The 57671-nt window shown below is 53.7% G+C and carries 44 protein-coding genes and 1 riboswitch (2 of these 45 only partly in view); of the genes, 11 read left to right on the plus strand and 33 right to left on the minus strand.

What is annotated here, in order from left to right; all coding sequences use genetic code 11:
* Positions 1 to 245, plus strand: partial view of a YtxH domain-containing protein gene (locus tag NST26_RS28140; protein WP_209876822.1) — the end only. It extends 280 nt beyond the left edge of the window; 245 of the gene's 525 nt are visible here — the last part of the coding sequence; its start codon lies off the left edge, out of view; the stop codon is at positions 243 to 245.
* A 129-nt stretch (positions 246 to 374) separates the two neighbouring features.
* Positions 375 to 704: a DUF5665 domain-containing protein gene (locus NST26_RS28145; protein WP_036694977.1), complete on the plus strand. Its 330-nt coding sequence runs from the start codon at positions 375 to 377 to the stop codon at positions 702 to 704.
* 220 nt (positions 705 to 924) lie between these two features.
* Here NST26_RS28145 and NST26_RS28150 read toward each other — a convergent pair whose 3' ends face one another.
* The 10 genes from NST26_RS28150 to NST26_RS28195 all read right to left on the minus strand — a co-directional run bounded on the left by NST26_RS28150 (position 925) and on the right by NST26_RS28195 (position 11827).
* The gene (locus tag NST26_RS28150) at positions 925 to 1695 is read right to left on the minus strand and encodes a sigma-70 family RNA polymerase sigma factor (protein ID WP_036730293.1); all 771 of its coding nucleotides are present in this window, start codon (positions 1693 to 1695) and stop codon (positions 925 to 927) included.
* Entirely contained in the window at positions 1692 to 2144 is a 453-nt protein-coding gene (gene rsbW / locus NST26_RS28155; RefSeq protein WP_036730295.1) for an anti-sigma B factor RsbW, read from the minus strand. Before rsbW ends, NST26_RS28150 begins: the two co-directional genes overlap by 4 nt.
* An 18-nt stretch (positions 2145 to 2162) precedes the next feature.
* Complete coding sequence (locus NST26_RS28160; protein WP_036730297.1) at positions 2163 to 2501, minus strand: STAS domain-containing protein; 339 nt, start codon at positions 2499 to 2501, stop codon at positions 2163 to 2165.
* Positions 2502 to 2597: 96 nt separating this feature from the next.
* Complete coding sequence (locus NST26_RS28165; RefSeq protein ID WP_340980366.1) at positions 2598 to 4268, minus strand: response regulator; 1671 nt, start codon at positions 4266 to 4268, stop codon at positions 2598 to 2600.
* Positions 4269 to 4285: 17 nt separating this feature from the next.
* Positions 4286 to 5155 (minus strand): CheR family methyltransferase, encoded by an 870-nt coding sequence (locus tag NST26_RS28170; protein WP_036730299.1) that lies wholly within the window; start codon positions 5153 to 5155, stop codon positions 4286 to 4288.
* Positions 5156 to 5236: 81 nt separating this feature from the next.
* The gene (locus NST26_RS28175; protein WP_340980367.1) at positions 5237 to 8905 is read right to left on the minus strand and encodes a response regulator; all 3669 of its coding nucleotides are present in this window, start codon (positions 8903 to 8905) and stop codon (positions 5237 to 5239) included.
* Positions 8902 to 10065 carry a SpoIIE family protein phosphatase gene (locus NST26_RS28180; protein WP_209876814.1) on the minus strand — a complete coding sequence of 388 codons (1164 nt, stop codon included), beginning with the start codon at positions 10063 to 10065 and terminating at the stop codon, positions 8902 to 8904. The genes NST26_RS28175 and NST26_RS28180 overlap by 4 nt, the downstream gene beginning before the upstream one ends.
* 212 nt (positions 10066 to 10277) lie before the next feature.
* The gene (locus NST26_RS28185) at positions 10278 to 10625 is read right to left on the minus strand and encodes a general stress protein (protein WP_036730305.1); all 348 of its coding nucleotides are present in this window, start codon (positions 10623 to 10625) and stop codon (positions 10278 to 10280) included.
* 91 nt (positions 10626 to 10716) lie between these two features.
* Positions 10717 to 11253 carry a hypothetical protein gene (locus NST26_RS28190; RefSeq protein WP_340957951.1) on the minus strand — a complete coding sequence of 179 codons (537 nt, stop codon included), beginning with the start codon at positions 11251 to 11253 and terminating at the stop codon, positions 10717 to 10719.
* Between the two features lie 67 nt (positions 11254 to 11320).
* Positions 11321 to 11827: a DUF948 domain-containing protein gene (locus tag NST26_RS28195; protein WP_036730309.1), complete on the minus strand. Its 507-nt coding sequence runs from the start codon at positions 11825 to 11827 to the stop codon at positions 11321 to 11323.
* 187 nt (positions 11828 to 12014) lie between these two features.
* On the opposite strand from NST26_RS28195, the gene NST26_RS28200 reads away from it, so the two are divergent.
* Positions 12015 to 12182: a DUF1328 domain-containing protein gene (locus NST26_RS28200; protein ID WP_036730311.1), complete on the plus strand. Its 168-nt coding sequence runs from the start codon at positions 12015 to 12017 to the stop codon at positions 12180 to 12182.
* A 323-nt stretch (positions 12183 to 12505) separates the two neighbouring features.
* Complete coding sequence (locus tag NST26_RS28205; protein ID WP_036730313.1) at positions 12506 to 12910, plus strand: hypothetical protein; 405 nt, start codon at positions 12506 to 12508, stop codon at positions 12908 to 12910.
* Positions 12911 to 13179: 269 nt separating this feature from the next.
* On the opposite strand, the gene NST26_RS28210 is transcribed toward NST26_RS28205, so the two are convergent.
* Together NST26_RS28210 and NST26_RS28215 are read right to left on the minus strand one after the other, a co-directional pair.
* On the minus strand, positions 13180 to 14277 hold the full coding sequence (locus NST26_RS28210; RefSeq protein ID WP_340957948.1) for a C40 family peptidase: 1098 nt from the start codon (positions 14275 to 14277) through the stop codon (positions 13180 to 13182).
* 212 nt (positions 14278 to 14489) lie between these two features.
* Complete coding sequence (locus NST26_RS28215; protein WP_076080437.1) at positions 14490 to 15359, minus strand: cation diffusion facilitator family transporter; 870 nt, start codon at positions 15357 to 15359, stop codon at positions 14490 to 14492.
* A 131-nt stretch (positions 15360 to 15490) separates the two neighbouring features.
* Here NST26_RS28215 and NST26_RS28220 point away from each other — a divergent pair, with 131 nt between their 5' ends.
* Positions 15491 to 15676 carry a hypothetical protein gene (locus NST26_RS28220; protein WP_036694961.1) on the plus strand — a complete coding sequence of 62 codons (186 nt, stop codon included), beginning with the start codon at positions 15491 to 15493 and terminating at the stop codon, positions 15674 to 15676.
* Between the two features lie 111 nt (positions 15677 to 15787).
* Here the strand turns inward: NST26_RS28220 and NST26_RS28225 are convergent, their stop codons facing one another.
* Together NST26_RS28225 and NST26_RS28230 are read right to left on the minus strand one after the other, a co-directional pair.
* Entirely contained in the window at positions 15788 to 17413 is a 1626-nt protein-coding gene (locus tag NST26_RS28225) for an ABC-F family ATP-binding cassette domain-containing protein (RefSeq protein ID WP_036730319.1), read from the minus strand.
* 117 nt (positions 17414 to 17530) lie between these two features.
* Positions 17531 to 18529 carry an MBL fold metallo-hydrolase gene (locus NST26_RS28230; protein ID WP_340957946.1) on the minus strand — a complete coding sequence of 333 codons (999 nt, stop codon included), beginning with the start codon at positions 18527 to 18529 and terminating at the stop codon, positions 17531 to 17533.
* Between the two features lie 250 nt (positions 18530 to 18779).
* Here NST26_RS28230 and NST26_RS28235 point away from each other — a divergent pair, with 250 nt between their 5' ends.
* Positions 18780 to 19913 (plus strand): conserved virulence factor C family protein, encoded by a 1134-nt coding sequence (locus NST26_RS28235; protein WP_340957945.1) that lies wholly within the window; start codon positions 18780 to 18782, stop codon positions 19911 to 19913.
* Positions 19914 to 20010: 97 nt separating this feature from the next.
* A riboswitch (Lysine riboswitch) is annotated at positions 20011 to 20228 on the plus strand.
* Positions 20229 to 20380: 152 nt separating this feature from the next.
* Positions 20381 to 21868 (plus strand): amino acid permease, encoded by a 1488-nt coding sequence (locus NST26_RS28240; RefSeq protein ID WP_340957943.1) that lies wholly within the window; start codon positions 20381 to 20383, stop codon positions 21866 to 21868.
* A gap of 451 nt (positions 21869 to 22319) precedes the next feature.
* Here NST26_RS28240 and NST26_RS28245 read toward each other — a convergent pair whose 3' ends face one another.
* Entirely contained in the window at positions 22320 to 22958 is a 639-nt protein-coding gene (locus NST26_RS28245; protein WP_445323383.1) for a nitroreductase family protein, read from the minus strand.
* 131 nt (positions 22959 to 23089) lie between these two features.
* Here NST26_RS28245 and NST26_RS28250 point away from each other — a divergent pair, with 131 nt between their 5' ends.
* Both NST26_RS28250 and NST26_RS28255 read left to right on the plus strand, forming a co-directional pair.
* On the plus strand, positions 23090 to 23455 hold the full coding sequence (locus tag NST26_RS28250) for a MerR family transcriptional regulator (RefSeq protein ID WP_339311612.1): 366 nt from the start codon (positions 23090 to 23092) through the stop codon (positions 23453 to 23455).
* An 86-nt stretch (positions 23456 to 23541) separates the two neighbouring features.
* Complete coding sequence (locus NST26_RS28255) at positions 23542 to 23859, plus strand: DUF3889 domain-containing protein (RefSeq protein ID WP_340957941.1); 318 nt, start codon at positions 23542 to 23544, stop codon at positions 23857 to 23859.
* Between the two features lie 38 nt (positions 23860 to 23897).
* Here NST26_RS28255 and NST26_RS28260 read toward each other — a convergent pair whose 3' ends face one another.
* The 11 genes from NST26_RS28260 to xylA form a co-directional block, all read right to left on the minus strand.
* Positions 23898 to 25037: a transglutaminase domain-containing protein gene (locus NST26_RS28260; protein WP_340957940.1), complete on the minus strand. Its 1140-nt coding sequence runs from the start codon at positions 25035 to 25037 to the stop codon at positions 23898 to 23900.
* Positions 25038 to 25781: 744 nt separating this feature from the next.
* A complete protein-coding gene (locus NST26_RS28265; RefSeq protein ID WP_340957939.1) occupies positions 25782 to 26195 on the minus strand; it encodes a hypothetical protein in 414 nt (137 codons plus the stop codon).
* Positions 26196 to 26217: 22 nt separating this feature from the next.
* Complete coding sequence (locus NST26_RS28270; protein WP_340957938.1) at positions 26218 to 28305, minus strand: EndoU domain-containing protein; 2088 nt, start codon at positions 28303 to 28305, stop codon at positions 26218 to 26220.
* Positions 28306 to 28451: 146 nt separating this feature from the next.
* Entirely contained in the window at positions 28452 to 30833 is a 2382-nt protein-coding gene (locus tag NST26_RS28275) for a glycoside hydrolase family 95 protein (protein WP_340957937.1), read from the minus strand.
* Positions 30834 to 30941: 108 nt separating this feature from the next.
* The gene (locus NST26_RS28280; protein WP_340957936.1) at positions 30942 to 32684 is read right to left on the minus strand and encodes an ABC transporter substrate-binding protein; all 1743 of its coding nucleotides are present in this window, start codon (positions 32682 to 32684) and stop codon (positions 30942 to 30944) included.
* A 192-nt stretch (positions 32685 to 32876) separates the two neighbouring features.
* Positions 32877 to 33776 carry a carbohydrate ABC transporter permease gene (locus NST26_RS28285; protein ID WP_340957935.1) on the minus strand — a complete coding sequence of 300 codons (900 nt, stop codon included), beginning with the start codon at positions 33774 to 33776 and terminating at the stop codon, positions 32877 to 32879.
* A gap of 14 nt (positions 33777 to 33790) precedes the next feature.
* Entirely contained in the window at positions 33791 to 34777 is a 987-nt protein-coding gene (locus tag NST26_RS28290) for an ABC transporter permease (protein ID WP_081751337.1), read from the minus strand.
* A 114-nt stretch (positions 34778 to 34891) separates the two neighbouring features.
* A complete protein-coding gene (locus tag NST26_RS28295) occupies positions 34892 to 36682 on the minus strand; it encodes a sensor histidine kinase (protein ID WP_339314982.1) in 1791 nt (596 codons plus the stop codon).
* A gap of 199 nt (positions 36683 to 36881) precedes the next feature.
* Entirely contained in the window at positions 36882 to 38435 is a 1554-nt protein-coding gene (locus NST26_RS28300; RefSeq protein WP_340980375.1) for a response regulator transcription factor, read from the minus strand.
* A gap of 220 nt (positions 38436 to 38655) precedes the next feature.
* Positions 38656 to 40152, minus strand: a complete 1497-nt coding sequence (gene xylB / locus NST26_RS28305) for a xylulokinase (protein WP_340957933.1) — start codon at positions 40150 to 40152, stop codon at positions 38656 to 38658.
* An 811-nt stretch (positions 40153 to 40963) separates the two neighbouring features.
* On the minus strand, positions 40964 to 42283 hold the full coding sequence (gene xylA / locus NST26_RS28310; protein ID WP_036730361.1) for a xylose isomerase: 1320 nt from the start codon (positions 42281 to 42283) through the stop codon (positions 40964 to 40966).
* Between the two features lie 367 nt (positions 42284 to 42650).
* Here xylA and NST26_RS28315 point away from each other — a divergent pair, with 367 nt between their 5' ends.
* Both NST26_RS28315 and NST26_RS28320 read left to right on the plus strand, forming a co-directional pair.
* Positions 42651 to 43811 carry an ROK family transcriptional regulator gene (locus NST26_RS28315; protein ID WP_340957932.1) on the plus strand — a complete coding sequence of 387 codons (1161 nt, stop codon included), beginning with the start codon at positions 42651 to 42653 and terminating at the stop codon, positions 43809 to 43811.
* Between the two features lie 142 nt (positions 43812 to 43953).
* Positions 43954 to 44148: a hypothetical protein gene (locus NST26_RS28320; RefSeq protein WP_036694925.1), complete on the plus strand. Its 195-nt coding sequence runs from the start codon at positions 43954 to 43956 to the stop codon at positions 44146 to 44148.
* A gap of 179 nt (positions 44149 to 44327) precedes the next feature.
* Here the strand turns inward: NST26_RS28320 and NST26_RS28325 are convergent, their stop codons facing one another.
* The 7 genes from NST26_RS28325 to NST26_RS28355 form a co-directional block, all read right to left on the minus strand.
* A complete protein-coding gene (locus NST26_RS28325) occupies positions 44328 to 44564 on the minus strand; it encodes a glutaredoxin family protein (protein WP_036694922.1) in 237 nt (78 codons plus the stop codon).
* A gap of 83 nt (positions 44565 to 44647) precedes the next feature.
* The gene (trxB, locus tag NST26_RS28330) at positions 44648 to 45589 is read right to left on the minus strand and encodes a thioredoxin-disulfide reductase (protein WP_340957931.1); all 942 of its coding nucleotides are present in this window, start codon (positions 45587 to 45589) and stop codon (positions 44648 to 44650) included.
* A 205-nt stretch (positions 45590 to 45794) separates the two neighbouring features.
* Positions 45795 to 47762, minus strand: coding sequence for a heavy metal translocating P-type ATPase (locus tag NST26_RS28335; protein WP_339311620.1), 1968 nt, complete (start codon positions 47760 to 47762; stop codon positions 45795 to 45797).
* Positions 47763 to 48179: 417 nt separating this feature from the next.
* Positions 48180 to 50675, minus strand: coding sequence for a GH36-type glycosyl hydrolase domain-containing protein (locus NST26_RS28340; RefSeq protein ID WP_339311621.1), 2496 nt, complete (start codon positions 50673 to 50675; stop codon positions 48180 to 48182).
* On the minus strand, positions 50672 to 55081 hold the full coding sequence (locus tag NST26_RS28345) for a glycoside hydrolase family 2 protein (RefSeq protein ID WP_339311622.1): 4410 nt from the start codon (positions 55079 to 55081) through the stop codon (positions 50672 to 50674). Before NST26_RS28345 ends, NST26_RS28340 begins: the two co-directional genes overlap by 4 nt.
* A 2-nt stretch (positions 55082 to 55083) precedes the next feature.
* Positions 55084 to 55749: a hypothetical protein gene (locus NST26_RS28350; protein WP_339311623.1), complete on the minus strand. Its 666-nt coding sequence runs from the start codon at positions 55747 to 55749 to the stop codon at positions 55084 to 55086.
* 1005 nt (positions 55750 to 56754) lie between these two features.
* Positions 56755 to 57671: the 3' end of a helix-turn-helix domain-containing protein gene (locus tag NST26_RS28355; protein WP_339251355.1), read on the minus strand. The gene runs 1366 nt beyond the window's last position; the window shows 917 of its 2283 coding nt (coding positions 1367-2283); the start codon falls outside the window, past its right edge; it ends in the stop codon at positions 56755 to 56757.

The raw sequence follows: 57671 nt of genomic DNA on the forward strand, positions 1-57671 counted from the left end.
TCACCACCGTCAGTGACAGCAAGCAACAAATTGCAGCTACTCTGGCGGAAACCGGCAAAAAGATTGGCGAAACGGTAAGCGATGCCTCCAAGGACATCACGGGCAGCGTTAAGGACGCCTCCCAGGACATAGCGGTTGAAGCCAAGGATACCTCCCAAGAGGTTGCCGACAAGGCGAAGGACGCTTCCAAGGAAATCGCAGGCGCAGCGAAGGATGCCAAGGACGAAGTTAAATCCTCTTATTAATCCCGGATGTTCAGGCTGATTATACATTGAAGGGAGCGGCCAGATCTTCCGTAGCTGGCCGCTCCCTATTTATGCATGTCTTATATTTCAATAAAGCCTGATTTAGGCTACAGAAAGCAGGTACGCCTTATGGGAGAAGCGGACAACAGAACCAAAGCTTATGACGTAGATGAGCATCCCTTCGAGCTGCGGCATGAGGTCAAACGCTTGAATGCGAGGCTCGACAAGATCGCCGACTCACTGGAGAAATCCGAGTTCAAGGATATCCTGGAAAACTATACAGACCCCAAGAAGCGGATTATCACCAATCTGATGGCTGGGATCTCCAGAGGCCTGGGCCTCTCACTCGGTACCTTTGTCATTCTTGGTATCCTTGGCTATATCCTCAGTTTGTTTCTCAATGTACCGGTTATCGGGGAATATCTTGGAGAAATCAAAAAGTATATAGATGCTAACTAAATACATTTCCCGCGCATCCCTCCTGCAGCCTACTCTACCGCGAATAGACTGCAGGAGGGATGTTGCTCTTTAACCCCACAAAGTGGGGCTCTAGCGTAGGTGATGACTCAGGGACTTTGCGGGGACCCCAAAACATATAAATTCTTATCTACCCAAAAAAGGGCAGGCTCTATCCCTTACGGGATGGAACCTGCCCTGATAAATATAATGACCTTGATCCTTAATAGGATGAATTAGCCATGATCTGCTTCAGCTTCTCAGTGGCCCGCTTCTGGATGCGGGATACGCTCATCTGCGAGACACCCAGCTTCTGGGCAATGGCCCGCTGGGATTGGCCATCCTGGAAGGCCAGCAGCAGCACCTGCTGCTCCTGCTCCTTCAGTTGTCCGAGCGCCTGCTGGAGATCCATACGCTTCTCCACTGTCTCGTAGTCATTCGCATCGGAGCTGATCAATTCACCGAGTGTGGCCCCACTCTCTTCCTGGGAGAGCGGTGAATCCAGGGAGACATAATGATAACATTCTCTGCCGGCCAGTACTTCCACAGTTTCCTCTACGGTGAGATCCAGATAGTGGGCAATCTCTTCAACCGCCGGAGAACGTTCGAGCCGAATGGTCAATTCATCAATGGCCTGCTGAACAAGCGCGCCCTTTTCCTTAATCCGCCGTGGAACCTGTATGTACCAGGATTTATCACGCAGGTAGTTTTTCATATGTCCAATCATGCTCTTCATCGCATACGGCTCGAAGGGAATCCCCAAGCTGATGTCGTATTGCGCCAGCAGCCGGATCAGCGCCATTTGCCCTACCTGATACAGATCCTCATAGAGATCCGGACGGTTACGGGCAATTTTGCCGGCTGCCATCTTTACCATAGGTTCATATTTGCGGATGAGCACTGTTGCGATTTCATTGTCTTTCGTCTGCTGGTATTCCCAGATCAGGCTTACTGCTTCATTCATGGACTCTGGGGGAGTCACTTTGTCATTCATACTTTCTCCTCGCTGAAATTGAGCCGTTTAGTCAGGGTAACGACTGTCCCTTTCCCTGATTCGCTAACAACGCTAACGTCATCCATCAGCGCCTGCATTAGATAGAAGCCCAGTCCGCCCACTTGAACATCATTCAGCTCCTTGTCATGAAGCGTCAGACGTTCCCCGGACGCATCCAAACCGTCAAAGCTCTCCCCCTCATCTTTGACAGTAATGGATAAGACACTTGATCCTACCTCAAAGATTACATCAACCATACCGTCCGCTTGCCCATAGGCATAGAGCACGGAGTTATTACATGCTTCCGAGACGGCTACCTTCATATCTTCAATGTCTTCATAAGTAAAACCCATTTTGGAGGCAATGCCGTATAAATTAAGTCTGACAATATCGACATATTCTGCACTGGCGGGTAACTGAAGAACTACTCTTTGTATGTCATCACTCATTCTTAGTTCGATCCTTTCCTAGTGGGAATTCTCTTGGGAGGCAAAAAACTTGGAAATGCCGGTCATGTCAAACAGCTTCTGTATTTGCGGGGGAACTTCAGCAACGGTGAACTTGACGTCCATTCCATGTCTTGCTTTGAGGATCGACAACAGGATTCCGATACCGGTGCTGTCAATATACTTCAGATCCTTCAGATTAATCACGAGATCAAGCCCCGTGTCTCCCACTAGCGGTTCCATCACCAGACGAAAGTCAGGTGCCACAGACAGATCGAGTTCACCTGTCAGATAAACAGTACATACCGAGCCAACGGTTTCGGTCTTTGCGTGAAACTTTTCGCTTTTATGTGTATTCATAGACAACTCTCCTGGTTAAATGTTTTCTTTACCAATAACCCTAATAGCCTAGGGTTGAAACAACAAATAGACAATACGGCACTGGTAAATCATGGGTCATGCGTTGAAAAGCGAAGTGTTCCGCGCGGTTGCGGGATTATCTCTGCCTGAATATCTGGAGATCATTTGTTTGATGCTGCTTAGCTTGAGCGGCTTGCTGATGTAGCCGTCCATGCCGGCAGCGGTGCAGCGGTCCTGAATCCCCTCCATCACATTCGCAGTCATCGCAATGATCACCGTCTTGTCAGGCGAACCGCTGCTCTCCTCACGAATCAGGGAAGTGGCTTCAAGACCATCCATCACAGGCATCTGCAGGTCCATGAAGATAAAATCGTACTCGGATTGCCGGGCCAGTTCTACAGCCTGGTTCCCGTCCTCAGCAACATCGGCACGATATCCGAGCTTATCCAGCATGCTAACCATAAGGCGCTGATTAATCGGATGGTCATCTACGACCAGCACTTTGCTCCGGCTTGCTTCATCTAGCTCGTCCGCTGTACCGTCCTCTTCCCGGCAGCCGCCTTCCAGCTCTTCCTCCGGCAGGGCAACCTGGATAGTGAATACAAAGGTAGCCCCCTTCTCTTCCATCGACTCTACACGGATATCTCCGCCCATCATGCCCACGAGGGACTTGCAGATGGCGAGGCCGAGGCCTGTGCCTCCGTATTTACGCGTCATGGAGGAATCAAGCTGGGAGAAGGGCTGGAACAGCCGGTCACATTTCTCCGGTGAAATTCCAATGCCTGTATCCTTAACGGTAAATTCTATTACCAGTTTATTATCCGCTGCAGGCAGAAGGGAAGCAACTAAATAAACGCCGCCCTGGTTGGTAAATTTCACCGCATTGGATACGAGGTTGATCAGCACCTGGCGCAGCCGGGCCATATCTCCATAAATCAGCCGCGGCAGCTTCTGGTCGATGAAATAGGCCAGCTCCAGATTTTTTTTGCCGGCTTCCGCCGAGAACAGACTAAATACCTCCTGAACGGTGGTATGCAGCTCGAATAATTGCTCTTCCATTTCCATTTTGCCCGATTCCATCTTGGTGAAATCAAGGATATCGTTAATCACGGTTATTAGTGTGTCCGCACTTTTACGGATAATCTCTGTGTATTCCTTCTGCTCAGGAGCAAGCTGGGTCTCCATCAAAAGATCAATCATGCCCACTACGCCATTCATCGGCGTGCGGATCTCATGACTCATCATCGCCAGAAATTCGGTCTTGGCCTTAGCCGCGATCTCCGCCTCTTCCTTGGCTTTGATCAGTTCACCGTTCATGCGCTCAAGCTCCAGCGTCTTTTGCTGCAGCTGCATCGCCTGAATCTGCTGCTTCTTGCTGGTCAGATGCATATTCACAAAGCCTTCAATCTTCGACTTCAGAATCTGCGGGATAAACGGTTTGACCATATAATCAATAGCGCCGGCAGAGTACCCTGCGAAGAGATGCTCCGACTCCCTGCTGTTGGCAGAAATGAAGATGATCGGAATATCCTTGGTTTTCTCCCTGGCTTTGATTAACTTGGCGGTTTCGATCCCGTCCATACCCGGCATCTGAACGTCCAGAACAATCACGGCGAATTCATATTTCAACAAGCACCGCAGTGCTTCTTCTCCAGAATTGGCTTTGACAAGCTTGTAATGCTGACTCTCAAGGACGGCTTCGAGTGCCAGCAAATTCTCGGGACGGTCGTCAACCAGCAGTATATGAATCGGTTCCTGAACCCCCATAGGTCCCTCCTTACCCGCTATTTATTTTTGCGGTATATTTTCTCTACCCGGTCCAGAGGCTCATAGCTGTCACTGTAGCGTGTGAAATGAATGGATTCCTTGGAACCGAGGACCAGCACTCCGAACCGGCTGAGGCTCTCATGGAACAAGCCATGCACATGATCGCGGAGCTCGTCGTTGAAGTAGATCATTACATTCCGGCACAGGATTACATTGAATTCGTTGAAGGAAGTGTCCGTTGCCAGATTATGCTCTGCAAAAATGATGTTCTTGCGTAAATACGGCTGCAGAATCACTGAGTTATATTTCGCTGTATAGTATTCCGAGAAGACGCCCGTGCCTCCGGCCTCAAGGTAGTTCTTGGTGTATTGCTTCATCTTGCCGATCTCGTACACGCCTTCTTTGGCCTGCTGCAAGGAACGGGCGTTCATGTCCGTGGCATAAATTCTAGCCTTGTCATATAATCCTTCCTCATGCAGCATAATTGCCATCGAGTAGACCTCTTCGCCTGTCGAGCAGCCGGCATGCCAGATCCGGATATAAGGATAGGTCCGCAGGAGCGGAATGACCTTCTGACGGAAGGTCAGGAAGAGTCCGGGATCACGGAACATCTCTGTCACAGGGATCGAGAGACTATACACGAACCGCTCGAAGCAGGCACGGTCATGCAACACCTTTTCCTGCAGGGCAGAAATAGTAGGTAAGCTCTCCGCATGGACATGATGCCAGATGCGCCGCTTCAAGGAAGGCAGGGCGTAATTCCTGAAATCATATCCATACAAACGGTGTACTCCGTTCAGAAGCAGCTCAATCTCAATCTGTTCAAGCTCCTGCTTGCTCTCCGGCGGATTCCCCTGACCCTCATATCCGTGCTCCATCGCTGCCATTGTCATCAATACTCCCTTGCCTGCGCCTTATTTCCGTACTTGGTTTGAACCTGCTGTATAGCTATTACCCCGAAATCACCCTTACGAATACAACCAGACGCGCATTAACGAAAGAAGCTGATCCGTGCTGATCGGTTTCTTCATATAATCGGAGGCTCCGGCTTCAATACACTTGGCCCGGTCCTCCTTCATAGCCTTGGCTGTGAGGGCGATAATCGGCAATTTCTGGTACTGCGGCATCTGCCGGATGCGGCGCATAGCTTCATATCCGTCCATCTCCGGCATCATCATATCCATCAGCACCAGATCATAATCACTCTGTTCGACAAGCATGTCGATGGCCTCGCGGCCGTTCTCGGCAAATTTCACTTCCATGTGATAGCCTTCGAGCACGCTGGAGAGAGCAAAGACGTTGCGGATGTCATCATCGACGAGCAGTATTTTTTTGCCTTCAAACAGTTCCTCTTTATTGTGCAGCTTTTGCAGGATTTTACGCTTATCTTCCGGCAGATTTGCTTCTACCCGGTGCATGAACAGCGTTGTCTCATCCAAAAGCCGTTCCGGCGAGCGGACATCCTTGATGATAATGGATTCCGCATATTTGCGCAGCTTGGTCTCTTCCTTGCTGTCCAGATCCTTGCCGGTATAAATAATAATCGGCAGATCGTTCAGCTCCTCATCGTCGCGGATCTGATCCAGCAGCTCGAAGCCGGTCATATCATCCAGCATCAGATCAAGCACCATACAGTCATATCTCTGCTTGTGCAGCTCATTCAGCGCCTCTTGGCCTGAAGACACCGCCGTAATCACTACATCGTCATGTCCGATAAGCTCCTCGATGGAACGGCGCTGGATATCGTCATCCTCGACAATCAAGAGATGCTTCATCGTGCTGGCGGTGTAATTCTCAATCTGCGAGAAGGCCCGGTCCAGCGCTTCACGGGAGGACGGCTTTCTGAGGTAGGCCATCGCTCCCATCATGAGCCCCTGCTTCATCTCATCATTCACAGAGATTACATGCACCGGAATATGGCGTGTCTGGGAGTCGCTCTTGAGCTCTCTCAGAATCGACCAGCCGTCCAAGACAGGCAACTGGATGTCGAGGATGATCGCGTCCGGAAGCAGGGTCTTGGCCATCTGCAGGCCGATATCACCCTGCAGGGCTACCAGCCCCTTGAAGCCGCGTCCGCGGGCCATGCCCAGCAATATCTTGGCAAAGCTCTCATCATCCTCAATAATCAGCAGCACCTTGTCGCCGCTGGCAAGTGATTCCCGGTCATCTTCCACAACTACAGGCTTAGCAGGTGTAGGCGTGATGTCCCCTGCCTTATCCCATGAAAGTTCCTCCCGGAACTCCTCAAGCTGCAAGGGCTCCCCGGCAGGAGCGGCTTCAACCGCTCCCGGCAGCAGGCTAAAATTCCCCTGAACCGGCAAATACAGTGTAAATACGCTGCCTTGCCCTTCACGGGACTCCAGTCCGATGGCCCCGCCCATCAGGCGGGCTAATTCGCGGCTGATCGACAGGCCAAGCCCCGTGCCGCCATATTTGCGGCTCGTCGTACCGTCAACCTGCTGGAACGCCTCAAAGACGATATCCATCTTATCTGACGGGATGCCGATCCCGCTGTCTTTGACGGATATGGCAATATAATCATATTCATGCGGCAGATAGGCAGGCAGCCGCTTGACGTCCGCACGGCTGACAGAGAACTCTACATACCCTTCGCTCGTGAATTTGAAGGCATTGGACAGCAGGTTACGCAGGATCTGCTTCAGTCTGTGACTGTCGCTATATACACTGTCCGGAAGCGGCTCGTCAAAGGACAGGCGCAGCGACAGCCCCTTCTGCGCAGCCAGCGGAGCAAAGTTCTGCTTCACGAAGGTCTTCAGCTCGACGAGCGGAATTTCTTCATGATTCAACTCCATTTTGCCGGCATCGACCTTGGACAGATCGAGAATCTCATCAATCATTTTAAGCAAATCTGCACCTGACATATAGATGGTATGGGCGAATTCGACCTGCTTCTCGCTCAGATTGCCTTCCTTGTTCTCCGTAAGAAGCTGGGAGAGAATGAGCAGGCTGTTCAGCGGAGTACGCAGCTCATGGGACATATTGGCCAGAAACTCGGATTTGTATTTACTGGTTACTGCAAGCTGCATAGCCTGCTTCTCCAGCTGCATACGGGCATGTTCAATCTCATCCTTCTTCTCTTCAACCTCTTGCACCTGATCCTGCAGGGCACGTGTCTTGGAGACCAGCTCTGTATTGTAATGCTCCAGCTCCTCCTGCTGGCGCTGCAGCAGCTCCTCTGAACGCTTCAGGGCATCCGTCTGCTCCTCCAGATTCTCGTTAGAGCGGCGCAGCTCCTCCTGCTGGGTCTGCAGCTCCTCCGACTGGCATTGCAGCTCTTCCGTGAGCGCCTGCGATTCGCGCAGCAATTCCTCAACCACAAGCCTGCGGCTGATGTTGTTCAGAATAATCCCCAGATTATTGGATAGCTGATGCAGCAGTTCATTCTGCAGCACCGAGAATGGTGTGAAGGAAGCGAATTCCACAACACCCAGAACCTCATCCTCGAATAAAAGAGGGTGGATCGATATATAACTTGGATGCGACTCCCCGAATCCCGAAGACACCGAGATATAGTTGTCAGGCGCCTCCGTCAGCTTGATCGGCAGCTTATCCAACGCGCTCTGTCCGACCAGTCCCTGACCGATCTCGAAGCTCTCCCTGGGCGTAACCCCCTCCTCACCGGCATAAAAAGCGCTGCTGACCAGCAGATTCGGATTATCCTGACTCTTCAGATAGACGGCACCATACTGCGCTCCGAGCACAGGCGTGAACTCACTGATGAAGGTCTGGGCTACCTGATCCAGTGAGCTGACGCCGCGCAGCAGCTCCGTAATTCGGGCAATATTGGCATTCAGCCAGGCCTGATCGCTCTGTGCCTGGGCATAGGATCTCTCGAGCTGCTGCTTCTGCTCAAGATCCTCGGCCATCCGCTGGAATACCCGGGCCACATCGCCGATCTCATCCTTCGACTTCACCTTGATCCGGCGGATCGCCCGCATTTTACCGTTGCCGAAGCTGGTAATCATCATGGAGACGACACTTAGGCCGCGCGTGATGCTCGGTATCACCCACAGAATGACACCCAGCCCGAGCAGCAGCCCTAAGACCATGATCAGGGTTACCATCTGAATCGATCTGCTCGAAGCCTCTTGGGCGTTAGCAGTCTCCTCCGTCATCCGGAAGGCATTGTAATCAGACAACGTATTCAGGCTGTTCAGCACCTCGTTCTGAATATCCTGTCCTTCTGCATTGCGGTACGTGTTGGCATTCTGAAAGTATCCGGCACTCAGCATCTCCAGGACCTTGTCCTGATACTTCAGATAGCCGGAATAGGCATTCTCAATCCGGGATAAAATCTGCAATTCCTCTGCCGTCTTCAGAGAGGCCTTAATATTCTCCAGATGCTCCGCAGACTTCAGGACCTTGCTGTCAATTTCCGCCTTCTGCGCTTCCAGGGTTACAGTATCGGCATTAAGCATGGAAGTGGTCAGTATCCGTGCCATGTCGTTCACTTCCCCGCGAAGTCCCGAAGAAGCACGGCCTTTGCTATATCTCTCCTGGTAGCTATCCAGCTGATTGCTCATATAATGGAGCCTGTCATACCCGATCAGGGTAAGCGCCAGCATAATCGCCAGCATGGCGCTGAATCCGATCAGCAGCTTAGCCTTAATCTTCATTCCTTATCGATTCCTTTCTTCAGCGAGATCCACACCAGGCATTTATCGTCATCACGTTCCGAATTAACTGGCTCGCTCAGGAAGGCAGCGCGCACCAGGTCTTCCTGCCAGTCATGAGTGGCATTCAAATGCCCGACCATGAATTTCAGCTGCTCCTCCTGTTCACCCTCTACCATCTCCATAAGGCCGTCCGTGAACAGCACCAGATGACCCTCGTCCTCGTAGCTGAGGCTCTGCTGCTGAATATCGATCCGGTCAAAGAGCCCGACAGGGTGGCCGTTGCTCTCAAGCAGAACAGGCGTCTTGGCCTCCCCTTCAAAAAACAGCGCCGGCGGATGCCCGGCATTCACATAATTAATCCGCTTCATGCGGGTATCAATGACAAGATAGATCGCCGTGAAATAATACTGAACCAGCTGCTTCTCAATATATAGCTGATTAAAGCGTCTGTTAAGCTCCTGAATAACCTTCTCCGGCTCCACATAGGTCGTTACGGTATCCTTCAGGACCGAGGCCAGGAACATGGTAAACAAGGAGGACGAGATACCGTGGCCCATCATATCCAGCAGGATGACCGCATAGCGCCCGTCTCCCAGCGGATACCAGGCATACAGATCCCCGGCCAACTCGAAGGAAGGCTGGTAAATCGCATGTACCTCCAGGGTCTCCTCGGCAAGCGGCAGACTGAGTACCGCATTCTGCACCAGGGCAGCCAGCTTCAATTCATCCTGTATCCGCTGGTCCCGCTCCTTATGCCAGTCCTTCTCGCGCTTCAGCCGCAGCGCGAGGCGGATACGGGCCATCAGCTCCACCTTGTTAATCGGCTTCGTAACATAATCCACCGCTCCGGCATCCAGCGCCTCTGCGAGCTTCTTGGAGTCACCTACAGCCGTAACCATAATAATAGGAATATCCTTTAGATGCTCATATTGCTGGACCACCCGGCAGGCTTCAATTCCGTCCATTTCCGGCATCATCATATCCAGCAGAATCAGATCCACATCGGACGGCCGGGGCTCTTCCCCCACACCGACGCCCAGCAGCTTCAGCATATCTTTGGCGGACGAAGCCGTTATGAAATTCCGGTAATCTTCCTTCTTGAGGATCTCACGGATAATAATTACATTGGTAGGATTGTCGTCTACGATTAATATTCTCAAGCTTCCTCACCTCACGCGAATATTGTGTTAAGGCCCTAACCCGCAGCTCTGTCATTCTATCATACGATATTTACACGGCCTGTTACCAACCAGCTAGATATTGGCATAAAGCAGGTCCCGGCTTCAACAAAGTAACCTCCAGCTCCACTAACATCTAGTGGGACTGGAGGTTACGCTATTGTACTATTAAGGTCAGCGAAGCCGACCCGCAATTATTGTGGGTTTCTTTTGGCAATGACCAGAACCTTGCCTGTATCAAGCTCTTTCTCGTAAAATGCCGCCTCCGCTGCGCTGAAGCCCAGTGAAGTCATCTTGAAGCGTAAAGCGTCGCCGCGCGAACGGAATAGGTTGGCAATGGCACCGAACAGCCCTTCTTCACTCAGCCCCACTTCATTAGTATCTGCGGCGTCCACGATACGCCCTTCGCGGTCTTCATCGTGACTGATCACATAAAGATCCTCTCTGGTGTAGCCGCTGCTACGGAGCCGATTCACTTCTTCGATCGCCTGAACGCCGTTCTCCAGGAGCTTGGCATAAGCCTGTGTACCTGTTGAATCCATGAGATCACTCTCCTTCATAATGAATAAGGGCCCAGCCACCGGATGGATGACTGAGCATTCTTTAACCCAAATCGCCGCGCTTGAAACAGCTTCAGAAGGAATACGCGTCGAATAAATCCAGCCCGGCCCATTCGCCGCTCTCCGTATTGCGGTAGATCTTGAGCGCAGCCTCTCCTCTAATATAAACATCCCCATCCTCAGCTTCAAAATCAGGCGCTCCCAGCATATCCTGCACGTTCATGGCCTGCGGATTAAGCATCCGTCCATTGAGGCTCAGACCATATTGTCCGGCCTGGGAAGGCGAAGCATGAACATACAGGACAACACCGCCGCATACCCCCGCCGAGCTATCGGCATACTGATATTCAAGACACCCGGCCCAAGGATCTTCAACAATCTGCTGAGGGGTTCCCTTGATCTGCAGCAGCTCCTCTTCCGTCATATATAAGCTAATACCGGACAAGGAGTCGAAGCTGCTTATGTAGAGATCGGCAGCTGTGCTATGCTCGAAGGCGAACATTACCGGCAGCTGTGCAGCGGTACCGGGAGCGGGAGAAACAGTCTCATCCTGCGGCGGTGCAGATATGAAGGGAGCAAGCAGACTAAGCAAGAGAATAACCATTTTCATAGAGTTCCCGCCTTTCATGAGCTGGTATTGCCCCGTCCTGAGCCCCGCCGTATTTCATTCCATCGTATTAATGGCGGAATTTCTGCCAGATTGCAGCGGCTGCATCCACGCCTTTGAGGGCTGAGGCTATCTTGCCCTTGGATTTGCTTGAACTCACTGCCTCATAGGATTGCACGGTTCTCTCCTCGGCCGGTGTTAACGGGGCTTCTGCGATGGATACCGATTTTGCCTTATCCTTCAGTTCACGTGATTTACGGAATTTCTCAATTACCGTTACAGATACCTGCTTCACGGTCAATGTCAGCTCGTTCATGACATCGCCCAGATTCTTTACAGAATCCACGATCGGGTCAATCTTCTGAATTTTACCCTGCACATCCGCTGTGATGTCATTGGCATGCCGGACAGTTGTTTTGACTTCATAAGTAAGCTCATCAATAGTCTTCTGAACCTCCTGCAGAGTCTGACTGACCTTGTCGAGCGATTCCTTCGCTGACTTCAAGGTTTTGATTAAAAAGAATACGAGTACTGCGAATGCGATAGCAGCCAGTGCTACGCTAAGTTCAATGATCATTGTAGATAACCCCTTCCAAGTGTGTAAATTATCGGTTTGCACTGTCTGATACTGCATAGTTACCCTTACAGAATTAGGCCGAAACAAAGGCCAAGCCCCTGGAATCCTCTTCCTTTCCTCCCTGTTTCAAATGGATACGCGCCGTTTAAACAATGACTACATCAACGCACAGAAAGGATGACATCTCATGCTAAGATGGTCAATAATTCTGCTGGTAGTCGCCCTGATTGCCGGTATCTTCGGATTCTTCAATATTGTGGCGGCGGCTGTCGGCATCGCCAAAGTATTGTTCTACATCTTCCTGGTCCTCTTCGTGGTCTCACTCTTTATGGGGCGCAGAGGACGATCTATGTAGGCAAGCCCACGTTAGCTGACTGCCGGACAGGCAGTGCTGCAGGCCCGGAGGTCTCCGCCAGGAGATCCCCGGGCCTCTTGCTGTTCCCGCCAGTCTTATGTAGTGTTGAAATGGGCTTCATTCCCCTTCAAAAAGTATAGGCCTTTCCGCTCAGGTTGTCATCCGTGATTCAGTCCGTAATGAAGCGTTCCCCCGCTAAGGCCGGACAAGAAAAATAAAATTTATTGATGCCGCTGGTTCATTCAATGCAATTTATGTTTACATCCTTATTAGCACAGCATGAACATAGAACATCTCACCATCATACCTAGGAGGAATCATCGATGAAAAAATTAGCCAGTTTAACAGTAGCAATGGGTCTTATGGCTTCCTTGGCAGCAACAGCTTCCGCAGCTGAGGTAGTAACAGGAACAACAGAAACTACCAAAACCACTTCTTCCGATGCAGTAACTACTGTAACCGGAGTGACTTACCTGAACCCGGCAGACCCGGTAATTACACAAGCTGACATCAAGCCAGCAACACCTCAGATCATTCTGACCAAACTCACAGCATTCCATCTTTCTGCGGGAAGCACAACTGCTATTGGCTGGTTGGGTGCACAGACTGTGGATACTACTGGTGTGATCACAAAAGACGCTATGGGCAACGAATGGAGAGAAATCTACACTTGGCTGGGTAAAGCCTGGATCAAGGTTCCTGCCTCTGCATACGTAATCAATCCATAAGCGATTGGACATATAGGAGTCATAGCTGCTCCACTCATATGCTGCAGCTATGACTCAACGGATGTACCTAACAAGGCACGTGGACGCCAATCCAAACGGCCTTTTTTTGCGTCTGATGGATGCTAAATTCCCCCACCAAAACATATAAAAAGGGTTATCCCTCCAGTAGAATCTTCTACTGGAGGGATAACCCCGCCATACACCCGCTTGTAGTTCACCCGTCACAAACTTGTACTGCCTGTCGCTTCTTGCTGTCCTAGCTGTATATATTAGCGGATGACCGAGCCTCCGTACAGGAAACGGTTCATCCAAGAAGCGCTAAGATTATCCACTCTTACACCGCCGGAGCTTACTGAATAGGTATGCAGCAGCTTCCCGTCACCCAAATACATGGCAACATGCGTAATTCTTGCCGTAGATTTGTTGATTCCGGCATAAGCAGAGGGAGAAGTTCCTTTATAATCCATGAAGAACATCAAATCGCCCCGCTTCAAGCCGGATACATCCGTAACTGCACCACTGTTCTGCTTCACCCAGTCCCCTTGCTGCCGGGAATCGGCAGGCAGCTTCAAGTTCGCTGCATCCATGAAGATCTGGCGGATGAAATCAGAGCAATCGAAGGTACTTGTATTATTGCGGTCAGAGCCGTATTCATATGGTGTTCCCAGATAGCCCATGCCCACTGATATCACTCGTTCAATCACAGCAGTCTGCCCGGCTGTAGGTACAGGTGCCGGAGCTGGTGTTGGAACAGGTGCCGGCACCGGTGTCTGAACAGGTGCAGGTGTTGGAGCTGGAGTGGCTGGAGCAGGCGGCGATGAAGCACCCGCTGTAATATATTGATCGGATGAGCTTGTATAACCCACCGTCCCGTTTGCCGTTCTTATTTTGTACCAATAGCTGTTGGTCTCTTCAAGAATGGTTACCTGGTCATTCTTATAGAGATATCCAACCACTTGCCCGCTGGTTGCTGGGGTCTCTCTTACACGGACCGTGGCCTGAATCACCGCTGTCCGGGACGCAGGTGCGGAAGCTGTACCTACCCGGATATAGGAATCCCCCGAGCTCATATACCCCACAATTCCCTCTGCCGTTCTTACTTTGTACCAGTAACTGTTCGCAGCTTCCAGAATAACAACCTGGTCGCCTTTATTCAGATATTTCAATACCGTGCTGCTGGTAGACGGATCTGTACGCAGCCGTACCGAAGCTTCAATGATGCCTGTCTGTCCAGCGGACGCCGCAAGCGTTGTAATCGAAGAATCGGTTGCAGCGAAAGCCTGCCCGGGACTGAACACTCCCAAGGATAATGCCAGTGATGCGGAAACCCATAACGATGCTGTAATTTTCTTGCGTGATACGATCATAGCGTTCCCCCGCTTAGCGTATTAAGAAAATCAACAACGGCGCGCGCTACGTTTGTTGCTTTCTGCCCTCATTATAGGCTGGCCCGGGATTTGGAACATGCTCCAAATTTCACAAAAAACCTTTCCATCTTATGGTAACATACAGGTCTATAGTCTCGATTTCTCCTTGTATTTGGTGGAAATTACAGCTAACTAGGAGAAATCATGGAATGTTAGTCCTTGGGCTCCACGTGAACTTGCACATGCATGATGTTGTGCAGCTTGGTCATCCGTTCTTCAATCGAGTCGCTGATCTCATGCCCTTCCATGACTGTCATGCGGGCATTCACCTCTACGACTACATCCACCAGCACATGATTGCCGTGTACACGGGCCTTCAGATCCTTGATGCCCTCTACGCCCGGTGTCCGGGCAATGGTGCTGCGCAGGTCCAGCAGCTTGTCTTCGTCAAATCCGTCCGTCAGCCGGTACGTGGAATCGCGGAAAATATCCCAGGCGGTCTTGATAATCAGCAAGCCGACTCCGATGGCAGCCGCGGAATCGATCCACGGCAGTCCGAATTGTGCCCCTACAATCCCTACAGCTGCACCTACGCTTACGATAGCATCCGAGAAATTATCCTTGGCAGCAGCCATCAGAGCATGGTTATTAATTCGCTCGGCCAGACGCTTGTTATATATATATACCCCCATCATCGCTACCGCACACACCAGCGCAACACCGGCAGACCAGAGCTGCGGCGTGGCCTTCTCCCCCTCGAACAGCGAGCGCACCGCCTCCACAATAACCTGAATACCCACCAGCGCCATAATGAAAGAGGCCATCAGCGCCGCAATCGTCTCGGCCCGGAAATGCCCGTAGGTGTGATCGGAATCCGGCGGCTTCCGCGAGATGCGCAGCCCGATCAGCACCGCCAGCGAGGCCACAATATCGGTTAAATTGTTGAATCCGTCCGCCAGGAGCGCACTGGAAGCGAACAAGTAGCCGCAGATCAGCTTGAAGGCAGACAGAACCAGATAAGCAGCAATGCTGACCATCGCACCCTTTTCACCCTTGCGTATATCCTCATAAATATCGGTCATTTCTGCCGCCCCTCCCATCCTTTGCCGCATAATTACAGGAAAACTTTCTTTGAGTTATTCTTGCCCTTGTAGCAGCATTTAAAAACAATTAGAATAAGGAATAAGGACTTGCTGCCTAAGGGGGTAACATAATGAGCGAGAACAATGAGAAACCAAAAATTAATTTGGCTGATGCGATCCGCCAGAAGCTGGAGCAGAAGAAACAGCATGCTTCAGGAAAACCGGGTTCAACCTTCCAGGCCGGCTCCGCGAAGCCGCTGAAAAGCCAGAATAACAAGAAGCCTAACAATCAGCGCCGCCGGACTGGCGGTTCCTAGACTTCTAGGTTGTTGTATATGGTGAACATAAACGGCTGCGTAATCCCTCCGGGGACGACGCAGCCGTTTGTATATGAACTCATAACTGTTCATTCTGCCTATATCTAGTTCTTAAGCCTCTACAGGGTACATCCGGGCACGCATTTCCTTGATCTCCGGGTTCTCCAGATACTCGTCATAGCTCATCGTACGGTCAATGATTCCAGCCGGAGTAATCTCGATAATGCGGTTGGCAATCGTCTGGATGAACTGATGGTCATGGGAGGTGAACAGGATCGTGCCGTCAAAGTCGATCAGGCCGTTATTGAGCGCGGTGATCGATTCCAGGTCCAAGTGATTGGTAGGCTCATCGAATACCAGCACGTTGGCTCCGTTCAGCATCATCTTGGCCAGCATACAGCGGACCTTCTCGCCCCCGGACAATACGCTTGCCTTCTTCAGTGCTTCTTCGCCGGCGAACAGCATCCGGCCCAGGAAGCCGCGCAGGAAGGTCTCGTCCTGATCCTTGGAGTATTGGCGCAGCCATTCCACCAGGTTCATATTCACCCCGTCGAAGTAGCTGGAGTTATCCTTAGGGAAATACGCCTGGGTAGTTGTCACTCCCCAAGTGTACTCACCCGCATCTGCTTCCTTCTCGCCCATAATGACATCGAACAGCAGGGATTTAGGCTGGGAATGCGGTCCTACAAAAGCGATCTTATCCCCTTTGTTGACTACAAAGCTGACTTCATCCAGCACCTTCTCGCCGTCCACTGCCTTGGTCAGGCCGCTGATCGTAAGCAGCTGCTTGCCGGCTTCACGCTCCGGCTTGAAGTTCAGGAACGGATATTTACGGTTGGACGGACGGATGTCATCCAGGGTAATCTTCTCGAGCTGCTTCTTACGGGAAGTCGCCTGCTTCGATTTCGAGGCGTTCGCCGAGAAGCGCTGAATGAAGGCTTGCAGCTCCTTCATCTTGTCTTCCTTCTTCTTGTTGGCATCGCGCTGCAGCGCCTGGGCCAATTGGCTGGACTCATACCAGAAGTCGTAGTTGCCGACATACATCTGGATTTTGCCGAAATCGATATCCGCAATATGCGTACAGACCTTGTTCAGGAAGTGACGGTCATGGGATACCACGATAACGGTGCCTTCGTAGTCCATAAGGAAATTCTCCAGCCAGCCAATCGATTCAAGATCCAAATGGTTGGTAGGCTCATCGAGCAGCAGGTTGTTCGGACGTCCGAACAGGGCCTGGGCCAGCAGGACCCGCACCTTCTCGTTGCCGCTGAGTTCGGCCATTTTCTTGTCGTGCATCTCACGCATGATACCAAGACCGATCAGCATGGCGGCTGCGTCAGGCTCGGCGTCCCAGCCGTTCAGCTCCGCGAATTCGCCTTCCAGCTCACCGGCACGAAGTCCGTCTGCTTCGGTGAAGTCGCTCTTTGCGTACAGGGCGTCCTTTTCCTTCATAATTTCATACAGGCGGGTATGACCCATGATTACGGTCTCCAGCACCTGGAACTCGTCATACTCGAAATGGTTCTGTTTCAGTACGGCCAGACGTTCACCGGGTGTGATGTGCACATCGCCGATGTTCGCTTCGATCTCTCCGGACAGAATCTTTAGGAAGGTCGATTTGCCGGCGCCGTTCGCGCCAATCAGACCGTAGCAGTTGCCGGGTGTGAATTTTATGTTTACATCCTCAAATAGTGCGCGTTTTCCGTAGCGGAGTGTTATACCGCTTGTGCTGATCATTAAGCATTACCATCCTTTTCACATAGGTTCCGGCTCATTATAGCATAAAATCAAGCAAAATGGCCCTTATTACGGCTCTTATTTAAGTAGAAGTGTTTAATACAAGCCTTCTACGGGCTATTCCCCCGCCGGGCGTTCCTCGGGCTGCACGACCAGCGTCTCCCCGTACCCGAGGGTACGGATACGCTCCTCGCCAAGCCCCTGCGCCACCCTGGCCTGCTCCATCCGGTCCAGCGCTTCGCGGGCGGTATCATCGGCCAGCCTGAAGGTGCCGAAGTGCATCGGAATCATCAGCTCGGCGCCTACATCAAGGAAGGCCTGCACGGCCTCCTCGGGATTCACATGCTGGGAGTTCATGAACCATTCAGGTTCATAAGCGCCTATCGGCATCAGCGCAACATGCAGCTTGAAGCGTCTGCCGATCTCCTTGAAGCCCGGGAAGAAGCCGCTGTCTCCGGCAAAATAGAGGTTCGGCGGAAGCAGCTTATGCTGCGCCTTGCCCTCTTCCCCCTCCGGATGCTTCTGCGGGTCTGCCGGCTGAAGCACATAACCGCCCCAGTGCGAGGAATTCGTATCGAACGGCGTCCTCCGCGTCCAGTGCTGGGTCGGGACAAACGTCAGCTTGACAGCGCCCAGTGTAATCTCCTCCCACCACTGCATTTCCTGACAGTTCGGGAAGCCCTTGCGGAGCATTTTGCGCTTAAGTCCGGCAGGCACCACAAGGGTTGTTCCTGCCCGGTACAGCTTGCGGATGGACGCGATATGCAGGTGATCATAATGGGAATGGGAGATCAGGATCAGATCGATGGGCGGGATATCCGCGAGCGGAATGCCCGGCTGCCCGATCCGCTTCTCGAAGCCCAGCCGCCGCGCCCAGATCGGGTCGGTGATGATATTAAGCCCTTCGTATTGCAGAAAAAAGGTAGAGTGCCCGATCCACGTAATCGTTGTCTCCAGCCGGTTCCCGGCCAGATAGTCGAGCCGCGGCGGATGATTCGGCACTTTATAGGTGTAATCCTTCTTCTTCCGGCGGCGTTCCTCGCGCCATTGGCGGAATTCCTTAAGTGTTTTATCGGTGCTTACATTGTCGATGTTGTTATAACGTATTCTGGCCATAGCATGAACCACTCCTTATAGCAGATTTGCCGTTTCTGTTGCCGGCGGCAAACCACATATCTTAACTATAGGGTTCCGCAGAATCATTTGCAAAACTACAGGGCCCTGCGGGACGCTCATTACAAATTGTACCCAAATGGCCGGGCGGGAAACGTCCGGACTTACGGCCCCTTTGTATTCACTTGCTTAAATGAGGTAAAATGCGGGTAAAGCAAACGGTGCTTATGCTACTTAGAAGAGGAGCTGACATATGAAGATTACATTTATTGAACCGACACCGAGTCCAAATACCATGAAGCTTCATCTCGATGAAAGCCTTGCACCCGGTATCCGCCGGACCTATACCCCGGAGACCCGGCGCTCCGCCCCTTCCTGGGCGCAGGAGATGCTGGAGATTCCAGGCGTTACGAGTATTTATCATGCCGCTGACTTCGCCGCGCTGGAGCGCAAAGGCAGTGCGGACTGGGCTGCAATTCTGCGCGAGGTCCAGAACCGCTTCGGAGCGGACGGCCTCAGTGCGGAATATAGTCTCGGCGATGAGAATGACGGCACCCACTACGGGGAGTCCCAGGTGTTCGTGCAGATGTTCCGCGGCATCCCGATCCAGATCCGCGTCAAGACCGGCGCGAAGGAGGAGCGCATCGCCCTCTCCAGCCGCTTCACCCAGGCGGTGACCGATGTGGCCAGCGCCGTGATGATCAAGGAGCGCAAGCTCAGTGATTACGGCGTACGCTACGGCGAGCCGCCGGAGATTGCCCGCGAGGTCGAGCAGGAGCTGGAGGCGGCGTATCCGCAGGAACGCCTCGACTCCCTCGTGCAGCAGGCCATCGCGCACGGGGCTGCCGGCGAGTTCGTCGAGCAGCGGCACAAGAAAGAGCTGGCCGAGCTGCTGCGGGACCTGCACGATGCGGATTGGCGCGTGCGCTACGCCGCGCTGGAGGATCTGGCGCCGGGCGAGCAGCTCCTGCCGGAGCTGCGGGCGGCGCTGCACGACCCCAAGCTGCAGATTCGCAGACTTGCGGTCGTGTACCTGGGCGACATCCGCACGCCAGGTGCGATGGAGCTGCTCTATGAGGCGATGAAGGACAGCGCCCCGGCCGTGCGGCGCACAGCCGGGGACACGCTCTCCGACATCGGCGACCCGGCGGCGACGCCGGTGATGACGGCGTCGCTGAGTGATGCCAGCAAGCTGGTGCGCTGGCGGGCGGCACGCTTCCTGTATGAAGTCGGGACAGCCGAGGCCCAGGACGCGCTGAGCGTTGCTGCCGAAGACCCCGAATTCGAGGTGGGGCTGCAGGCCAAGATGGCGCTGGAGCGGATTCTGTCCGGCGAGGAAGCGGCGGGTACTGTCTGGCAGCAGATGTCAGAGCGCCGGCGGAGCTGACGTGAACCTGCCGTATTTTGTCATTGCCTGAGAAGCCGGTATGCCTTATACTGATTCCTGTTGTTCATATCGTTCAAAGATAGCCTCATCATACCTAGGATGAGGTAGAGGTCGCGGATAAGAAGAGTAAGCGCGTGGAGATGCCTAAGAGCCATCAGTGATACGCGCCCAAAGGAATATCCGCCGAAATCGTAACTGCTGCTCTTAGTCCGCAGCTACGATTGGGGCCGTTTGCCGAAAGGCGCGGAACTGTCACTGTGTATTGCCGCCTGTCAGGAGACTGCGGGAGCTGCACTGTGTTGCGCTATCTTAACAGGGAGTATGATGCGGAGCCTATAATCAGGAAACCGCAGCGTCCGTCTGCGGTTTTTTTGCGTGCAGCATGCCGGGAAGAAGACACCGGCACATGCAGGCAGCGGCACTCCCACTGTGAACAGAACTATCAATCTAAAGGGAGTGTCTTATTCATGCAAGCACAGCAGCCTAAACGGCCGGCAGTACAGGCGGGCAACGCCAATACGCCGGGCCTGCGCAAATCCTTCAAAGCAAGACATCTGACCATGATCGCCCTCGGCGGCTCGATCGGAACCGGATTATTCCTCGCCAGCGGCGGGGCCATCGCCTCCTCCGGTCCGGGCGGAGCACTGCTCGCCTACACGGCCGTCGGCATTATGGTCTATTTTCTGATGACCAGCCTTGGGGAGCTGGCAACCTATCTGCCCGATTCCGGTTCCTTCAGCACCTACGGTACACGGTTCGTCAGTCCTGCCTTCGGCTTCGCTATCGGCTGGAACTTCTGGTACAACTGGGCAGTAACCATTGCAGCTGAACTGTCAGCGGCCACCGTTATCATTAAGTACTGGTTCCCGGACAGTCCTTCGTTCCTGTGGAGCCTGCTCTTCCTGGCGCTCATGTTCGGCCTGAACTTCCTGTCTGCGCGGGGGTACGGCGAGTCGGAATACTGGTTCGCCATTATCAAGATTATTACGGTGGTCGTCTTCCTGACGGTCGGCGTCCTGATGATCTTCGGGATTCTGGGCGGCAAGGCGGTGGGCTTCAGCAACTTCCAGCTCAGAGGCAGCTCGTTCCATGGCGGCTTCTTCGCCTTCGTGGGGGTCTTCATGGCCGCCGGGTTCTCCTTCCAGGGAACAGAGCTGGTCGGCGTAGCCGCCGGAGAGAGCGAGAATCCGCGCCGCAACGTGCCGATCGCGATCCGCCAGGTGTTCTGGCGCATCCTGATCTTCTATATTTTCGCCATTGCCGTCATCGGTATGCTGATTCCTTATACGAATCCCGATCTGCTCCGCGGCGGTATTGATGATATCGGCGTCAGCCCGTTCACCATCGTCTTCAACAAAGCAGGGCTGGCGATTGCCGCCTCGGTCATGAATGCCGTGATTCTCAGCTCCGTGCTGTCTGCCGGGAACTCCGGGATGTACGCCTCCACCCGTGTCCTGTACGCTATGGCCAAGGATGGAATGGCACCACGCGCGCTCGGCAAGCTGAACCGCAGAGGTGTTCCTGTAGGCGCACTGCTCGTGACAACCGCTGTCGGCATGCTCGCCTTCCTCGCCTCCTTCTTCGGAGACGGCGCGGTGTACAATTGGCTGCTTAACGCTTCTGGGATGTGCGGCTTCATCAACTGGCTCGGAATTGCCGTCTGCCATTACCGTTTCCGCCGGGCCTTCGTGAAGCAGGGCCATTCGCTGGAGGAGCTGCCTTACCGGGCAAGATGGTTCCCGTTCGGTCCGCTGTTTGCCTTCGCTCTGTGTATGGTCGCTGTATTCGGCCAGAACATGGGCGCTTTCACCGGTGCGAAGATCGATTGGTACGGCATTCTGGTCTCCTATGTCAGTGTGCCGCTGTTCCTGCTGATCTGGCTGGGCTATGGCTGGTTCCGCAAGAGCAGCCTTATCCCGCTGGAGAAGTGTGATCTGAGCACCCACGCAGACTGATTCATTGCAGCAGCATATAAATTCTTATCTTTCAGCAAAAGACCGGTTTTGATCCCGCAAAAGTGGGCCAAAACCGGTCTTTTATATATTGCTAGTACCTTATCAGATTTAAAATAGTGGATCAGACGCAAGTCCCCTTCAAATAACATCTTTTTTCCAAGCGGGCCTTGTTCTTCAGGGCGTTTGGCTTAGCGTAACGGACTGAGGTGCGCTTATTTGGGAAGAAAGTCGCCTATTGGGCGAGTAACGGACTCCACAGGCCTTATCCTTTGCACTTCAGCTCCGAAACGTCTCATAGAGAGACTCTAAGGTCGCCTGAGTCCGTTACACTGCAAAAAGTGGCGTTTTCGCGGGGATAAGATCTCTCCGGTCCGTTAGATTTTGGGTTGTAACTCTGACGCTTTACTAGCTTAAGTTTGCTTCTCTTCGTGGGAATTCCGGCAACTGCTGTTTATGCCCAGGTTGTGATCGTCTCAACCGGCAGACGGTAGGATGGATACCCCTCTTTGGCGGCTTTGCCTATCGAGATCAGCATGACCGGCTGGAACCGTTCTTTGTCCAGGCCGAACACTTCTGCAATATGCTCCTTGTCATAGCCGGCCATCGGGTTGGTATCATATCCGTGGGCGCGGGCCACCAGCATTAACTGCATCGAAATAAGCCCCGAGTCAATCAGATTCACATCCCGCAATTCGGACGCGGAAATGTTCGCATAATAAGGCTTGACCTGCTGCAGCTGCATGTCCATCACCTCGCGGGGCATGTACCCGAGTTCTACAGCCTTGCCGAAAATTTCGTCAATATATTCAACGTTGTTCGTATCATAAAATACAGCAATCACAGCCGAGGAGGTGAGCGCCTGGGTCTGGTTGAAGGAGGCCAGCGGTGCCAGCTTCGCTTTGCCTTCAGCGCTGTCAATGACCAGGAAACGCCACGGCTGCATGTTAATCGCAGAGGGGGCGCGGGAAGCTTCCGCCAGAATCTCGGTCAGTTCCTCTCTGCTGATCTTCACCTCAGGATCATAGACTTTCACGGAACGGCGCTCCAGAACAATTTCATTGAAATCATTGGTTTTTTGGTATTTCCCCATCATTGTGCTCATGTACATTTCTCTCCTTTTATATACGGAATGGTACGGATGAACGTGAACGTATCATCACTAGAAGAATTGTAAACTATAAAGTATACTTCATAGCAAGAACAATAAATGGGGGGATTGCCATGAAAACCAGTGAAGTTGCCAAAAAGGCTGACCTTCCGATATCAACCCTGCGCTACTATGAGAAAATAGGCCTGATTACGGAGGAGTACATCCTCAGAGAAGAGAATAATTACCGGAATTATGCCCCGGAGATTATTCCGTATCTTGAAGTCATAAAGAATAGCTTAGCTGTTGGATTTTCAATCCACGATATTAAATCGATGATCTCCAAGCAGGGAATATCGAAAGAGGAACAAAAACGGATCATTGCCGACAAAATTACGGAAATTGAAGCTGCGCAAAAAAACCTGGAGGCTTCCAAGCAGTCTCTTTACGAGCTTCTCGAAATGAATATTACCTGTGAGAACGGGTACGGAAAATACTAAAACCCCAGAGCTGTGCTCCAGGGAGTCGTATAAAGGCGCGGGGGCCGGGGGACGCTAACCTGTAATCCCAGTTCAAGGAGGCCTTTATGAAAAAAAAATGGACAGTAGCCTTGTTGACGTTAGCCCTGGTCCTGAGCAGCCCGTTAAGCCGGAGCTCCGCTGCACCTGACTATGCCCGGTGGGGAACCATTGCCGTGAAGGAGACGCAGCAGAAATACAACGCCGAAATCATCGATTACAAGCACATCGGCCGGACCCAGATCAAGCCTAAGCTTGCAGAAGAGAAGTTCAAGCTGGTGGTCCGGAGCAAGGCAGGCCGGGAATTCGGCGTATTCGTGATGGTCCGCTTCAACCCTTCAACAAACAAGCTTCAGACCATCCAATTCCTGGAGACCAGGGCCTGAAGTGCACCCTGGCTGGTTCGCCGGGTAGCTGCACGCTTTTATTTCCAGGTCACATATACCTTAAGATCTCCTGTATTCTCGAACGGCGAACTGTTGAAGGCCAGGTTATTCAGTCCCAGCCCGTAGAGCACCTGCAGATCCTGCCTCAGCAGTTTGTCGCTTCCCCGGTAGCGGAAGAGCAGCGACTGCTGTCCGGCCTCTGCCGCCTGCTTCGCAAGCTTCTCGAGCTGTTCCGCTGACGAGACCACCTGATTCTCCTCGTACAGCCAGTAATTCAGGTCTTTCTGCAGCCTCTTGTATGCCTCCACCCCTTGGCCCCCTTGATTGACCAGCTTAGTCAAGGTCTGTGCATAACTGGTGGAGGCCGCCGGATAGGACTTCGTCCAAGTGTGGTCAAGCCGCATCTGGGCATCGGTCCTCATATAATAGACCGTGCTGATTCCGCCCTCCGGACTCGGGTCCGGGTCATCCCAGGTGGTGTCGAGATGATACCATGCCCCGTTCAGAAGTACCAGATTCCAGGCATGCGACTGGGTCACACCGTCTGCCGCCCTGGCCGTCCCTTCCACAATTCTGTTCGGAATCCCCGCCCCCAGCAGCAGCTTATAGGTTAGCAGCGTATAGCCCTGGCAGACCGCACTCCCGGTCTGAAGTCCCTCATAAGCGGTGTATTTGCGGTGCGAGTGATCGTATTCCAGATTCAGCACAACCCAGTCGTGGATCGCTTTTACCTTCTGGTGATTGTTCATCCCCGGTGTTATGATCTGCTGCAGAATAGCCTTCACCTGCTTGTTCACATAGGCCGTCTGCTGCAGCGTCTCCCGGTATTCCACCTGAACCGTCACATGAACAGCGCGCGTGCTTCCGCGGTAGGAGAAGGCATAGCTGTCAATAATATAATACAGGTACGGATCGCTCCCCATCGCCTGATTAATTGCCGTCTGGATCTCACTCTTCAGCTTGGCGGTCTTGCCCTGATAAGTGAAGGTAATCGTCTCTCTGCGGTTACTCATCGCTCCGGCCAGCTTCTGCGTCATTCCTTGTGTCGTCTGCACCACCGCCGAATCCGCTGCAGCATACGCATGCTCGTATCCCCAGTACGTCGCAGGCGGTAAAGCAGCAAACACAAGCATAAGTCCAACCGCCGTCTTCAACAGCGATCCCTGTCTCTTCCCCATATGATCCGCGCGCCTCCTGCAATCTATATCATCGGCCGTAGCCGTATGTACTCTATAGTAAATGCCAATCATGCCATGTTTACAACTCCGACCTGAAGAACGTAACTATGCGCCAGCCTGACCTATTCATTATATCATCTCAGGCCGTCTAACTAGTACAGCATCAGATTTAAAATGGTGAAGTCAGGGCCCCCTCTGCTGGAGGACTCAGTGTAACAGATGGAGGAACTCATATTTTGGATGGAGTAAAGAATGCACCCGGGTTGTAGCGAACCATCAGAGATTAGTGTATTCTGTGCAACTAAAAACAATGAAACGGATGGCTTTCCTCTTCTAACTATATTTTGTACAACTAAATCTGCCACGTTGGGCAAAAATCCAGGTACAGAGACATTTTAATTGCACGAAATACAGCTAACCTGAGATTCGGCCGCACTCCGGGTGATTTAGTTGTACAGATTGCAATTAAGCCGATCCCTTACACCCTAATCGGGGCGCGGCAGAACTCTCAGCAAGCGATTAGTTAAAGTATTTTTCACAAGTTAAAATCTGATACTCTACTAGGCGTGGATAGCACAAACAGGTCAATCATGGTGGTATCTGACCATAATCAACCTGTTCATTGTATCGGTATTGCGGGAATTGAGTTATGAAAATAAAGCTTTTAATGCACGTACAACCAAAATGAACAAATCTTTATACAGGTATTACATGGGTTTTGGGTAGCCCCCACCAATAATATCGTCAGCTCTGTATCTTCTCCAGAAAAGCTTCAAATACTTTTTTTGTCGCTTCCCCTGAAATGGGAATTAACTCATGAATCTTCTGTAGAATTGAAGGGTTTTTTAATATCAGTTTTTTACTTTCTGAACTAGTAAAACTTCTTAATGCATCAATACAAATTTCGAATAACTCTTCATCATCAGTATTTAGCAGTTTCAATAACATATTCAATTCATCCATGCTAGATTCATTATGCAAACAATATGCTAATTTTCTTTGCCACTCTACTGGCTTATTCAATACTCCATTTGATAATTCCCCCCAATCCCGTGGGGAGAATTTCAGCAGCATCTCCTGTGCAATTAAAAAACCTTCATCATACCAATAATCATCCGTAAAATATCCTGAAAGATAGTCATCAAATTCTATAAACATTAAAAATCTCCTTCGAATTAGATTACAAGTTAGGTGCTGTAAAACCACTTAAAAGTTGTGTAACTCCCCCACCTGTTGGATAGCCCGATACAACATTGTCACCTATTTTAATAACTTCAACTTGAACGCCATTAACCGTTCCTCTATGAAGAGTCGCACCATCCGAGGTACGAACTCCAACGGATGCTGTGTTACCAGTATCTTTTATACTATTAATAATTTGCGAATCACTCCATGAATCCGGGAATAAAGTACTCGTTTTAATATTAGATAAATTACCATCAGGATATTCAGTAGTAAACTTAACTTTTCTTGTTCCATCTGCATTAACTGTTATTTCTTGAACTGCATAATTAGGATTTGCATTATTGATGTTCGGAGAATGACCACCGATCAATTCATTTTTTGTAGGAACTTTTCTCTGTCCATCTAATATTTTCTTTTCCATTTCTATACTAATTATAGAAGAACCAACATTGTGCGGCCCCTCAACCGTGCCACCCTCCAACCCATCCATATACCGCTGCTGCACCGGCGTCTTCGGCAAGGCTGGCGTATCGGGAATCTCCCCTATCTTGAAAACAAAACCTTCCGGCGTCTGCATTGCCCGTCCCAGATCCGGGAGCTTCTGCCTGATCCCTTGCAGGGCATCCTTCGCCGCTTGGCTGACGACCTCTTCAACCTCGCCCAGCACTTTACCGGCTTTGCCTGCTTTGGTGACCTGGAGTCCAGGAACCAGAATCGAAGCGACCGCACCCAGCATCTTCGCCTTCTCTTCCGGGGTGCCTTCATCAAATTGATGATACGCCTTCTTCGCCGCTTCGACCAGCACTTCCGGATGCTCGATAAGGTATTGCGCCTGATTCTTCATGTCCGTGGTGGTTTTGACCGGGTCTACCACTAGCTTGAAGGCAAAGGTTGCCGTATCCGCTACGCCCATGACGACCTCTTTCACCAAGCCTTCGGTAAAAGCCAGCACTACATCTCCCGACTGACGGACCTTGCTCTCCCATTTCGTCAGCCCGTAGGTATCCTCTAGCCACCCCAGATAACTAGTGTACATCGGGGTAAGATATTCATTCGGCACATAGACTTTCGCCTGATAAAAGTCCCAGGTGGTGGTCTCATTTTCCTTGTTGTCTGCGGTAATTGGCCTGCCGTCCGGCAGCGTGAGCGGCGGCCCGTTCAACCGCCGCTCTGCTTCGATCTGCTCTTGAACCTGCTTAAGAGCCGCTGCGATCTTAATTTCCTGCCGCTTCGCCGTAAGCTGACTCCGCGCATACGCTCCGGCGGCGGTCTTCTCCATGGCCAGCCGCAAAAGCAGTAAATATTCTTCGTTATGTAGTAAGGGAACCATCTCCGCCGTAATTGACGGATCATACTCACAGGCTGTAACCGCCGGTTGTTTGTAATATCCGCTTAGATCCTTGCCGGATTCATAGTATATCTTGGCTACGCCTAGAGAAGCCAGCTTCTGCCGGGCTTCTTCGGCCTGCGCGTGGACAGCCTCCATCTGCGCCTGATTTCCAAACGCCTGATACACCCTGAAGGCCGTCTGTGCCCTGGCGATCTCATTGCGCGCCGCGAAGATATCGTTCAGCTTACTTTGCGCAGCTATACTCTCTACGCTCAGCAGACCGGAGGTCTGAATAACATTCCTAAGCTGCTGCACCACCGGGTCCCTGCTGAGTTCATCTTTTCCTGATAGAGCAGCAATCGAAGTGATGAGATTCGTCGCACTTCGCTGCACAAATTCAGGGATGGAGACCCGTCCGGTGGCTGATTGCAGCCCCAAGCTGCCGAAGGCAGCGAGCAAAAGATTAAACTGCCCCGCCAGCCTGTCCGCCTGCCGCTTATTCTCTTCCTGCAACTCCGAGACGCCTCTTAGGGCGACCCTGATAATATCCTCTAACTTCTCCGCTTCAACGGTTAATTCATTGATTAGGACCTGGGCCTTGACCAGATGGTCGCCCATGGGGATGCCGCCCCAGCTGCTGGACTGGCCCTTCAATTGAAGATACAGCCGGTTGGTGTCCTGACTCACCTGGCCGATCTTCGATTGCAGGCGCTTGACTTCATCTTCGTTAAATACTAGCTTCGTTGATGCCATAGCCACCCTCCCCGCCGGACACTAGAACTCTGGCTTCCACTTAAACCAATAAATATCCCTCAGTTATACAGGTTACCTCCTATATTATCGGGTTTATTTCCCATTAGATTTATAGTTTTCCATTTTTCCTTCAATTCTCCTAATCATCACACCCCCACCGAGTAAATCCCGCCAGCCTTAACCTCAAACGCACCATTCAGTGCCTGAGCGCTGCCGTCCGCAAGCAGCAGCTTCAGTGCCTGCGCATAACTGAGCCGCAGCATCCCATCGCACTTCACTGTAATCCGCGCGTATACCAGAACTCCGGCCCGCCATTCGAGGTCCACCTCATACCCGCCGCGCGCCTTAAGACCCCGGATGCGGCCATTCTTCCAGGCTCCAGGCAGCGCCGGAAGCAGTGTAAGCTCCCCGAGATGACTATGAAGCAGCATCTCTGCGATGCCGGCGGCCGCGCCGAAATTACCGTCAATCTGAAACGGCGGATGCGCGTCGAACAGGTTGGGATAGACGGAGCGGGTTAGCAGCGTGCGCACATAGCCGTAAGCCGCATCGCCGTCTGCGAGCCGGGCATAGAGGTTAATCAGCCAAGCACAGCTCCAGCCGGTATGCCCCCCGCCGGAAGCAACCCGCTGCTCCAGCGTTAAGCGGCTGGCTTCCAGCAGCTCCGGCGTGTCCCGCCTGTTAATCCGGCTGCCCGGATACAGGCTGTACAGATGGGAGACATGGCGGTGCCCTGGCTCGGCTTCAGCGAAGTCATAGAGCCATTCCTGCACCCGTCCATCCTTGCTAATCCTCAGCGGAGACAGCCGGGTGAGTGTCTGCTCCAGCTCCTCCTGAAATTCAGCGTCCACGCCAAGAATACACGCAGCCTCCAGGCAATGCTGCATCAGCTCAGCGATCAGGCTCATATCCATGGCCGAACCCATAGAGATACTGCAAGCTCTGCCGTCCTCCGTGATGAACCGGTTCTCCGGCGAAGTAGACGGACTGGTAACGAGCCACCCCTCCGGTCCTTCCACCAGCCAATCCAGGCAGAAGAGAGCAGCTCCTTTCATTAGCGGATAAGCGGTCTCACTCAAAACCTTCATATCCGGGTTGAATTCGTAATGCTCCCACAGGTGACGGCATAGCCACACGCCGCCCATGGGCCAGAAGGCCCAGCTGGCATCTCCGCCGGACGGTGTGGAAGCCCTCCACAGATCCACATTATGATGGGCTACCCAGCCGCGTGCCCCGTAATGAATAGCCGCGGTTCTGGCCCCGGTCTCACTAAGCTCCTTAATCAGCTCAAGGAGCGGCTCATGACATTCGCTGAGATTGCAGACCTCCGCCAGCCAGTAGTTCATCTGCGTGTTGATATTGGTCGTGTAATTGCTGTTCCATGGCGGCTGAACATGGGCATTCCATATCCCCTGCAGATTCGCTGCCTGTGTTCCAGCCCGTGAGCTGCCCATCAGCAGATAGCGGCCATATTGGAACAATAGGGCCTCCAGCGCCGGGTCTTCTGCCCCCTGCTGATATGCGGCCAGACGTTCATCGGTGGGCCGCTCATCCGCCTCGTGACCGCCAAGCTCCAGATCCATCCGGCGGAAGATCGCCTGATGATCTGCAACGTGGCGTGCGTACAGCTCCTCATAAGTCTTACCGGCCGCAGCGCTTAATCTGCTCGCGCACAGCTCCGCCGGACTTATCCTAGCTGCGGAATACGGTGCTGACGCAGCGGATCTATGGCTTGCTCTGGACCGCACCTCCTCATAGTCCGTTCCGGCAGCCAGCAGTAGCAGTACACGATCTGCTCCGGTGATCACGAGCTTGCCTGCGGAATGCCGGATACTCCCCCCGGTTACCTGTACATGCAGGTGCAGTTCGAATGCTACTCCAAGTCCCTCCTCATAGAGCACCGCGAGCGGATGATCCTGGTGGTAATTGTCGGCAATATGCGAGGGGCAGCGCCCCTTCATTACCAGCCTGTCTCCCTCCCCTGGGCTAACGCTATGCTGTAATTGGCTGTCCAGTTCCAGTTCTAGCTGAATTCCCCCCGGCTGATCGCTTGTCAGATGCACGACTCCGACCTGGTCCGGGGTACTGATAAATACTTCACGGGTGAAGGCTCCCTGCCCGGTCTGATAGGTCACTCTGGCAACTCCGTTATCCAGATCCAGCTCTCTTTCATAGGCCGTACAATTCTCTGCGCCCGGCTGCTTAAGAATCAGGTCCCCGAGCGGCATATAGGCCTGGGCGTTGACCCCCAGCATATGGGCATTCACCATATCCTCGGCCTCCCCATACTGGCCTGCAGCGATTAGCTCCCGGGTTCTTTTCAAATACCTGAGCGCTTCGTAATTATTGGTATCCCGGGGGAACCCGGACCATAAGGTATCCTCATTCAGCGAGATCAGCTCTTTATCCGTACCGCCGAATACCATAGCCCCCATATGCCCGTTCCCGAGCGGCAGCGCCTCTTCCCAGACAGCTGCGGGCTGACGGTATCTGAGCTTCCATGCGGATGTATTTTGTTTAGTTTCCATGTTCTCCTCACCCTTCCTACTAAGTTCTGAATACAGCAAAAGGCCCTGACCTAAGTCGGGCCTTCTGCTTTCTGCTGTACTCTGGATCATGCTACATCCCATTAGGATTTACAGATTTTTGCCTGTCCACAGGGATACTCTCTTCTTCACCAGCTCAGTGAATTCTTTTTCCATATCCTGGGCACCGGCTTTGTCCAGCTCGGCCAGGAAGGCGTCATAGACTTTATCGAAATCAGCCGGTTTGGACAGAATCGCTTCCGGGATACGTTTACGTACGATATCCTGGGTCTTTTTGAAGATGACCTGATATTTACCGTCTGTCGGAACCGGCAGGTTGTACAGAGCACCTGTTTCTTTTACAGGGAATTCATCCTCTTTCGGGAACAGGTCCTTCCAGGTAGTCGCCTTATATCCGGCAAGGGACTCCTTCTCAGCTTCGGAGTACGAAGCAACAATCTGCTCAGGGAAGCTTGTGGTGTAATAGTTGTCTGTTGAATCCTTCACGCCGTCGCCATACCGTGCACCGAAGATCAGGTACTGGCCGATCCCGGTTGTTTTTTGGGTGTTCGCCGTATCGTTTGCTAAGCCGTCACGGATCTCAGGCAGAACCTCGCGCTTGCCATTCGCATCCACAGTATAGTGCTTGTCTTTAATCCCCCAGGTTCTCAGGATCTGGCCTTCATCGGAGGACATCCAGTCCAGCCATTTGATGATCCGCTCAGGATCTTTGGCTGCCGTAGTAATCGCAATGCCGTAGCCGTCGATACCGGTCTGCATGAAGGAATGGTCCTTATACTCTTCGGTCAGGGTTACAGGGAAGTGTCCATAGGTATACTCGTCTTTGCCGGCAGCCTTCAGGGCATTCTCACCGTCGGAGTATTCCCATTCCTGGGAGATCAGACCGAGTACACGGCCGCTGGCCACTTTCGCTTTGTATTGGTCATCCTTTTGTACGAAGGTATCCTTGTCGAGCAGGCCTTGATTGTACATACCGTTCAGCCAGCGGAAATATTCCTTTTCTTCGGCGCGTTTGTAGTGAAGCTTCGCTTCGAAGGTCTCAGGGTCCACATAATATTCACCATCATCCGGTGCACCGGTTGTAGTGAAGGCCGGGTTCGTCACGGTGATCATAATCTTCCAGTCATCAGCGTTCAGCGTCAGCGGAATGGTAGGCTGTCCATCGGTTTCCGGATGCAGAGCGACATAATCCTTAAGCACCTTTTCAAAATCAGCTACAGTCCGCACTTTCGGATAGCCAAGCTCTTTGAGTACACGATGCTGGATTTCAAATCCGCCTGTGGCATCGAAGGATTTCTGGCCGACACCCATATTCGTAGGAATCTGATAGATACTCTGGTCGTCCAGGCTGTACTTCAGACGGTTCATATTCTCGCCGTAGACTTTCTTGAGGTTGGGGCCATATTTGTCAATCAGGTCCGTCATATCAAGGATCAGACCGGCATCCACCAGGGTACTCAGACTTCCTTTAGCGAAAATAATATCAGGAACGTCGCCGCTCGCCGCCATCATCGCAATCTTCTGGTCGCCGCCGCCGCTGCCTACATCGAATTCAGCTTCAAGGGTGACGCCTGTCTTTTCCGTAATGGCTTTACCGACATCATCCTGCATCTTGTTCCAGTTCGGGCTGGCATCCGCTCCGAAGAAGGTGAATGTAGCCGGTGAGGTATCTAGAGCGGTATCATCTGCTGCGGCAGTAGCATCAGGTGTTGTTCCTGAGTTGTTAGGCGTCGTATTGTTGGCTGCATTATTGCCGTTGCCTCCACAACCGGCGATCAGCATTGAGCTCATCAGCAGGAGTGTGAAGATCGTCTTGGTACTCTTGCGGTTCATTGTGTATCCCCCTTGTATCTTAATATGTTGCCTCTATGCATATCAGGTGAGACCTGAATATACCATTGTGAACGCTTGCAAAACTACTATAAATATAAATTACCACTAATTAACACTTTACCCTAAGCGGGTTAGCTGCCCGGCTCTGCACTGAACCCGGCAGCTTCTCCCCTTGTCGCTCTGGGTTAAGGCCTAAGCCTTGACTGCACCCAGCGTCATCCCGCCGACAAAATACTTTTGCAGGAACGGATAGACCACGAGAATCGGCACCGTTACGACAATGGTAATCGCCATCTTGATCGACTCCGGTGAAATCTGCGCCATCTGTCTGGCCATATCATTCGCATTTGCCATTCCGCTGCCCTGATTGGTCGAAGACAGGACCTTCATCAGCTCGAACTGCAGCGTAGTCAGATGCGGCTTGTTGCCGTTGTAGAGATAGGTAGTGAACCACTCATTCCATTGCCCCACGGCCAGGAACAAGGCGATGGTTGCCAGCACCGGCTTACAGAGCGGAAGAATGATTTTGTAGAAAATCATAAAGTCATTCGCCCCATCCAGCTTAGCGGATTCCTGCAGGGCAAACGGCAGGCCGTCCATGAAAGAGCGGATAATGAACACGTTGAACGCGGATACCATACCCGGCAGGATGTAGATCCAGAACGTTCCGATCAGATTCAGGTCCTTCATGAGAATGTACATCGGCACCATACCGCCGGAGAAATACATGGTCAGGGCCAGGAATACCGAGACGAATCTTCTGGCTCTGAACTCCGGACGGCTGAGGGTAAAGGCCAGCATGGAAGCACTGATCAGCCCCAGAAGAGTCCCGGAAAGGGTACGCAGAATCGATATTTTGAAGCCTTGAATCAGCCCCGTATAGCTGAAGATCCGCTGGTAATTCTCCAGAGTCCAGACCCGCGGGAAGATATAGATGCCGCCCCGGACCGTATCTGTAGATTCATTGAAGGAAATCGCCAGCACGTTCAGAAAGGGATATAACGTCACAATCATAATCAGGATTAGAGCGATGTAGAGAAAAACATCGAAGACACGTTCACCTTTTGACATTTGGAATGCTTTGCCACCCATGGATGATCCCCTCCTTACATAATGCTTTCTTTGGCAAATTTCTTCATCAGACCGTTAGCGGTGAACAGCAGGATGACACTGACTACCGAGGTGAACATGCTTATCGCGGTACCGTAGGAGAACCGTCCAATCTGTATCCCGTATTTAAGCGCATACAAATCCAGCACTTCCGAATAATCGGTAACCATGTTGTTCTGCAGCTGGAATTGCTTCTCGAAGCCGATACCGACCAGATGGCCGATATTCATAATCAGCAGCACCATCACCGTTGTGCGGATACCCGGCAGCGTAATATTGAACATCTGCTTGACCCGTCCTGCACCATCGACTTTGGCCGCTTCATACAGCTCTTTATCAATGCCTGTAATCGCTGCCAGATAGATGATCGCGTTCCAGCCCGTTTCCTTCCAAATGTCAGCAGCCGTTAAGACTCCCCAGAAGTATTTCCCTTTGGCCATGAACTGAATCGGCTCATCAATCACATTCATCCAGAGCAGCAGATCGTTCACGATCCCTCCATCGATGGCAAGCGTCTTGTAGACAATCCCGCCTACAACGACCCAGGATACAAAGTGGGGCAGGTAAGATATCGTCTGAACCGATCTCTTGAAGACGTTCCCGCGCAGCTCGTTGAGCATCACGGCGAACAGGATAGGAACCACGAAGCCGAAGATCAGTCCCAGCATGCTCATCGCCAGTGTATTTCTTAATACGAGGTAGAAGCGTTCATCCTGGAACAGCTCCCTGAAGTTGTCCAGTCCGACCCATTTCTGCTCGCTGAACGACCTGACCGGCTTATAATTCTGGAAGGCCATTAGCCATCCCCATATAGGCACATAGCTGAATATAAATACCCAGATTACGAATGGAAGGGACATCAGGTATAAGTACTTTTGCTGGAGTACGCTTTTCCAAAATCCACTATTCCGTTTCGCAGGTGGGCGGGGGGTTACGCTTTCATTTGCTGTAACACCGCTTTCAGTGAGCGCTTTCACGATCATTATTCCCCCTTCGCTTTGATAGCTTTATCTTATCCCAGCGCCGGGGGCGAGAATACCCAACAGATTTCACGTAAAAACCTATAGAAATTAGACATTCTCCCCGCCTGTATCCCCTTAAGCCTTCAAACCACTGTCCTTAGGGATTGAAAATGTAATCCGGGTCCCCTCTCCCTCCCGGCTTGAGATGTTCAGCCCGTGCTCCGCTCCGTAATACAGAGTCAGTCTCTGCTGCACATTGCGCAGCCCGATCCGGCCCTGCTCCTCTTCCTCCGCCTTGGTGATGACCTCCATAATCGCAGCCAACCGATCTTCCGTCATGCCGATCCCGTCATCCATTACAATGACCTGAATCTCCTGATTCTCCGTGAGAGTGACGGCGATGCTGACATGCACCGTACCTTCCTTGTTCTCCAGACCGTGAACGACGGAATTCTCCACCAGCGGCTGGATAATCAGCGGCGGAATCATCACCTCAGCGGCGGCGGGATCGAAGGCAATCTCATACTCCAGCCTGTCCTCGTACCGGAACTTCTGAATCTCCAGATAGGAGCGGATCATCTCAATCTCTTCCTTGATCGGCGCTCTCTCCCGGCCTACTTCCAGGTTCTTGCGCATCAGCTTGCCCAGCAGCCGGACAATATTGGCGATCTCCCTCTCTCCCCGCAGATGGGCGTTCATCCGGATCGACTCCAGCGCGTTGAACAGAAAATGCGGATGAATCTGGCTGGCCATCATCTTCAGCTTAATCTCCCGCTGCGCGATCTCCAGCGTACTGTTCTTCTCATTGCTCTCTATCACCTGGGTAATCAGCTGGTTGATGCTGGCTACCATGTAGTTGAACTGGCGCGACAGCTGGCCGATCTCGTCTGTTCCATCAATGTGGGAGACGATGTTCAGGTTCCCGAGGGCGACTTGATTGAGCTGGCGGCTCAGCCGCAGCAGCCGGTTGCTCGTCAGCAGCGAGATGGTGTATACCAGTACAAGCGCAACCAGCAGCACCCCGATTACGATGAACAGACCCAGCTGACTCACCTTGTTGGCATCGCTCAGAATGCTTTTGGTCTCGAACACCGAGATAATCTTCAGCTTGCTGACACTCAGCTCAGGGATCATTTCATCGATGATAACGTAGGAATCCTTGTCCTTCACCTGCGTTGTGAACACGCCCTTGGACTGCGCCTGCACATCAATTCCAATGTCAAAAGCATCCACCGTGCTGCCTACCAGCTGCGGGTTTTTGGCGGATACAATATAGCCCTGCTCATCAATAATGATCGTCTCGAACGGCTCCTGGTGCAGCATCTGGTTCAGCTCATCCTGATTCACCTGCACCATCAGAATTCCTGACTTGCTGTATTCAGGGTAGGGAACCTGGCGGATCAGACTCAGCTTGTTGATGGTCCCTTTGGGGCTGTTGATATAAGGGTCCTTGTCGTGGATATACATCCAGTAGATCTGATTGTTCTGCATAGCCTGTGTATACCAGTTTCTCGTACGGATCTCCGGCGTTACCGGCGCGATGGACATATCGTCCACCAGTGTGGGATTATCGATGAAAAAGCGGATATTGGAGATCTCCCGGTACCGCAGCACATATTCCTTGAGGTCGGTATAATTCAGGTAGGCCTTGGTCAGCTCCAGAATACTCGGATAATGCGTATTGACCAGCCGCTCCAGATCCTCATCGAAATAGAGCAGATTCGAAATATCTGTGGGGACCCGCAGCTTGCTGTACAACTGGCTTTTGATCTTTTCCACGTTGTTGGTGGCCTGATCTATCGCTCTGTTCAAGGCTCCCTCCCGAAAATAATTTGTCAGAATCACCCCTGCAATCAGCACGGGAATCATCACCACTATGATATAAAAGAAGATCAGCTTGTATTTCAGCTTCATGTTATTGACCATCCGCACCAGCTTCTTGATATCAATCTCCCCCTCTCTATACAAACAGGCTGCTCCCGGATCTTCTGCAAGAAGGGGAACAGCCTGTATATCATAAGCCTCATACCTGAATCTCTGCAAGCTTGCCGCGACCTACAGTTCCAAATTTCCCCTCCGCTTCTTTTTGCTTTTCGTTAAGTGCTTTCGCGCTTCTTATATAAATTTAGTTCTCCTTGCGGTATGCGCTTGGGGAGACGCCGACATATTTGCGGAATTTGGCATTGAAGTAATCAGAGTTCATGTACCCGACCTGCTCGGCCACCTCATAGACCTTCATGCCCTGGGTCAGCAGCTGCTTGGCCTTCTCGATCCGCACCTTATCCAGATATGTGTTGAAGTGCTCGCCCACCTGGTTCTTGAACATTTTACCCAAGTAGGCGCTATTGTAGTTAAAAATCTCCGCAAGTGTGCCCAGCTTCAAATTCTCCTTATACCGGCGCTGGATCAGATCCGTGATCCGCTTAATCTCATCGCCGCGTCCGCTTCCGCTGCCCGTCAGCCTGGAGAGCTGCTCCATATAGCCCGACACCAGCCGCTCTGCATCATGCAGGTATCTGCTGCTGTAGACCTCGCCCATCGGCGAGGCTTGTCCGGCAATCAGCGGGCGCAGCTCGGGACTCGCTGCCTCCAGCCGGGCAATCGTGCTGCTGACAATCCGCAGCAGCTGGTCCTTGATATAGGTCTCGTCCCGCTGGGTATGCACGAGCTTGCGGATAATCTGCAGCGTAAGCTCCCTGGCTACCTCGCTACTGCCAGCCTCTACTGCCAGCAGCAGCTGCACCTCGATATCACGCTCGGGGTCCAGCTCCTCCTCCGGTTCAACCGCGCCTTGTGTAGGCTCCTCCCACAGGTCCGGCATTCCACAGAGCAGTGTGTTCTTCTGCCCGAAGAAGGCATCCTCCAGCCGGGCGCGCGCAGCCCCGAAGGACTCTCCGGCCTCTTCCGGCCGGACAGCTGCTCCGCCCGCTGCGGCCACGAACTCCAGCCCCTCCTTCGAGATCAGGTGGTGCAGCTCCTGCCAGAGCGCCGCCCGGGCGCGTTCATCCGGGAGCGGCTCCTTCAGCAGAATTCCCATGTACGGGGGAAGGGTGAAGAAGAAGCCGTGCCCCTCCTGCTCCTGCCAATGCCGCTCCATCAGCCGCTTCACCACATCTTCGCGGGCATCCTCACCCTTGTTAAGCCCTTTCAATTCCAGCAGCACCACTTCGCAGCTGCTGTCAGTGAGGCCCAGTTCAGCCGCGGCTTCCCCGCCTTCCTTCGAATTCGACTGCAGCAGCTCCCGCACCAGCACCTCGGTAGTTCTTGCCGGCTCCAGAGCCTGCCATTCGTTGATCCGTTCCTCCAGGCTGATCTTCTCCCGCAGCTCCTGCAGATAGCTGATCAGCTCCTCCTCATCCACCGGCTTGAGTAAATATCCGTCAATATGATAGGAAATAGCCTGCTTCGCATATTCAAAATCGGCATAGCCGCTCAGAATCAGCACATGGCAGCCCGGACTTTCCTTGCGCAGCTCAGCGATTAATTCCAGTCCGGTCATTCCCGGCATACGGATATCCGCCATCACAAGTCCAGGTTGCAGCTCACGGAATTTGTCCAGCGCTTCATAACCGTTAGCCGCTGTCGCCACCACGGTATACCCCTCTTCCTCCCAGGGAATCAAGGTGCGCATCCCTTCCCTCAGCTTGGGCTCATCATCCACAATCAGTACTTTGATCAATTGGGGCCTCCCTTCATGCCGTACTCGAGCTTCCGAGCCGGAATTTATCTTACTAAATAAGGAACACTTAAAATTGTACTTGAAGCAGTGTCGTCACTGCGGTGAACATTTGGACTTCCGGCCGCTGTTGTCACCAGATAGTCTTCTTATATAGATCTTATACCCTAAAGAAAACAAGCTGCCACCCTTTACAGGATGGCAGTCATTCCGTGCGGATATTCTATTTACGGTAAGAAGCCAGCTTCTCATTCAGTTCGCGGGTCTGGCCGTATACATCCTGATACAAAGCGAAGATCCCGTCATATAGCGCCGCCTGATCTGCATTAGGGGTATAGGTCTCTGCCGGACGGATGAAGGCTTCCGCACATGCACCTAGGGACTCGAACCAGCCTGCGCCATAGGCTGCCAGCATAGCTGCGCCCATAGCCGGACCCTGCTCGCTCTCCAGCTTGATGATCGTAGCGCCGAAGATATCAGCCTGCATCTGCAGCCAGGCTTCATTCTTGGCCCCGCCGCCGATCGCCACGACCTCGGTAATCTCTTTGCCGGATTCACGCACAATCTCAATCGATTCACGCAGCGAGAACGTGATGCCTTCCAGCACAGCCCGGGTAAAGTGGGACAGGGTATGTCCGGAATCCATACCGATGAAGCTGCCGCGGATGCTCGCATCCGGGTGCGGGGTGCGTTCCCCGCTGATGTAAGGGGTGAACAAGAGACCGCTGCTGCCAGCCGGGATTTCGTTCACTCCCTGCAACAATTCGTCGAAGCTCTTGTCTGCCGCAAAGGTCTCCTTGAACCAAGTCAGGCTGTGTCCTGCCGCCAGGGTAACACCCATGATATAGAAGGCATCCTTCTCACTGTGGTTGAAGAAATGCACCTTGCCTTCGAGGTTAAGATCCTTGTTGCTCTCGTAGGACAATGCCACACCGGAAGTCCCGATGCTGCACATCGTCCGGCCTTCACCCAGAATGCCGGCACCCAGTGCGCCGCAGGCATTGTCTGCCCCGCCGGCGAACACCTTGGTGGTAGGAAGCAGGCCGGAGGCTTCGGCAACTGCCGGAAGCAGAGTTCCTGTCTGCTCGAAGGATTCCACGAGTCTCGGGCAGAGGGAGACCGGCAGATCGAACGCTCCGGCAATCTCCGCACTCCACTGCTTCGCGCCAACGTCGAGCAGCAGGGTTCCGGCTGCGTCAGAGTAGTCCATAGCGTAGTCACCCGTCAGGTGGTAGCGCACATAATCCTTCGGCAGCAGGAACAATTCAGCCTTCGCGAGTACCTCCGGCTCATGCTCCTGGACCCACAGAATCTTCGGAAGTGTGAAGCCTTCGAGCGCGCGGTTTCTGGCGATATCGATCAGCTTGCTGCCGAGCTTCTTCTCAATTTTGCGGCATTCCGCAGTCGTACGTGTATCATTCCATAGAATGGCGGGACGCAGCGCCTTGCCTTCGCCGTCAACGAGCACAAGCCCGTGCATCTGGCCGGAGAAGCTGATACCGTCGATCTGTCCAGGCTCTGCACCCGATACTTCCATCAGACGCTTCAGACTGGCAATGGTTCCCTTCACCCAATCCTCTGGGTTCTGCTCACTCCAGTTCGGCTGGGGTCTGCTGAGCGGATACGCTTCAGAGTGCTCAAAAGCCACCTTGCCCTGAGGATCTACCAGTACAGTCTTTACCGCGCTGGTTCCAAGATCGACGCCAATTACATATTTCATAGTTATCCTCCTAAAAGTTTTGCGGGGTTCCGCATCCTGTATTCTCTTCGAGCAAAACTCGCTTCGTAAGCATACGCTTAGTTATATGAAGCATTACTTCTCTTGGAACATCTCCGCAATATAACTCGCTTCGTAAGCATAATCTTAAGTTTTGCGGGGTTCCGCATCCTGTATTCTCTTCGAGCAAAACTCGCTTCGTAAGCATCAGCCGTTCCAACGGTTTCAATCCACTGAAGATGCGGCCGCGATTGTATTTCCTGCAATAGATTCTCGTTAAATCGGCGGAAAATCGTAGGCAATTGCACTTTGTACACTAGAATTCCATGAAAAGGCTGTTTTGTACGGTATCCTCAAATATCTGTTGTACGGAATACAGCAGAATGCTATTTTGCAGCCAAATTAGAGCATTCTACTGCACTAAATACACTCACACAGTCCTAGTAGAGCATCAGAGCTAAACAAGTGAATTTATTCAATAAACAAGGTAATGTATGAAGATGCGTATGAACCGAACCAATCGGTGGTAGTTGTATTCTGTACATCTAAATAGAGTGAAACGAAAGATTCTCCTCTTCTAACTGTACTTTGTACAACTAAATCTGCCCGAATAGGCGAAAACCCGGGTACGGAGGCAGTTTAATTGTATGAATTACAACTAAACGGATATTCGGCGGTACATCAGATGATTTAGTTGTATAAAATGCATTTCCAGTATTAAAAAAGGGGCTGCCGAAGAATGCTCTCTTCAGCAACCCCCGTTGCGTGTATTCTCTAATGAATCTGCGGGCAATCCCGCAAATCCGGCAGCGTCTTACTCAGCAGTCAGGATGTACTGGTTAAGTGTAGCTCTCAGCAGTTCCTGACGTCCGGATTTGTTCGGACGCGGGCTCTCGTTGTTCAGCGCGTAGTCAGCCAGCGAAGCCAGTGTCGCTTTGCCGGATACGATGTCAGCGCCAACGCCTTCGTTGAAGCTGCTGTAACGCTCAGCGATGAAGTTCTCGAATACGCCGTCTTCCAGCAGCTTAGCAGCTACCTTCAGGCCCTTAGCGTATACGTCCATACCGGAGATATGTGCCAGGAACAGATCCTCAGGCTCGAAGGAAGGACGGCGTACTTTGGAGTCAAAGTTGATTCCGCCTTTGCCCAGACCATCGTTCTTCAGTACTTCATAGAGAGTCAGTGTAGCATCGTAGATGCTTGCAGGGAATTCATCTGTATCCCAGCCGAGCAATGGATCGCCCTGGTTCGCATCGAGTGATCCCAGCATACCGTTGATACGGGCTACGTGCAGCTCGTGCTCAAATGTGTGGCCAGCCAGTGTAGCATGGTTCGCTTCAAGGTTCAGCTTGAAGTGCTTATCCAGGTTGTACTTCTGCAGGAATGCGATGCAGGTTGCTGCATCGAAGTCATACTGGTGCTTGGTAGGCTCTTTCGGCTTAGGCTCGATCAGGAACTGGCCGTCGAAGCCGATTTCCTTCGCATAATCTACAGCCATACTGAACAGGCGGGCAATGTTGTCCTGCTCCAGTTGCATATTGGTGTTCAGCAGTGTTTCATAACCTTCACGGCCGCCCCAGAATACATAGTTGTCAGCGCCCAGACGTTTACCCACTTCCAGACCTTTCTTCACTTGTGCAGCAGCGTGTGCGAATACGTCAGCGTTGCAGGTGGAGCCTGCACCGTGCATGTAGCGCGGGTTGGTGAACATGTTGGCAGTGTTCCACAGCAGTTTTTTGCCGGAAGCCTTCATGCCTTGTTCAAGGATGTCTACGATCGTATCGATGTTGCTGTAGAATTCACGCAGGGACGCGCCTTCAGGAGCGATGTCCACATCATGGAAGCAGTAGTACTGCAGGTCCATCTTCTCCATGAATTCGAATGCTGCTTCTGCACGGGCCTTAGCCTTGTCCAGCGTGCTCAGTTTGTCCCAAGCGCGGACTGCAGTTTCAGCGCCGAACGGGTCGGAACCGCCAGCTGTTAATGTATGCCAGTAAGCCATTGCAAATTTCAGGTGTTCTTCCATTGTTTTGCCGGCTACGATTTCTGTAGGATTGTAGAATTTGAATGCATAAGGGTTGGTGGAACGGCTTCCCTCGTAAGAGATCTTGCTCACTGTTTCAAAATAAGCCATTTGTAAAATCCTCCTCGATATTTTGCTTCGCCCGCAAGCGTTTACAGCATCATCTTAACACATCTCTTTGACTTTGTATATTGGTTAAACAAAGTTTTTTTATTTTTATTTTCCCCGCTGTTTCGCGTGTCTACCGGAGCTTATATTCACCTTCATAAGTTCCAGTTATTTAAAAATATGTAACGTTCGGACCGTCCAGCTCCAACGGATATAGTTGCATTTTTACGCTCTTCATTCTAGACTAGGGGGCATACCCGCGCAGCGGAGAGCGTCTTCACAGCTACCCTCCTCCCGCCTGTGCAAGGGCCCAGTAATCTACTCGGTTCTATACTGATAAATTCTTATATTGTAAAAGGAAGTGTGCTGCTTGAAAGTTACCGGTGATCAGGCGCTGGTCAAAAAAATAAACAAATCGATTATTTTACATACCATCCGTATGCATTCCCCCATCTCGCGGGCCAAGGTGTCCGAGGTGACAGGATTGAATAAAGCTACCGTCTCCAATCTGGTAGCCGAGCTATGCGGGCAGCAGCTCGTAACCGAGGCTGGACCCGGAGAATCCAGCGGCGGGCGTAAGCCGCTGATGCTGCATTTTAACGAAATGGCGGGAAGTGTGATCGGGATCGAGCTGCGCGTGAAACAGCTTAAGGCCGTACTCTGCAACCTGGGGGGCGGCATTCTTCATGAACGGGACAGTGTGCTGGAGAACCACGACTTCCCTTATGTGCTCGGGCAGATGCAGCAGATGATTTCGGAGCTAATCGCTACGGCCCCGCCTTCACATTATGGACTCGTCGGCATTGGTGTCGGCGTCCCGGGAATGGTCGATGAGCACGGCGTTGTCCTGTTCGCGCCCAACCTGGGCTGGGAGATGGTAGACCTGCGTTCGATTCTGGAAAGCGCCTTCGCGGTGCCAGTCACCATTGATAATGAGGCCAACGCAGGGGCTCAGGGTGAGCTGAACTTCGGGGCGGCCCGCGATGTGCGCCATCTGCTGTATATCAGCGCAGGCTCGGGGATCGGGTCGGGGATTATTATCGGCGGAGAGTTGTACAAGGGCGCGCGCGGCTATGCGGGTGAGACCGGACATATGACGATTGAAGCGGAAGGCAAGCCTTGCAGCTGCGGCAGCCGGGGCTGCTGGGAGCTGTACGCCTCCGAGAAAACCTATGATAACCCCGGCCTCTCCCTCCCGGCCCGCACAACGACCGGACTGGTCAAGTATGCGCTTGAGGGGCAGTCCGATACGCTAAGCCATTTCAACTCCATTGGAGAGTATCTGGGGATCGGAGTTACCAATCTGATCAACAGCTTCAACCCTGAGCTGATCGTGATCGGCGGCGCTCTATCGGAGGCGGAGCCGTGGCTCGGCGAGCCGCTGCGCCGGGTGGTAGCTGAGCGTACCCTCCCCTACCACAAGCAGCAGCTCGAAATCACCTTCTCCAGGCTGGGAAGCCGGGGAACCATGATTGGAGCGGGTTTTTCAGCGGTGATGCATTTTCTGGGCAACATCCGCGTCACCCTATAGACCCTTAAATTCTTATATTTCTTAAAATCGCCGCATTTTTTTCTGCATTTCCTGCTCTATAAGGAGTGGCTATCCTATATAATAAGGATACTCGTGTGACATTTGTCACCACACCCCTTTTTCTGAAATGGAGAGAGAATCCATGACTTATGTTGATACGTCTGATATTTCGGCGAAGATGTTCATCGCAGTGCTGCTGCTGCTGCTCATCATTGCTCCGCTCGTCAGCCTCGGTGTCCTGCGTCTGTTCCAGTCGCGGAAGAAATCGGGATTCCTCCTTATCGCCAGCGGCATTGCCGTCTATGCTGTCTTTCAGATGTTCATGTCTCTTACCTGAGGCCTGCAAGCAGACAGAAATGACGTAAGCAAGTAGAGAAGCAGCATTTAAGATTGTTCATTTTCGCTAAAGCAGGCCAGGCCAATGGGCAGATTTAAATGTTGTTTTTCCTCCGCATGCACCGCAAAAAGCCGCCTCCCACCGGGAAGCGGCTCTATATATTTCAGGACTGCCGGCTATTATTCCGTTGCAGCCAAAGCCTTGTCGAACTTGGTCTTGTTCATACCGACGATCTTCATATCCCCGATCACCGTAATCGGCACAGCTCTCATGCCCATATCCCACACCTGCTGGGCGTACTCTTCATTCTGCTCGATGTTGCGTTCTTCGTAGGCTACCCCTTTATCGCTCAGGAAGCTTTTCACCTGACGGCAATGCGGGCAATTCGTCGATGTGTACACAATTACATTCTCCATAGTATGATTTCCTCCTCGTATCTAAGTATTAGACTCTGAGCTCTATTGTAGCACCGGAATCCCTGCTTCTCCAAATGCCAGACTTACATAATTACCGCGCTGTGCTCCAGGCTCTCGATATATTTCTCGGCATCCATAGCCGCCATACAGCCGCTGCCTGCAGCCGTAATGGCCTGTCTGTAACGGGTATCCTGCACATCGCCGCAGGCGAATACGCCGGGAATGTTCGTCTCGGAGGTGCCGGGATTCGATACGATATAACCGTTGGCATCCGTAGTGATCTGTCCGCCCAGGAATGCCGTATTCGGATGATGGCCGACCGCCACGAATACGCCGCTGGCTTCAATGAACTCTTCTTCGCCAGTCTCGTTGTTGACAACCTTCAGCCCGGTTACGCCCTTGTCTCCGGCAATCACTTCAACAGGGGTGCGGTTCAGTCCCCAGGTCACTTTGGCGTTATCACGGACACGATCCTGCATAATCTTCGAGGCCCGCAGCTCTTCACGGCGGTGCACCAGGGTTACCTTGGATGCAAAGCGTGTCAGGAAGCCCGCTTCTTCAAGCGCGGAATCGCCGCCGCCGACCACCACGATCTCTTTGCCGCGGAAGAAAAATCCGTCACAGGTAGCACAAGTGCTGACCCCGCGGCCAATATTATCCTGTTCCCCGGGAATTCCGAGATACTTGGCTGTGGCACCCGTGGAGATAATCAGCGTATCCGTAATCAGTGTGCCCATACCTTCCACGTTAAGCTTGAACGGACGGTCGCCCAGCTCCACGCTGTTCACCCAGCCGGTCACGAACTGTGCGCCGAATCGCTCAGCCTGCTTGCGCATATTATCCATCAGATCGGGACCCAGAATGCCTTCCGGGAATCCCGGGAAGTTCTCGATCTCCGTTGTAGTTGTAAGCTGTCCGCCTGGCTGCGGACCTTCGATAACGAGCGGGTTCAGGTTCGCACGGGCCAAATATATAGCAGCTGTCAATCCGGCCGGTCCAGTACCGACAATAATTGATTTGTACATGATGATATCCCCCTTGAGATGGACGGAAAAGACGCCATTCCTTATTTAAAATAATTATAATCTAGTATTTATTATGATCACCTCAAGGGGAGTTGTCAATATGCCAGACCCGTTGTAAACGCTCCATTTTGTGAACAATTCAATTTTAAGCAATTTAAAATAAGCGGGCGCACCTATTCAGCTGCTCCCTCCATTGTACCGGCCTCTAACGCAGCAGACGCAAACCGTTAAGGATAACGAGAATCGTACTTCCCTCATGCCCGACCACCCCGAACGGCAGCGCAATCCCCTGCACAAAGTTGCTGATCATCAAGGCGGCAATGACCGTTACGGCAAAAATCATATTCTGCTTCACAATCCGCTGCGTCCGGCGCGCCAGGGCAATCGTCCCGGCAATCTCCTCAATGTTGTCATTCATCAGCACCACATCAGCAATCTCCAGGGCAGCCCCGCTGCCCTTCATCCCCATGCCCATGCCAACTGTTGCGGTTGCGAGCGCAGGTGCATCATTCACCCCGTCGCCTACCATGATAACATGACCGTATTGCTCCCGCAGCGCCTTGATGTGTGATACCTTATCTTCCGGCAAAAGCCCGGCGAACACGAGATCTACGCCGCTCTCACCCGCAATGACCCGGGCTGTAGCCTCGCGGTCACCGGTCAGCATCGCTACCTTGATCCCCAGATCATGCAGCTTGCGCACGGCAGCCGCCGCCTGCGGGCGCACAGTGTCCTGCAGGGCAATCATTCCGGCAATGGTCTCTCCGGAAAGGATCAGCGATACCGTTTTGCCTTCCTGTTCCAGCCTGCTGCGCAGAGCCTTCCAATGGTCCGTATCCGCCCCGGCAGCCGCCCCTTCCGCTTCATCCAGCAGATTCGACTTGCCGATCCGCCACAACTGGCCGTCGATGACGCCTTCAATTCCCCAGCCGGTGACCGACTGGCTCTCTTCAATATCCCGCAGTCCGATCTGTTCCGCTTCCGCCAGCGCGACAATGGCCTCTGCCAGCGGATGCCCCGACAGCTTCTCAATAGAGGCGCTCACGGCCAGCAGCTCTTCCCGCACATAGCCTTCTCCGGCGATGAAGTCCGTGACCTGCGGGATGCCTTCCGTCAGGGTACCCGTTTTGTCAAAAGCAACGACCGAGGTCCGTGCCATATTCTCCAGATGTACCCCGCCTTTGAACAGGATGCCTTTGCGGGCGCTCTTGGAGATGGCCGACAGCATGGCGGGCATGATGGAGGATACCAGCGCACACGGGGAAGCCACGACCAGGAAGACCATTGCCTTGTAGAACGTATTGCTCCAGCTCCAGTCCAGCACAAACGGCGGCAAGGTGATCAGCAGGACCGTGGCAGCCACGACAACTCGGGCATATACGGATTCAAGCCGTTTGATAAAACGCTGCGAATCCGGCACTTCGTTCTCCGCCTCTTCCACCATGCGGATGATTTTGGCGAACAGCGTATTCTCGGCCGTCTTCGTCACTTCTATATAGAGGGGGCCTTCTCCATTAACGGTACCGGCGAATACTTCACTGCCGGCAGCTTTGTCTACGGGAAGCGATTCTCCCGTGATGGAGGCCTGATTCACAGATGATTCCCCCCGGCATACCTTGCCATCAGCGGGAATCAGTTCACCCGGACGGATCAGCAGCAGATCTCCGAGCATGAGCTCATCAATCGTTACCTCACTCATCGCCCCCTGCTCAATCCGGACCGCAGTAGCAGGCTTGAGGGCCAGCAGAGCGGAGATGTCCTTTTTGCTGCGCTCCATGGTGTAGCTCTCCAACGCTCCGCTCAGGGCAAAGATGAAAATCAGCATCGCCCCTTCATTCCAGTACCCGATGGAGGCGGCACCCAGCGCTGCAGCGATCATCAGCAGGTTGACATCCAGGTCACGCTCCTTGACCAGCGTCTCCACGCCTTCTTTCGCCTTCATCCAGCCGCCCAGTGTATAAGAGATCACATAGAGGATAACGGATAAGACCTCCGACCAGCCGCTGGTAGCCCAGGCTACGAGCATAATCAGCCCGCTCCCCAGAGCGGCCTGCATTTCGGAGTTGCTGAGCATCGCCAGCGGATCGAAGCGGCGCGGTCCCGGAGTGCGGGGCTGCTGCGCCCCTCCTTGACGCGCTATAGATTTGGGCATTGATTTCGAGGTTGCTTGCATGAACAATCACCTTCCTGAATGGTTTTGGTTAAGCGCACACTTGAGAATGAGAGCCATTATTAACACCCTTAAAATGACACATGCTGCCCCGGCATCGCCGGGACAGCATGTTGAATGGGTATGGTAGTTGAGGATAATGACTGAAAGATAAATGAGAATGATAATCATTGTTGCAATAGAGCAACTATATTTCCTTCGCGCAACTTATAACTATACTATACCACGCCAGGCGTAAAAGTAAACCCGGGGGCAAGCCTGATTTTTGGGAAAGAGGGGGTTGCATCAACCGGCTGTCGTTGAACACTAACAAAAAGTCCCGCCGGGGCGCTGCTAAAGCCGTTAGCGGGACACTTTTTATACACTGCTTATATACTCTGAATCTAACTTAGACACTCTGTCTATACAGAAAGCCTATCGTTATAATATGACCTCCACTTTCACTGATTGTTTGTGCGGATATGCGGGGATGACTGTTCCTTCGAGCCGTTCGCCGTCCACCCGGATTTCTTGGACGCCTGAGCAGACATGGCTGTTGTTCTTCACGGTAATCTCATACTCGCAGCCACGGAACCGCCGGGTGACCGAGAAGCCCTCCCAGGCAGACGGGATGCACGGGTTAATGGACAGTCCGGCCAGCACCGGCTTGATGCCCATAATGTACTGTGTAGCAGCTACATACATCCACGCAGCCGTCCCGGTCAGCCAGGATACATTCGCCAGACCGAAGCGGTCGGACTCCGGCCCGAACAGGTTCGAGGCATAGACATACGGTTCTGCCTTGTAGCGCCAGATTCCGGCTTGCTCCATGGCGATGTTCGGGATCAGCTGGCGGTAATATTTGTACGCCTGATCCCCTCTGCCCAGCATGCACTCCGCAATAATCGCCCAGGTATTGGCGTGGCAGAAGACGGCCCCGTTCTCTCCGGTTCCTTTGTTATAGTTGGTTAGCGGATCGGCGGGATCGGGGAAGGTGGTGATGGACGGGTGCAGTTTTTTAATGCCCAGCTCTGTATCGAGAATGTCGCGCACACTGTCCATCGCCTTCAGCCCCTTGTCAGGCTCGGCCATCCCGGACAGGGTCGCCCAGGTCTGGGCATTGAGCCAGATCTGGGCCTCCTCATGCTCGGCGGTACCCAGATACCGCCCGTCATCCATCACCGCCCGCCGGAACCACTTCCCGTCCCAGCCCAGCGTGTTCACGAGCGACTTCTGCTCCCCATAGAGCCGGTCATAGTACGCCGCATGCTCCGGGTAACCGGAAGCCGCCGCCAGATCCTTCATACGCAGCAGCACCGTCCCGAACTGCATTGCTGTCCAGATGCTCTCCCCCCTGCCCTCACGGCATACGCGGAAAAGCTGGTCATTCCAGTCCGAGCGCAGCATCAGCGGAAAGCCGTTCGGTCCCAGCCTGGAGACGGTAAAATCAATCGCCCGCTTCAAATGTTCATAGAGCGGCGCTTCACCGCCATCATAGAACGGAATATTTTCCTGAAGGAATGCCGCGTCTCCGGTCTCGGCAAGAATGTCCCAAACGGCCAGCGCCGTCCACAGGTGATCATCCGAATGGATGCTGGTCACCGGGTCCCAACCCTCATTCGGGAAAAAGTAATGATTCACATGCCCGTCCTGATACTGCTGCCCGAGGAGCAGGCGGACTTTATCTTTGGCGGCCTCGGGATCGTATGGTACGACTGCCAGAATATCCTGTGCGGTATCCCGGTAACCTACGCCCCGGAAGGTACCGGTGGCATAGTACGAAATATTGCGCGAGAAAAGGAAATTCCGTTGCGACTGGTACGGATTCCAGGTGTTAAGCATACGCTGCGCATCCTGATCCGGCAGTTCACAATTCCATGCCCCGAGGTAATGCTCCCAGTTCTCCTGAAGCGCCGCGTAGGAACGGGTGACGAAATCCGCCTCCCGCGAATGGTCGATGGCCCGTTCAATCTCAGCCTCGTTCATCGCTGTTCCGAGGAAAAAGTTCACGGTGCGGGTCTCGCCGGGCGCAAGCTTTACCCGGACCTGGAGTGCACCGCAGGGGTCGCCTCCCAGAATGGCCGAGCCGGTGCAGCCCCCCTGCTCAATAGCGGCCGGATTGGATTCACTGCGGTAGCTGCCGATGAATTCTTCACGGTCTCCGTCATACCCGGCGAGCGGTGCATCGGACATCATATAGACGAGCGGAGTTTCGTCCGGCTTGGGCTGATTTTCCACCCCGTATTTGTAGATCAGCGCTTCCTTCTCATGATACTGCACCGACACCTGATGCTTGTTATAGCATTGCCATTGCAGCTCGCGCATGAATTCCATCATCCCAAACTCGGCGTAAGCATACACATTCAGCTCCTTGACCTTGCTGCTATTGTTCGTCAGCGTCAGATTCCAGATCAGGGAATTCTCATAGGGCCCGACAAAATAAACCGTCTTCGCCGCCAGCTCATCCGCCTGCGCTTCAAACCGGGTATAGCCCATGCCATGGCTGCTCCGCCACTCCTGCGGCTTCCGGAAGGCCGGCTCATACGTGGGACACCAGTAGCTGCCTGTTCCGGCATCCTGCAAGTAAATATACGGGCCGGAGCGATCGGTGGGCAGATGGAAGAAACGGTAGCGGGTAATCCGCCAGATCTGCGGAGACTTATAGAATGAAAGTCCGCCGCCCGCATGGGACAGCATGGTATGGAAGGTCCCGTTGGATAGATAGTTCAGCCAAGGGGTCGGCATGTCATGCCGCTTGAACTCCACCTCCCTCGCGTCATCGTTGAAGGCAAAATACTGGTCCAGCTCTGTATCGCGGCCGGGAGGGCCTGCGGGTGGAGTGAGTGATGTGGGTGGTACGGATGATGTAGTTGATGCGGATGGTACCGGTTCATTGGCGTTCATATCGGTCTGCTCCTCTCCATTGGTTCTGCTCACTTGGGCTCCACCTCATCCATTGTCAGGCGGAACTCCAGATCATTCATATATGTGCCGTCTGTATTCAGGAAAACCATGCCGAAGGCGATATCCTCCTGCGCTCCCCGCACGATGGCGATCAGACGGTTGATCCCGCTGGCCAGCGTAATCTCCTGTTCAGGATCTGCCACCAGCCTGCCATTCATATAGATCTCAAAAGCACAGGCCGAGTTCACCCGGAGTCTGCCGGTTCTTATGCCGTCACTGCTCACGCTGTCTGAGGCTGCATCCGCCGTCTCCGGCAGGTGCACGAAGCAGCTCAGGAACAGGGACCGGCCCTCCGGTGCGGGGATGAGGAAGGTTCCGTCCGGGCGCCGTTCTTTTTTCTTCATCCAGCCGTATAGGCCTTCCCCCAAATTGTTCAGGGAGAATTCGGGGTCTGTATAGTAGTCCTTCATCGCCTCGTAGTCGGTATGCGGCGGACAGAACAGTGTCATTGCGGCCTCCACCGCCCACTGCGCATCTCCCTTGTCATGCAGCAGCAGCTCATCGGCGAAAGTTGCTCCGAGATTGCCGAGCAGGCGCGTGTAGAGCCTGAGACTCTTGTCGCTATCCGGGTCGGCGAGCAGCTGCGAGCAGAGGATCTCTCCCGCTCCGGCAGCCTGCCGGATCACAAAAGCTCCCGGGGCAGCCGCCTTCCTGCGGTTCAGCTCGACCAGCGCCAGCCTGCTGTATTCCGCCGTATGCTGCCCGGCGAAATAGTCCTTCCAGGCTGTGCCTTCGACGCTGGTGCACAGCACCTCCGCATCTGGCACCTCCAGCCTGTACCCGGCCAGCTCCCGGTTGACGACATCCCGGGGCGAGAGATGCACCTTGTCGAAGCCGAACAGGTCGACGGGGCTGATGCCTTGCATGGCGGCGTGCGCATAGTCCGCCGCCAGATGATACGTCCCGTGCGGCGCGATGCGCACGGGAGCGTCCAGCAGGCGGGCGAGTGCCTCCTGCCCGCCGGGTTCTGCCGGCAGCACCAGCACGCTGCCGCCGGCCAGGGCTGCCTGGCGGACGGCTTCCGCCGCGCCCGGTGCGCCTAGCAGTGCGGCCTCCACGACGAGGAGGCCGGGGGTCAGGCCGGACAAGCCTGCGGCGCTGTCCAGCCTGTGGCCCTTCAGGCGGAGCTTGCCGAGCAAGGCTGCCGCCGGACTGTCGCTGCGGACCCAGACCGCAGCGGATTGTGCCGCGGCTGGATCGGCTGCTGCGGGCTGCACCGCAGCCGGGGCTGGAGCAGTTACGGCTGCGGTAAGATCGGTGCAAGATGGAACGGTGGCGCATTGCTCCTCTACGACGGACCTGGCGGCGGTGGCAAGATCGGCTGCTGCGGTCTCCGGCGCGGCGGACCGCAGCGCAACAGCCGCCGGACCAGCGGCCGCGTGGACTGCGCGGCCCGCATACTGCAGCAGGCTGCGCAGCAGCAGCTGTGCCTGGGGAACCTGCTGGAGATGATCCATGATCTCCAGTTGATTCGCCAGGAACATGCCCACTCCGCTGCGGTATTCGAGCAGCGGCGACCACAGATCGCCGCCGTCTCCGAAGTCTCCTGCACTGCATTCCAGCAGCAGGGTGAAGTCGCCGGTCACCGGCTTCTCGAACGCCGCCCGGATGATCGGCAGCGGCCCGTCCTCGCGCAGCTCCTCATGCCAGTACATCAGATCCTCCGCGCCTAATCCCCGGAGCACCGGATGCCCGTAATCCCCACTATGTGCGCGGATGAATTCCCGGCGGGTGAGCGGCAGTCTGCCGCAAGAGAGATGAAGCTGCTCCAGCAGCAGCAGCCGGCCGCCCCGCTGCACGAATCCTCTCAGCCTCCGGTCAAGCGACCCATCCTTATCCGCCATTTTGCTGCCGACAATCAGCAGGCTTCCAGCCGCAAGCTTATCTACCGCTTCCGGCTCTGCCCGGACCAGAGCGGGCACCAGCGCGTGAATCGCCTGGAAGTCCCGGTCAGAGCCGATGTATGCTGCGGACAGGGCAATCTCTACCGGCTCGGTCCGGCAGCTCCCGGACAGCAAGCGGTAGCTTACCTCAAGCTCATGCATCAGCTCGCTGCCATGGAACAGCCGGGCAGACAGAGTGGCTTCTCCTTCACCTAGTGGTGCTCCTACTCCGGCCCCCTCTCCTCCTTTTGCCCCTTTTCCTACTCCTGCCCCATCTTGTACTGATGTCCCATCTCCTGCTGCTACCTTATCTCCTACTGCTACCCCAGCTCCTTCGCCATGGACTGCCTCCGGCATCCACTCCAGCCGGATGCTCCGGCGCTGAGCAGGCTCATGACGGAAGCGGAAGGTCTCGCTGTGTACGCTGCGCCCGCCCTGCATGACTTCACATTCCACCGTTACTTCCTGCGTGGACAGTGTATCGTTATAGACATCGAAGCTGCGGGAGACCGGCGCATCATCGAAGAAGCAGCGGTTGTATTCGGCGGCAATCAGCGTTACCGGCTTGAAGGCCGCGGCCATAATGGCAAAAGCCGGATTAGGCCTGTAAACCGGATACGCCTCCGGCAGCAGCCCGTTATTCAGCGAAAGCGAGTAGGCAGGAATCACAGCAGGCTTGGGGCCGGGTGTGGTCAGATCAGCCTGCGGCAGCTTCAGCTCCTGCTCCGGCATCGCCCGCATGAAGTAATGGACAAAGTTAAAGGTAGAGATGCCTGAGACGCCCTGCCGCCGTGCATATTCCACGAACAGCCGCTCCTTATGGGCCAGACCGGCAGCACTCGCGTCCGATTCCTTATATACATCCATTCCCGAGTACATGCTGCTGTTCTGCGGACAGATGTACCACCAGCCGCCATGCTCGCCGAAGGTGAGCGGAACCTGCCGATCCCACTGCGCGATCGTGCCGTCAATATTGTAATGGCGGCTCTCCACCTCGGTCTGCTGCCTGGAGACCAGGCGGTTATCTCCTTCTACCATGACCGGACGGGTATCATCCAGCGCCTTCATCAGCTCAATCAGGCCGGGGATATGCTGCTTGTATTCATCGCGTCCATCCACCCAACGCATCTCGTTCTGCACACTCCATAGGATGACCGAAGGGTGATTCTTGTCCCGCTGCACCAGCCGCTGCACATGCGCGCGGCAATTGCCGATGAAATCGGGATGGGCGGCATCCATGCTTTTGCTGGAGCCGTAGATAGCCGTCTCATCGACAATCAGCATCCCCTCCTCATCGGCAATCCGCAGATAGTCGGACGGATACGGCTGTGCGTGGAGCCGGATGCTGTTAATGCCCGCCTGCCGGCACATCCGGTACCAGTTACGGATATAGTCCTCTGTCTGCTGGGCCGCACCCTGAAAATGCCAAGAGTCCCCCCGCAGATTAACGGGAATCCCGTTCAGCATAAACTGCGGCCCTTCGCACCAGAACTCCCGGAAGCCGAAGGTCTCGCTCCGGCGGTCCAGAACGACATCGCCCGATTGAAGCACTAGCTCCAGCTCATACAGGACAGGGGAATCCGGACTCCACAGCATGGCCTCCTGCCAGGGCAGGCTGAATGCCGCTCCTCCCCACTCCCGGCTGCCGGTATTTCTGCATAACTGCCGTCCGGCCGCAGCTTCCGCAGGGCGAAGCGCTACTGCGGCTTCCGCTTCAAGTATGGGCAGCGGACGGGCGGCCGCCAGCTTCTGCGACAGATGGGGCGGCTCTGTCCGTGCGGCCGGAACGCCGGACGTTCGCTCCCTGACCTGCAAAAGCACCCGCAGTCCTTCGGACAAGGGACCGTCTTCTGTGCCGCTTATCAGGGCATCCACTTCCAGCCTTCCCTGCCGGACAGAGGTGCGGATCGTAAGATCCTCCAGCGATACCGGCGGACAGGCCTCCAGGAAGACATCCTGCCAGATGCCCCGGGCGATTCTGCCGAACCAGGAGCCGGAGAGTCCGGTGATTTTGGTCTCCCCGGAGGGAAGCACGGCCGTGTCGAAGCTGCCGCAGACCACGTGCAGCTGCTGCTCCCGGCCGGGCTTCACTAGCCCGGTGATATCCAGCCGCAAGGGCAGGAAGCCGTCCTCCCAGAGCGCAATCCGCTCGCGGTCCAGATAGATTGCCGCTTTTTGCATAATACCATCGAACCGAAGTACGACCCGCTGCTCCAGCATTGTCTCCGGCACCTGAAAGCTGCGGTGAAGCACCCCGGCTTCGGCTGCATTCCATTCCTCCGGGTAGCTGTACACATCGAAAGGCTGAAAATTATGGTCGGCGACTTCGCCGAATTTGCTGCCCGAAGGCGCAGTATAGCTGTAGCGCCAGCTTGAGGGAACCTGTATTTTGCGGGCCTCGTATTGCAGTCTCTCCGGAAGCGCGCGGCTGCGCGGCTGGTCATAGAGCGGCATGAAATCCCACTCACCATTGAGACATATGGATGTACGTAGCATAATCATTCTCCTTTTTCCGCATAGGGGCGGGGGATGGTTAGGACGAGCGTAAGCTTTTTCCAAATGGCCTGATCCGGCTGCATCTCACTCCATTTCCTGAAATGCGGGTCCATCACCTCACCCCAGTTCTCCGGCCGGAGATTCGTGGTAAGCTTCCCGGCGTACGGGGCAGGCTCCACCGTTGCAGGCAGCTCAGAATAAAAAAACAGCAGGTTCTCATGCAGCCCGATAATCCCATATTTGTCGCCGTCCCCCGGATGCTCCTCCTGATACTGATAATGGTGATACACATAGCTTGCGACCTGCTCCGGCTTCAGCGCCGCCACTCTTCCGTAGGGGATTCCCGCCGCATGACTGCGCTTCCAATGCTCTGCGGAGACCGGCTGCTGATAATGGAAAATATCCATCATAGGCACCCACAACCGGGGCTGCTCCCCTCCCGGCCATTCCTTGAGAATCTCTGCAGTCCCCTGAAACAGCTGATCCGGCTCCACCTCCCGGCGGGTGCACTCATAGTACAGAAACAGCTCCTTGCCATCCTGAAAAATACTAAGCCGTCCCAGGCCCAGCCTGTCCATGCATTCATTCAGCAGCCCGGTCTGTGCCTCCCAGAACGCTGATGGATTAGTAGCCTCCCTGCACTCGGCTCTATATAAACAACGCTGCATCGTGTCCCTCCAGCCTTATGTCATCTACCCTTCTAGAGTAACGTATCCGGCGGGCCGATTCCTTGACGATCATGCCCTTCTTTAGCATAATAACGACATGCAAAAATGCAGCTATACGTGCACATGATGCGGCAACCGAATCCGGGCTTACTGTCAGCGCTGTGCAGACCACCCGCCGATGTTTCAGAATAAAGGAGAATCTTGTTCCGGGAGAAAATAAGATGCTGATCGAGGCCTGCCAACGCCGGCACTGGGGGGGACATATACACTTGACTCTTGCGCCAACAGTGCTATTCCAGTAAATACGGTGTATTTATCCCTTCATCCGTGCGCCAACGGTAGATTTACGGAAATGTAGTGTATTTATACCCTTCATCATTGAGCTCGCACGCAGGCACATGAACCAATGTATGCGGAAAACAGCATACATTCAGCTCGCACGCAGGCACGTGAACCAATGTATGCGGAAAACAGCATACATTCAGCTCGCACGCAGACACGTGAACCAATGTATGCGGAAATCAGCATACATTCAGCTCGCACGCAGGCACGTGGACCAAATGTATGCGGAAAACAGCATACATTCAGCTCGCACGCAGGCACATGGACCAAATGTATGCGGAAAACAGCATACATTTAGCTCGCACGCAGACACGTGAACCAATGTATGCGGAAATCAGCATACATTCAGCTCGCACGCAGACACGTGAACCAATGTATGCGGAAATCAGCATACATTCAGCTCGCACGCAGGCACATGGACCCAATGTATGCGGAAATCAGCATACATGCGCCAACGGTGAATTTGCGAAAATGTGGTGTGTTTATGCACTTCATTCGTGCGCCGATGTTATTTTCCAGAATGGCAGCGACTCAGCAGCAAGCAGACGAACAAGACGGCCGGAAACCCCGGCCGTCTTGTTACACACCTATACCCCCGTAGCTTCGCCAACTATAACCGGCTAATCGCTGTGCGCCCCGCTCACATCACATGGCCACATGAGCCTAACTCTCCCCATCACCCTCACTATCACCACCATGCAGGGGACTGCCCTGGGCTTTGCGGTATTCGCCGGGTGTGATGCCTTCGAGCTTCTTGAAGACGCGGATGAAGGACATGGGGTACAGATACCCCACGCGCTCCGCGATGCGCTGCACCGGATCGGAGGTTCCGGTCAGCAGGCGCTTGGCCTCCTCCATACGCAGGCGGGCCAGATAATCGACGAAGTTCTCGCCGATCTCCTCCTTGAAGATCCGGCTTACCGTCTTGGTGTTCATGGCGAAGCTGTCGGCAACATGGGTCAGGGAGAAGTCGGGATCAGCGTAATTACAGGCGATGTATTCGCGCACCTTATTGGCAAGCGTATACTGCTCACGGTTCATCCGCAGGCTGCGCAGCGCCTCCTCCATCTCCTCCAGCGAAGAGACCAGTTCTCCATGCAGCTCCTCAATCCATTCAAAAGATTCCGGCGAATGCGGAATTCCCCGCAGCCGCCCGTTGTTCCAGATCCCCTTCATCTCCGGCGGCAGCTCCTGCATCTCCCGGGACAGCCCCGTCTCCAGCAGCCTCAGCAGCCGGACGATATCCTCCTTGGAGTAGTTGCCGCCTGCCAGCAGTGCAAAGATCCGCTCAATCAGCGGCTTCCACTCCGCATTCCCCAGCCGGTAGAGCTGGGGAACAGCGCCGATGGCCTGAACCAGCACATCCATGCCTTCTGCCGGAGGCAGCGGCTTTTCGGCTGGCGCCGCATAGACGCGGCCTGGACCGGCGGTGATTTTGCGCTCCAGCGCCCCCAGGGCCTGGCGGTACGCGACGGATAAGCCGCTGAGACCGGCGGCGGGTCCGCTGAGGCCGAAGGTAGCCGTGAACTTGAGATGCTGCTTCACCCAGGACCGGGCAGACTCGGCAATGAGTAGCGTCT

Source organism: Paenibacillus sp. FSL R7-0128, from assembly GCF_038002245.1.
Lineage (GTDB): Bacteria > Bacillota > Bacilli > Paenibacillales > Paenibacillaceae > Paenibacillus_AQ > Paenibacillus_AQ silagei.

Bases quoted from the DNA above. Each gene is read 5' to 3' on its own strand.
- trxB (WP_340957931.1), bottom strand. From the start codon at position 45,589: ATGTACAAATCAATTATTGTCGGTACTGGACCGGCCGGATTGACAGCT.
- NST26_RS28240 (WP_340957943.1), top strand. From the start codon at position 20,381: ATGCAAGCACAGCAGCCTAAACGGCCGGCAGTACAGGCGGGCAACGCC.
- NST26_RS28160 (WP_036730297.1), bottom strand. From the start codon at position 2,501: ATGAATACACATAAAAGCGAAAAGTTTCACGCAAAGACCGAAACCGTT.
- NST26_RS28295 (WP_339314982.1), bottom strand. From the start codon at position 36,682: ATGGTCAATAACATGAAGCTGAAATACAAGCTGATCTTCTTTTATATC.
- NST26_RS28235 (WP_340957945.1), top strand. From the start codon at position 18,780: ATGAAGATTACATTTATTGAACCGACACCGAGTCCAAATACCATGAAG.
- NST26_RS28335 (WP_339311620.1), bottom strand. From the start codon at position 47,762: ATGCAAGCAACCTCGAAATCAATGCCCAAATCTATAGCGCGTCAAGGA.
- NST26_RS28215 (WP_076080437.1), bottom strand. From the start codon at position 15,359: ATGACCGATATTTATGAGGATATACGCAAGGGTGAAAAGGGTGCGATG.
- NST26_RS28290 (WP_081751337.1), bottom strand. From the start codon at position 34,777: ATGATCGTGAAAGCGCTCACTGAAAGCGGTGTTACAGCAAATGAAAGC.
- NST26_RS28245 (WP_445323383.1), bottom strand. From the start codon at position 22,958: ATGGGGAAATACCAAAAAACCAATGATTTCAATGAAATTGTTCTGGAG.
- NST26_RS28325 (WP_036694922.1), bottom strand. From the start codon at position 44,564: ATGGAGAATGTAATTGTGTACACATCGACGAATTGCCCGCATTGCCGT.
- NST26_RS28225 (WP_036730319.1), bottom strand. From the start codon at position 17,413: ATGATCAGCACAAGCGGTATAACACTCCGCTACGGAAAACGCGCACTA.
- NST26_RS28195 (WP_036730309.1), bottom strand. From the start codon at position 11,827: ATGATCATTGAACTTAGCGTAGCACTGGCTGCTATCGCATTCGCAGTA.
- NST26_RS28275 (WP_340957937.1), bottom strand. From the start codon at position 30,833: ATGGAAACTAAACAAAATACATCCGCATGGAAGCTCAGATACCGTCAG.
- NST26_RS28260 (WP_340957940.1), bottom strand. From the start codon at position 25,037: ATGGGGAAGAGACAGGGATCGCTGTTGAAGACGGCGGTTGGACTTATG.
- NST26_RS28285 (WP_340957935.1), bottom strand. From the start codon at position 33,776: ATGGGTGGCAAAGCATTCCAAATGTCAAAAGGTGAACGTGTCTTCGAT.
- NST26_RS28205 (WP_036730313.1), top strand. From the start codon at position 12,506: ATGAAAAAATTAGCCAGTTTAACAGTAGCAATGGGTCTTATGGCTTCC.
- NST26_RS28185 (WP_036730305.1), bottom strand. From the start codon at position 10,625: ATGGATTCAACAGGTACACAGGCTTATGCCAAGCTCCTGGAGAACGGC.
- NST26_RS28350 (WP_339311623.1), bottom strand. From the start codon at position 55,749: ATGCAGCGTTGTTTATATAGAGCCGAGTGCAGGGAGGCTACTAATCCA.
- NST26_RS28320 (WP_036694925.1), top strand. From the start codon at position 43,954: ATGACTTATGTTGATACGTCTGATATTTCGGCGAAGATGTTCATCGCA.
- NST26_RS28345 (WP_339311622.1), bottom strand. From the start codon at position 55,081: ATGCTACGTACATCCATATGTCTCAATGGTGAGTGGGATTTCATGCCG.
- NST26_RS28270 (WP_340957938.1), bottom strand. From the start codon at position 28,305: ATGGCATCAACGAAGCTAGTATTTAACGAAGATGAAGTCAAGCGCCTG.
- NST26_RS28230 (WP_340957946.1), bottom strand. From the start codon at position 18,529: ATGGCCAGAATACGTTATAACAACATCGACAATGTAAGCACCGATAAA.
- NST26_RS28150 (WP_036730293.1), bottom strand. From the start codon at position 1,695: ATGAATGACAAAGTGACTCCCCCAGAGTCCATGAATGAAGCAGTAAGC.
- xylA (WP_036730361.1), bottom strand. From the start codon at position 42,283: ATGGCTTATTTTGAAACAGTGAGCAAGATCTCTTACGAGGGAAGCCGT.
- NST26_RS28265 (WP_340957939.1), bottom strand. From the start codon at position 26,195: ATGTTTATAGAATTTGATGACTATCTTTCAGGATATTTTACGGATGAT.
- NST26_RS28280 (WP_340957936.1), bottom strand. From the start codon at position 32,684: ATGAACCGCAAGAGTACCAAGACGATCTTCACACTCCTGCTGATGAGC.
- NST26_RS28255 (WP_340957941.1), top strand. From the start codon at position 23,542: ATGAAAAAAAAATGGACAGTAGCCTTGTTGACGTTAGCCCTGGTCCTG.
- NST26_RS28190 (WP_340957951.1), bottom strand. From the start codon at position 11,253: ATGAAAATGGTTATTCTCTTGCTTAGTCTGCTTGCTCCCTTCATATCT.
- NST26_RS28145 (WP_036694977.1), top strand. From the start codon at position 375: ATGGGAGAAGCGGACAACAGAACCAAAGCTTATGACGTAGATGAGCAT.
- xylB (WP_340957933.1), bottom strand. From the start codon at position 40,152: ATGAAATATGTAATTGGCGTCGATCTTGGAACCAGCGCGGTAAAGACT.
- NST26_RS28165 (WP_340980366.1), bottom strand. From the start codon at position 4,268: ATGGGGGTTCAGGAACCGATTCATATACTGCTGGTTGACGACCGTCCC.
- NST26_RS28250 (WP_339311612.1), top strand. From the start codon at position 23,090: ATGAAAACCAGTGAAGTTGCCAAAAAGGCTGACCTTCCGATATCAACC.
- NST26_RS28210 (WP_340957948.1), bottom strand. From the start codon at position 14,277: ATGATCGTATCACGCAAGAAAATTACAGCATCGTTATGGGTTTCCGCA.
- NST26_RS28220 (WP_036694961.1), top strand. From the start codon at position 15,491: ATGAGCGAGAACAATGAGAAACCAAAAATTAATTTGGCTGATGCGATC.
- rsbW (WP_036730295.1), bottom strand. From the start codon at position 2,144: ATGAGTGATGACATACAAAGAGTAGTTCTTCAGTTACCCGCCAGTGCA.
- NST26_RS28170 (WP_036730299.1), bottom strand. From the start codon at position 5,155: ATGGCAGCGATGGAGCACGGATATGAGGGTCAGGGGAATCCGCCGGAG.
- NST26_RS28175 (WP_340980367.1), bottom strand. From the start codon at position 8,905: ATGAAGATTAAGGCTAAGCTGCTGATCGGATTCAGCGCCATGCTGGCG.
- NST26_RS28200 (WP_036730311.1), top strand. From the start codon at position 12,015: ATGCTAAGATGGTCAATAATTCTGCTGGTAGTCGCCCTGATTGCCGGT.